At 70.7% G+C, this 56,312-nt stretch carries 54 protein-coding genes (2 of these 54 running past the window's edge); 27 read left to right on the top strand and 27 right to left on the bottom strand.

Annotated elements, in window-relative coordinates; all coding sequences use genetic code 11:
* Positions 1 to 1,515, bottom strand: partial view of a chromosomal replication initiator protein DnaA gene (gene dnaA / locus AC067U_RS09980; RefSeq protein WP_478829154.1) — the 5' portion only. It extends 156 nt beyond the left edge of the window; 1,515 of the gene's 1,671 nt are visible here — the first part of the coding sequence; it begins with the start codon at positions 1,513 to 1,515; the stop codon falls past the left edge of the window.
* 407 nt (positions 1,516 to 1,922) lie between these two features.
* Here dnaA and rpmH point away from each other — a divergent pair, with 407 nt between their 5' ends.
* The 9 genes from rpmH to AC067U_RS09935 all read left to right on the top strand — a co-directional run bounded on the left by rpmH (position 1,923) and on the right by AC067U_RS09935 (position 8,198).
* Positions 1,923 to 2,060 (top strand): 50S ribosomal protein L34, encoded by a 138-nt coding sequence (gene rpmH / locus AC067U_RS09975; protein WP_018547628.1) that lies wholly within the window; start codon positions 1,923 to 1,925, stop codon positions 2,058 to 2,060.
* A gap of 21 nt (positions 2,061 to 2,081) precedes the next feature.
* On the top strand, positions 2,082 to 2,456 hold the full coding sequence (rnpA, locus tag AC067U_RS09970; RefSeq protein ID WP_478829153.1) for a ribonuclease P protein component: 375 nt from the start codon (positions 2,082 to 2,084) through the stop codon (positions 2,454 to 2,456).
* Complete coding sequence (gene yidD / locus AC067U_RS09965) at positions 2,453 to 2,734, top strand: membrane protein insertion efficiency factor YidD (RefSeq protein WP_150208749.1); 282 nt, start codon at positions 2,453 to 2,455, stop codon at positions 2,732 to 2,734. The genes rnpA and yidD overlap by 4 nt, the downstream gene beginning before the upstream one ends.
* Positions 2,735 to 2,737: 3 nt before the next feature.
* Positions 2,738 to 3,841, top strand: coding sequence for a membrane protein insertase YidC (gene yidC / locus AC067U_RS09960; RefSeq protein ID WP_478829152.1), 1,104 nt, complete (start codon positions 2,738 to 2,740; stop codon positions 3,839 to 3,841).
* Positions 3,842 to 3,855: 14 nt separating this feature from the next.
* Positions 3,856 to 4,368: a Jag family protein gene (locus tag AC067U_RS09955; RefSeq protein ID WP_478829151.1), complete on the top strand. Its 513-nt coding sequence runs from the start codon at positions 3,856 to 3,858 to the stop codon at positions 4,366 to 4,368.
* 99 nt (positions 4,369 to 4,467) lie between these two features.
* Positions 4,468 to 5,190, top strand: coding sequence for a 16S rRNA (guanine(527)-N(7))-methyltransferase RsmG (gene rsmG, locus AC067U_RS09950; protein WP_478829150.1), 723 nt, complete (start codon positions 4,468 to 4,470; stop codon positions 5,188 to 5,190).
* A gap of 181 nt (positions 5,191 to 5,371) precedes the next feature.
* Positions 5,372 to 6,418 carry a ParA family protein gene (locus tag AC067U_RS09945; RefSeq protein WP_478829149.1) on the top strand — a complete coding sequence of 349 codons (1,047 nt, stop codon included), beginning with the start codon at positions 5,372 to 5,374 and terminating at the stop codon, positions 6,416 to 6,418.
* Positions 6,415 to 7,485, top strand: coding sequence for a ParB/RepB/Spo0J family partition protein (locus tag AC067U_RS09940; protein WP_478829148.1), 1,071 nt, complete (start codon positions 6,415 to 6,417; stop codon positions 7,483 to 7,485). Before AC067U_RS09945 ends, AC067U_RS09940 begins: the two co-directional genes overlap by 4 nt.
* A gap of 95 nt (positions 7,486 to 7,580) precedes the next feature.
* Positions 7,581 to 8,198: a GNAT family N-acetyltransferase gene (locus AC067U_RS09935; RefSeq protein ID WP_478829147.1), complete on the top strand. Its 618-nt coding sequence runs from the start codon at positions 7,581 to 7,583 to the stop codon at positions 8,196 to 8,198.
* Between the two features lie 79 nt (positions 8,199 to 8,277).
* Here AC067U_RS09935 and trxA read toward each other — a convergent pair whose 3' ends face one another.
* The 7 genes from trxA to AC067U_RS09900 form a co-directional block, all read right to left on the bottom strand.
* Complete coding sequence (trxA, locus tag AC067U_RS09930; protein WP_478829146.1) at positions 8,278 to 8,619, bottom strand: thioredoxin; 342 nt, start codon at positions 8,617 to 8,619, stop codon at positions 8,278 to 8,280.
* A 49-nt stretch (positions 8,620 to 8,668) separates the two neighbouring features.
* Complete coding sequence (gene trxB, locus AC067U_RS09925) at positions 8,669 to 9,628, bottom strand: thioredoxin-disulfide reductase (RefSeq protein ID WP_478829145.1); 960 nt, start codon at positions 9,626 to 9,628, stop codon at positions 8,669 to 8,671.
* 126 nt (positions 9,629 to 9,754) lie between these two features.
* Entirely contained in the window at positions 9,755 to 10,831 is a 1,077-nt protein-coding gene (locus AC067U_RS09920; protein WP_478829144.1) for an anti-sigma factor, read from the bottom strand.
* Positions 10,828 to 11,517, bottom strand: a complete 690-nt coding sequence (gene sigM / locus AC067U_RS09915) for an RNA polymerase sigma factor SigM (RefSeq protein ID WP_478829143.1) — start codon at positions 11,515 to 11,517, stop codon at positions 10,828 to 10,830. The genes AC067U_RS09920 and sigM overlap by 4 nt, the downstream gene beginning before the upstream one ends.
* Before the next feature lie 26 nt (positions 11,518 to 11,543).
* Positions 11,544 to 13,280 carry a protein kinase family protein gene (locus tag AC067U_RS09910; RefSeq protein WP_478829142.1) on the bottom strand — a complete coding sequence of 579 codons (1,737 nt, stop codon included), beginning with the start codon at positions 13,278 to 13,280 and terminating at the stop codon, positions 11,544 to 11,546.
* A 117-nt stretch (positions 13,281 to 13,397) separates the two neighbouring features.
* Positions 13,398 to 15,572 (bottom strand): murein biosynthesis integral membrane protein MurJ, encoded by a 2,175-nt coding sequence (murJ, locus tag AC067U_RS09905; protein ID WP_478829141.1) that lies wholly within the window; start codon positions 15,570 to 15,572, stop codon positions 13,398 to 13,400.
* A gap of 44 nt (positions 15,573 to 15,616) precedes the next feature.
* Positions 15,617 to 17,812 carry a DUF6049 family protein gene (locus tag AC067U_RS09900; RefSeq protein WP_478829569.1) on the bottom strand — a complete coding sequence of 732 codons (2,196 nt, stop codon included), beginning with the start codon at positions 17,810 to 17,812 and terminating at the stop codon, positions 15,617 to 15,619.
* A 268-nt stretch (positions 17,813 to 18,080) separates the two neighbouring features.
* On the opposite strand from AC067U_RS09900, the gene AC067U_RS09895 reads away from it, so the two are divergent.
* A complete protein-coding gene (locus AC067U_RS09895; protein WP_478829140.1) occupies positions 18,081 to 19,547 on the top strand; it encodes a CCA tRNA nucleotidyltransferase in 1,467 nt (488 codons plus the stop codon).
* A gap of 135 nt (positions 19,548 to 19,682) precedes the next feature.
* Here AC067U_RS09895 and AC067U_RS09890 read toward each other — a convergent pair whose 3' ends face one another.
* The 3 genes from AC067U_RS09890 to AC067U_RS09880 all read right to left on the bottom strand — a co-directional run bounded on the left by AC067U_RS09890 (position 19,683) and on the right by AC067U_RS09880 (position 22,803).
* Complete coding sequence (locus AC067U_RS09890; RefSeq protein WP_478829139.1) at positions 19,683 to 20,969, bottom strand: MFS transporter; 1,287 nt, start codon at positions 20,967 to 20,969, stop codon at positions 19,683 to 19,685.
* Between the two features lie 96 nt (positions 20,970 to 21,065).
* A complete protein-coding gene (locus tag AC067U_RS09885; protein WP_478829138.1) occupies positions 21,066 to 22,148 on the bottom strand; it encodes an inositol-3-phosphate synthase in 1,083 nt (360 codons plus the stop codon).
* A gap of 52 nt (positions 22,149 to 22,200) precedes the next feature.
* Positions 22,201 to 22,803, bottom strand: coding sequence for a PadR family transcriptional regulator (locus AC067U_RS09880; protein ID WP_478829137.1), 603 nt, complete (start codon positions 22,801 to 22,803; stop codon positions 22,201 to 22,203).
* Between the two features lie 213 nt (positions 22,804 to 23,016).
* Here AC067U_RS09880 and AC067U_RS09875 point away from each other — a divergent pair, with 213 nt between their 5' ends.
* Both AC067U_RS09875 and AC067U_RS09870 read left to right on the top strand, forming a co-directional pair.
* Positions 23,017 to 25,635: a transglycosylase domain-containing protein gene (locus AC067U_RS09875; protein WP_478829136.1), complete on the top strand. Its 2,619-nt coding sequence runs from the start codon at positions 23,017 to 23,019 to the stop codon at positions 25,633 to 25,635.
* A 23-nt stretch (positions 25,636 to 25,658) separates the two neighbouring features.
* Positions 25,659 to 27,113 carry a glycosyltransferase family 87 protein gene (locus AC067U_RS09870; RefSeq protein ID WP_478829135.1) on the top strand — a complete coding sequence of 485 codons (1,455 nt, stop codon included), beginning with the start codon at positions 25,659 to 25,661 and terminating at the stop codon, positions 27,111 to 27,113.
* Here the strand turns inward: AC067U_RS09870 and AC067U_RS09865 are convergent.
* The 3 genes from AC067U_RS09865 to AC067U_RS09855 form a co-directional block, all read right to left on the bottom strand.
* Positions 27,110 to 28,141 carry an alanine racemase gene (locus AC067U_RS09865; protein ID WP_478829134.1) on the bottom strand — a complete coding sequence of 344 codons (1,032 nt, stop codon included), beginning with the start codon at positions 28,139 to 28,141 and terminating at the stop codon, positions 27,110 to 27,112. The genes AC067U_RS09870 and AC067U_RS09865 overlap by 4 nt on opposite strands.
* Before the next feature lie 38 nt (positions 28,142 to 28,179).
* On the bottom strand, positions 28,180 to 29,298 hold the full coding sequence (locus AC067U_RS09860; protein ID WP_478829133.1) for a lipid II:glycine glycyltransferase FemX: 1,119 nt from the start codon (positions 29,296 to 29,298) through the stop codon (positions 28,180 to 28,182).
* A 107-nt stretch (positions 29,299 to 29,405) separates the two neighbouring features.
* Entirely contained in the window at positions 29,406 to 29,723 is a 318-nt protein-coding gene (locus AC067U_RS09855; protein WP_478829132.1) for a hypothetical protein, read from the bottom strand.
* Positions 29,724 to 29,985: 262 nt separating this feature from the next.
* On the opposite strand from AC067U_RS09855, the gene rpsF reads away from it, so the two are divergent.
* The 4 genes from rpsF to rplI all read left to right on the top strand — a co-directional run bounded on the left by rpsF (position 29,986) and on the right by rplI (position 31,684).
* A complete protein-coding gene (gene rpsF, locus AC067U_RS09850) occupies positions 29,986 to 30,276 on the top strand; it encodes a 30S ribosomal protein S6 (protein ID WP_004950685.1) in 291 nt (96 codons plus the stop codon).
* A gap of 75 nt (positions 30,277 to 30,351) precedes the next feature.
* Positions 30,352 to 30,939, top strand: a complete 588-nt coding sequence (locus AC067U_RS09845; RefSeq protein WP_478829131.1) for a single-stranded DNA-binding protein — start codon at positions 30,352 to 30,354, stop codon at positions 30,937 to 30,939.
* A 43-nt stretch (positions 30,940 to 30,982) separates the two neighbouring features.
* Complete coding sequence (rpsR, locus tag AC067U_RS09840; protein ID WP_005315025.1) at positions 30,983 to 31,219, top strand: 30S ribosomal protein S18; 237 nt, start codon at positions 30,983 to 30,985, stop codon at positions 31,217 to 31,219.
* Positions 31,220 to 31,237: 18 nt separating this feature from the next.
* Positions 31,238 to 31,684, top strand: coding sequence for a 50S ribosomal protein L9 (gene rplI, locus AC067U_RS09835; protein ID WP_478829130.1), 447 nt, complete (start codon positions 31,238 to 31,240; stop codon positions 31,682 to 31,684).
* Between the two features lie 97 nt (positions 31,685 to 31,781).
* On the opposite strand, the gene AC067U_RS09830 is transcribed toward rplI, so the two are convergent.
* Positions 31,782 to 33,131 (bottom strand): MATE family efflux transporter, encoded by a 1,350-nt coding sequence (locus AC067U_RS09830; protein WP_478829129.1) that lies wholly within the window; start codon positions 33,129 to 33,131, stop codon positions 31,782 to 31,784.
* 435 nt (positions 33,132 to 33,566) lie between these two features.
* Here AC067U_RS09830 and dnaB point away from each other — a divergent pair, with 435 nt between their 5' ends.
* Positions 33,567 to 35,045 carry a replicative DNA helicase gene (gene dnaB, locus AC067U_RS09825; protein ID WP_478829128.1) on the top strand — a complete coding sequence of 493 codons (1,479 nt, stop codon included), beginning with the start codon at positions 33,567 to 33,569 and terminating at the stop codon, positions 35,043 to 35,045.
* Between the two features lie 10 nt (positions 35,046 to 35,055).
* On the top strand, positions 35,056 to 36,441 hold the full coding sequence (locus tag AC067U_RS09820) for a serine hydrolase domain-containing protein (RefSeq protein WP_478829127.1): 1,386 nt from the start codon (positions 35,056 to 35,058) through the stop codon (positions 36,439 to 36,441).
* Positions 36,442 to 36,468: 27 nt separating this feature from the next.
* Here AC067U_RS09820 and AC067U_RS09815 read toward each other — a convergent pair whose 3' ends face one another.
* From AC067U_RS09815 to AC067U_RS09805, 3 genes are all read right to left on the bottom strand, one after another.
* The gene (locus AC067U_RS09815; RefSeq protein WP_478829126.1) at positions 36,469 to 37,644 is read right to left on the bottom strand and encodes a winged helix DNA-binding domain-containing protein; all 1,176 of its coding nucleotides are present in this window, start codon (positions 37,642 to 37,644) and stop codon (positions 36,469 to 36,471) included.
* A gap of 64 nt (positions 37,645 to 37,708) precedes the next feature.
* The gene (locus tag AC067U_RS09810) at positions 37,709 to 38,170 is read right to left on the bottom strand and encodes an N-acetyltransferase family protein (protein ID WP_478829125.1); all 462 of its coding nucleotides are present in this window, start codon (positions 38,168 to 38,170) and stop codon (positions 37,709 to 37,711) included.
* Positions 38,171 to 38,197: 27 nt separating this feature from the next.
* Positions 38,198 to 39,103 (bottom strand): GNAT family N-acetyltransferase, encoded by a 906-nt coding sequence (locus tag AC067U_RS09805; RefSeq protein WP_478829124.1) that lies wholly within the window; start codon positions 39,101 to 39,103, stop codon positions 38,198 to 38,200.
* Positions 39,104 to 39,283: 180 nt separating this feature from the next.
* On the opposite strand from AC067U_RS09805, the gene AC067U_RS09800 reads away from it, so the two are divergent.
* Both AC067U_RS09800 and AC067U_RS09795 read left to right on the top strand, forming a co-directional pair.
* Complete coding sequence (locus tag AC067U_RS09800) at positions 39,284 to 39,934, top strand: HAD family hydrolase (protein ID WP_478829123.1); 651 nt, start codon at positions 39,284 to 39,286, stop codon at positions 39,932 to 39,934.
* A gap of 78 nt (positions 39,935 to 40,012) precedes the next feature.
* Positions 40,013 to 41,134 carry a globin domain-containing protein gene (locus AC067U_RS09795; protein WP_478829122.1) on the top strand — a complete coding sequence of 374 codons (1,122 nt, stop codon included), beginning with the start codon at positions 40,013 to 40,015 and terminating at the stop codon, positions 41,132 to 41,134.
* A 36-nt stretch (positions 41,135 to 41,170) separates the two neighbouring features.
* On the opposite strand, the gene AC067U_RS09790 is transcribed toward AC067U_RS09795, so the two are convergent.
* The 4 genes from AC067U_RS09790 to AC067U_RS09775 are packed head-to-tail and all read right to left on the bottom strand — an operon-like array spanning position 41,171 to position 43,769.
* Positions 41,171 to 41,650, bottom strand: a complete 480-nt coding sequence (locus AC067U_RS09790; protein WP_478829121.1) for an NUDIX domain-containing protein — start codon at positions 41,648 to 41,650, stop codon at positions 41,171 to 41,173.
* Positions 41,651 to 41,667: 17 nt separating this feature from the next.
* The gene (locus tag AC067U_RS09785) at positions 41,668 to 42,825 is read right to left on the bottom strand and encodes a cystathionine gamma-lyase (RefSeq protein WP_478829120.1); all 1,158 of its coding nucleotides are present in this window, start codon (positions 42,823 to 42,825) and stop codon (positions 41,668 to 41,670) included.
* On the bottom strand, positions 42,822 to 43,385 hold the full coding sequence (locus AC067U_RS09780) for a low molecular weight protein-tyrosine-phosphatase (RefSeq protein ID WP_478829119.1): 564 nt from the start codon (positions 43,383 to 43,385) through the stop codon (positions 42,822 to 42,824). Before AC067U_RS09780 ends, AC067U_RS09785 begins: the two co-directional genes overlap by 4 nt.
* A 6-nt stretch (positions 43,386 to 43,391) precedes the next feature.
* Positions 43,392 to 43,769, bottom strand: coding sequence for a phage holin family protein (locus AC067U_RS09775; protein ID WP_478829118.1), 378 nt, complete (start codon positions 43,767 to 43,769; stop codon positions 43,392 to 43,394).
* A gap of 48 nt (positions 43,770 to 43,817) precedes the next feature.
* Between AC067U_RS09775 and AC067U_RS09770 the strand changes: the two genes are divergently transcribed.
* From AC067U_RS09770 to AC067U_RS09755, 4 genes are all read left to right on the top strand, one after another.
* On the top strand, positions 43,818 to 44,135 hold the full coding sequence (locus AC067U_RS09770) for a cupin domain-containing protein (protein WP_478829117.1): 318 nt from the start codon (positions 43,818 to 43,820) through the stop codon (positions 44,133 to 44,135).
* Between the two features lie 132 nt (positions 44,136 to 44,267).
* Entirely contained in the window at positions 44,268 to 44,480 is a 213-nt protein-coding gene (locus AC067U_RS09765; protein ID WP_478829568.1) for a DUF5326 family protein, read from the top strand.
* A 228-nt stretch (positions 44,481 to 44,708) separates the two neighbouring features.
* Entirely contained in the window at positions 44,709 to 45,479 is a 771-nt protein-coding gene (locus AC067U_RS09760; protein ID WP_478829116.1) for an IclR family transcriptional regulator, read from the top strand.
* A 98-nt stretch (positions 45,480 to 45,577) separates the two neighbouring features.
* Entirely contained in the window at positions 45,578 to 46,027 is a 450-nt protein-coding gene (locus AC067U_RS09755; protein ID WP_478829115.1) for an SsgA family sporulation/cell division regulator, read from the top strand.
* Positions 46,028 to 46,076: 49 nt separating this feature from the next.
* On the opposite strand, the gene AC067U_RS09750 is transcribed toward AC067U_RS09755, so the two are convergent.
* On the bottom strand, positions 46,077 to 47,540 hold the full coding sequence (locus tag AC067U_RS09750) for a YibE/F family protein (protein ID WP_478829114.1): 1,464 nt from the start codon (positions 47,538 to 47,540) through the stop codon (positions 46,077 to 46,079).
* Positions 47,541 to 47,718: 178 nt separating this feature from the next.
* On the opposite strand from AC067U_RS09750, the gene thiC reads away from it, so the two are divergent.
* Together thiC and AC067U_RS09740 are read left to right on the top strand one after the other, a co-directional pair.
* Positions 47,719 to 49,503: a phosphomethylpyrimidine synthase ThiC gene (gene thiC / locus AC067U_RS09745; protein ID WP_478829113.1), complete on the top strand. Its 1,785-nt coding sequence runs from the start codon at positions 47,719 to 47,721 to the stop codon at positions 49,501 to 49,503.
* 164 nt (positions 49,504 to 49,667) lie between these two features.
* A complete protein-coding gene (locus tag AC067U_RS09740; protein WP_478829567.1) occupies positions 49,668 to 50,711 on the top strand; it encodes an aldo/keto reductase in 1,044 nt (347 codons plus the stop codon).
* A 55-nt stretch (positions 50,712 to 50,766) separates the two neighbouring features.
* Here the strand turns inward: AC067U_RS09740 and AC067U_RS09735 are convergent, their stop codons facing one another.
* Positions 50,767 to 51,858, bottom strand: a complete 1,092-nt coding sequence (locus AC067U_RS09735; protein WP_478829112.1) for a tetratricopeptide repeat-containing glycosyltransferase — start codon at positions 51,856 to 51,858, stop codon at positions 50,767 to 50,769.
* Between the two features lie 388 nt (positions 51,859 to 52,246).
* Here AC067U_RS09735 and AC067U_RS09730 point away from each other — a divergent pair, with 388 nt between their 5' ends.
* Positions 52,247 to 53,209, top strand: coding sequence for a hypothetical protein (locus AC067U_RS09730; RefSeq protein WP_478829111.1), 963 nt, complete (start codon positions 52,247 to 52,249; stop codon positions 53,207 to 53,209).
* A gap of 12 nt (positions 53,210 to 53,221) precedes the next feature.
* Here the strand turns inward: AC067U_RS09730 and AC067U_RS09725 are convergent, their stop codons facing one another.
* From AC067U_RS09725 to AC067U_RS09715, 3 genes are all read right to left on the bottom strand, one after another.
* Entirely contained in the window at positions 53,222 to 54,055 is an 834-nt protein-coding gene (locus AC067U_RS09725) for a hypothetical protein (protein WP_478829110.1), read from the bottom strand.
* Between the two features lie 163 nt (positions 54,056 to 54,218).
* Positions 54,219 to 55,439 (bottom strand): metallophosphoesterase, encoded by a 1,221-nt coding sequence (locus AC067U_RS09720; protein ID WP_478829566.1) that lies wholly within the window; start codon positions 55,437 to 55,439, stop codon positions 54,219 to 54,221.
* A 182-nt stretch (positions 55,440 to 55,621) separates the two neighbouring features.
* Positions 55,622 to 56,312 carry the 3' portion of a LacI family DNA-binding transcriptional regulator gene (locus AC067U_RS09715; RefSeq protein WP_478829109.1) on the bottom strand. The gene runs 425 nt beyond the window's last position, so the window shows 691 of its 1,116 coding nt (coding positions 426-1,116); its start codon lies off the right edge, out of view; it ends in the stop codon at positions 55,622 to 55,624.

Genomic DNA, 56,312 nt, shown 5'->3' with positions numbered 1-56,312 from the left:
GAGCTCACGGCACAGGTACATGGCGATCTGCCGGGCCGTCACCAGCACCCGGCTGCGCGAGGAACCGCACAGGTCCTCCACGTTGAGGCCGAAGTAGTCGGCGGTGGCCGCCATGATGTCGGTGGCGGTGATCTCCGGGGCGGTGTCCTCACCGCCGCCCGGGATCAGGTTCTTCAGCACGTCCTCGGTCAGCCCCACGTCCACGGGCTGCCGGTTCAGGCTCGCGAAGGCGGTGACCCGGATCAGCGCGCCCTCCAGCTCGCGGATGTTCCGCGAGATCCGCGAGGCGATGAACTCCAGCACCTCCGGCGGGGCGTTGAGCTGCTCCTGGACGGCCTTCTTGCGGAGGATCGCGATACGGGTCTCCAGCTCGGGCGGCTGGACGTCGGTGATCAGACCCCACTCGAAACGGTTCCGCAGCCGGTCCTCCAGGGTCACCAGCTGCTTGGGCGGCCGGTCGGAGGACAGCACGATCTGCTTGTTGGCGTTGTGGAGCGTGTTGAAGGTGTGGAAGAACTCCTCCTGCGTCGACTCCTTGCTCGCCAGGAACTGGATGTCGTCGACCAACAGGATGTCCATCTCGCGGTAGCGCTTGCGGAACGCGTCGCCCTTGCCGTCGCGGATGGAGTTGATGAACTCGTTGGTGAACTCCTCGGAGCTCACGTAGCGCACCCGGGTGCCCGGGTAGAGGCTCCGCGCGTAGTGCCCGATGGCGTGCAGCAGGTGGGTCTTGCCCAGGCCCGACTCGCCGTAGATGAACAGCGGGTTGTACGCCTTGGCCGGGGCCTCGGCCACGGCCACCGCGGCGGCGTGCGCGAAGCGGTTCGAGGCACCGATGACGAAGGTGTCGAAGAGGTACTTCGGGTTCAGCCGGGCGGTCGGCTCCACCGGTCCGGAGGAGGACCCGCCGGACGGGGCCGGGTGCGCGGCGGGGCCGGTCCGGCCGGGTGCCGGCAGCTGTGCCTGCTGGTCGTAGGCGCTCTGGTCGTAGCCGCCCTTGTCGTACGAGGAGGGCTCGTAGGAAGGGGACTCGTACGAGGGCTCGTACCCGTTGTCCGGCTGCTGGAGGTAGCCGGGCTGCGGAGAGGCGTACGGGTCGCGCTCGGGGTACCCGCCGAGGCGCGGCTGCTGCCAGCCCGGCCAGGCGCCGGGCTCCGGGCGCGGCTGCTGGTAGTCGGGGTAGGCGGGCCGGGCGGTGGGATGCTGGTCGCCGTAGGACTCGCGCTGGTCTCCGTACGGCTCGCGCTGCGAGGACACCGGCGGGGCCGGCGGCGCGGAGCCGCCGGCGGAGTCGTCGACCGTGATCGCGATCCGGATCGGGCGGCCGCACTCCCGGCTCAGGGTGTCACTGATGAGGGGGGCCAGGCGGCCTTCCAGCACGCGCTTGCCCCATTCGTTGGGGACGGCGAGGAGAGCGGTGTCCGCGACCAGGGCCAGCGGCTGGCAGCGCTCGATCCACTGCTTGTCCTTGGGCTCGATGCCCTGCTGGCCTTCCCCGAGGAGCGTCTCCAGCACTCGCGGCCACACTGCGGCAAGATCGGCAGGTACGTCAGCCACAGAGCACGCTCTCTCACAGGTCCCACGAATGTGTGGTTCTTCGGGACGGTCGGGACAAAAAAATCCGGGATCAGGCAACGGTAGTCAGCGTGACGGGTAGGGTTCAAGTCGTTGTCCACAGCCTGTGCACAGCTGGGCCCCGTGGACGGCCGGTGCAGGCTCGGTTTGACCGGATGGCGCAGCCCCGCGTACCGTAACGAGGTCGAGTTGTCGATGGCTGCTGCCGCCTGCCTACCGATGGGCGAAGATCACTGATCGTGATCATTTAGCGGTGTCCACTCGGGCGAACACGCGAGTTCCTCGTGGGCGCACGGTGACAGCCAGGCGATGTACCGCCACAACGATTCATTCTCTGGAGCCCCCGAGTGAGCAAGCGCACCTTCCAGCCGAACAACCGTCGTCGTGCCAAGACCCACGGCTTCCGCCTGCGGATGCGTACCCGTGCCGGCCGCGCCATCCTGGCGAACCGTCGCAGCAAGGGCCGCGCCGCCCTCTCCGCGTAACAACGCGCAGGTTGTGACGTCGTGCTGTCTCCCGAGAATCGGCTGAGGCGGCGCGAGGACTTCGCGAGCGCGGTACGCCGAGGACGCCGGGCAGGACGCCCGCTCCTCGTCGTTCACCTACGTACCAGCGGTTCAACGGACCCGCACGAGCCGGGGGAGAATGCTTCCCCGACGCGTGCGGGTTTCGTCGTCAGCAAGGCCGTGGGCGGCGCCGTGGTGCGCAACAAGGTCAAGCGCAGACTGCGCCACCTGATGCGCGACCGGCTGTCGGTGCTGCCCGCCGGTAGCCTGGTGGTGGTACGGGCGCTGCCCGGATCGGGTGACGCCGGCGCCGACGAACTGGCGCAGGACCTGGATGCCGCCATGAAGCGGCTGCTGGGAGGCGTGGCTCGATGAAGTACCCGCTGCTCGCATTGATCAAGCTGTACCAGTGGACGATCAGTCCGCTGCTCGGGCCGGTGTGCCGCTACTACCCCTCGTGTTCGCACTACGGGTACACGGCCATCGACCGGCATGGTGCGGTGAAGGGGACTGCCCTCACCGCCTGGCGGATCCTGCGGTGCAATCCGTGGTCCCCCGGCGGCGTGGACCATGTCCCACCTCGTAAACGCCCGCGTTGGCACGAGCAGCTGCGCAGTGCGTTGCGTCGACCTCGCAATGCTCAAGGAGCCTGATTAGTGGACACGATTGCCAGTCTGTTCAGCTTTATCACCTGGCCTGTCTCATGGGTCATCGTCCAGTTCCACAAGCTGTACGGTGCGCTCTTCGGAGAGGACAGTGGGTGGGCCTGGGGCCTGTCCATCGTGTCCCTGGTGATCCTGATCCGTATCTGCCTGATCCCGCTCTTCGTGAAGCAGATCAAGGCGACGCGTGGCATGCAGGCGCTCCAGCCGAAGATGAAGGCGATCCAGGAGCGCTACAAGAACGACAAGCAGCGTCAGTCCGAAGAGATGATGAAGCTGTACAAGGAGACGGGCACCAACCCGCTCTCCTCGTGCCTCCCCATCCTGGCGCAGTCGCCGTTCTTCTTCGCCCTGTACCACGTGCTGGCGAACATCGCCAACGGCAAGACCATCGGTGTGCTGAACCAGCAGCTGGTCGACAGCGCTCGTGAGGCCGAGATCTTCGGTGCGCCCATCGCCGCCAAGTTCACCGACAGCGCCGAGAAGGTCGCCAGCCTGGGCGCTTCGATCACCGATGTCCGGATCGTGACCGCGATCATGATCATCCTGATGTCGCTGTCGCAGTTCTACACCCAGCGTCAGCTGATGCAGAAGAACGTGGACCTCACGGTCAAGACGCCGTTCATGCAGCAGCAGAAGATGCTGATGTACATCTTCCCGGTGATCTTCGCGGTCATGGGTATCAACTTCCCCGTCGGTGTCCTCGTCTACTGGCTGACCACCAACGTCTGGACCATGGGTCAGCAGATGTACGTGATCAACCAGAACCCGACGCCGGGCAGCAAGGCGCAGGACCAGTACCTGACGCGGCTGCTCAAGAACGTCACCTCGCACGGTGAGCTCAAGAGCCGGGGCAAGAAGAAGGTCGTCGCGGCGATCGTGGCCAAGGGTCCGGACCGCAACGACAACGAGCGCAAGTTCATCGCGGCGCTCACCAAGCAGGGTCTGGCCGCGCAGGCGGACGGTTCTGTGATCAAGAGCGTCGAGGCGACGGTGGACGTGGATGCGGCGAGCGGCGGGCCCAAGCGGCAGCAGCCCAAGCGGCAGTCGAAGTCCCAGCGCCAGACGCCGCCCGGCAAGCCCTCGACCAAGAAGTAAGAAGGAGTCATCCCGTGACGGAAGGCACCACCTCCGCCGCTGCCGAGGCTGGCGACACCCTGACCCGCCTCGAGCAGGAGGGTGAGATCGCGGCCGACTACCTCGAGGGGCTGCTGGACATCGCCGACCTGGACGGCGACATCGACATGGACGTCGAGGCGGACCGCGCCTCGGTGTCGATCATCAGCGACTCGTCCAGCCGTGAGCTGCAGAAGCTCGTCGGCCGTGACGGTGAGGTCCTGGAGGCGCTGCAGGAGCTGACCCGGCTCGCCGTGCACCGGGAGACCGGGGACCGCAGCCGGCTGATGCTGGACATCGCCGGGTTCCGCGCGAAGAAGCGCGAGCAGCTCGCTGCCCTGGGCGCGAAGACCGCCGACGAGGTCAAGGCCTCCGGTGAGCCGGTCAAGCTCGACCCCATGACGCCGTTCGAGCGCAAGGTCGTCCACGACGCCGTGGCGGCCGCGGGTCTGCGCAGCGAATCCGAGGGCGAGGAGCCGCAGCGCTACGTCGTTGTGCTCCCGGCCTGATCGGTTGCGTGTTTGTTTTCTCGGCCCCGTCTGTGTCGCAGACGGGGCCGAAGTTTGTCAGCCTGATAACTCAGAGTGCGGTACGGAAGGACGGTTCCCGTGACGGAAGCAGCATCGGAGCTCCTCCCCCCGGCGCCCGAACAGGCGCGCGCGGTGTTCGGTGAGCGTTTCCCGGAGGCTGTCCGGTACGCGGAGCTGCTGGCGGACGCGGGCGTCAAGCGGGGCCTGATCGGCCCCCGTGAGGTGCCGCGTCTGTGGGAGCGGCACCTGCTGAACTGTGCGGTGCTGGCAGAGGCGGTCCCTCAGGGAGTGACCGTATGCGACGTCGGCTCGGGGGCCGGACTGCCGGGTATCCCGTTGGCCCTGGTCCGCCCGGACCTGAAGATCACGCTGCTGGAGCCGCTGCTGCGGCGGACCACCTTCCTACAGGAAGCGGTCGAGCTGCTGGGCCTGGACCACGTGACCGTGGTGCGCGGCCGGGCCGAGGAGATGCTGGGCAAGCTGCAGCCGGTGCACGTGGTCACCGCGCGGGCCGTGGCTCCGCTGGACCGGCTCGCCGGCTGGGGCGTTCCGCTGCTCCGTCCGTACGGGGAGATGCTGGCGCTGAAGGGGGACACCGCGGAGGAGGAGCTGGTGGCGGCCAAGACGGCGCTGACCAAGCTCGGTGTGGTGAAGACCTCGGTGCTCCACGTCGGCGAGGGAGTGGTCGATCCGCTGTCCACGCTGGTGCGGGTGGAAGTCGGCGAGAGCCCCGGCGGTGTGCGGTTCGCGGCCAAGCGGGCCAAGGCGGCCCGTGCGGGACGGGTCCGACGCCGGCGCTGAATGCCCGGCTGCTCCGTGTTGGTCTGCCTTTCGGAGTGTCGTGGCAGGCAGGCGACCCCGTCCGTGCATCGTGTTTCACGTGAAACGTCGCTCGCTGTTGCACGGGATCTTCAGCCGGATGTCCACAACGGTGGATTCATCCACAGGAGTACCGGCCCCGCTGGTTCGCGACCCCGAAGGCATGGCAGGCTCTGTTCAGCGCGAGCCTGATGCTGATGTCGAGGAGAGTGAATCCGTGCGGTCAGACGCCAACCTCGCGGGGCCGATGGCCGATCCGGTCCCCGGCCCCCGCAGCGAGTCGGCGGGTGGCGATGTTTCACGTGAAACATCGCCACCCCCGGTGGACAACGACACCCCGATCGGCCGGGCCGCCCAGCTGGCGGTGGAGGCCCTGGGGCGGGCCGGAGAAGGACTGCCCCGTCCCGAGCGGACCCGGGTCATCGTGGTCGCCAACCAGAAGGGCGGCGTCGGCAAGACCACGACGACCGTGAACCTGGCGGCTTCCCTGGCCCTGCACGGCGCCCGCGTCCTGGTCATCGACCTCGACCCCCAGGGCAACGCGTCCACCGCGCTGGGCATCGACCACCACGCCGAGGTGCCGTCCATCTACGAGGTGCTGGTGGAGAGCCGGCCGCTGCTGGAGGTCGTCCAGCCGGTTCCGGACGTGGAGGGGCTCTTCTGCGCGCCCGCCACGATCGACCTGGCCGGTGCGGAGATCGAGCTGGTGTCGCTGGTGGCCCGCGAGAGCCGGCTGCAGCGGGCCATCCAGGCGTACGAGCAGCCGCTCGACTACATCCTCATCGACTGCCCGCCCTCCTTGGGCCTCCTCACGGTCAACGCCCTGGTGGCCGGTGCCGAGGTGCTCATCCCGATCCAGTGCGAGTACTACGCGCTCGAGGGACTGGGCCAGCTGCTGCGGAACGTGGACCTGGTGCGCTCGCACCTGAACCCGGCCCTGCACGTGTCCACGATCCTGCTGACCATGTACGACGGCCGCACCCGGCTGGCCTCCCAGGTCGCCGAGGAGGTGCGCAGCCACTTCGGCAAGGAGGTGCTGCGCACGAGCATCCCGCGCTCGGTGCGCATCTCGGAAGCACCGAGCTACGGTCAGACGGTTTTGACGTACGATCCGGGGTCCAGTGGTTCCCTCTCCTATCTGGAGGCGGCGCGGGAGATCGCGTACCGGGGCACGAACCATATGCACGATGCAGCGGAGGGGATCCAGTGAGCGATCGACGTAGAGGGCTGGGGCGCGGTCTTGCCGCGCTGATCCCCGCGGCCTCGCCGGAGCAGGACGGCCCGGTGATGGGGGCGGGCTCGGTCTCCCCGACCGCGGTCCCGGTGCTGCCGGCGGAGCGGGGTGTGGCGGCGGCGAAGCTCGCCTCGCTCGCAGAGGCCGATGCCGCCCGTGCGGCGGAGGCGGCGCAGGCTTCGTCGGAGCCGGAGAACACGGTGGCCGGGGCCTCGTTCGCGGAGCTGCCGCTGGACGCCATCACCCCGAACCCGCGGCAGCCGCGTGAGGTGTTCGACGAGGACGCCCTCGCCGAGCTGGTGACCTCGATCCAGGAGGTCGGTCTGCTGCAGCCCGTGGTGGTGCGGCAGGCCGGGGCGGACCGCTACGAGCTCATCATGGGCGAGCGCCGCTGGCGGGCGTGCCGGGAGGCGGGCCTGGAGCGGATCCCGGCGATCATCCGGGCGACCGAGGACGAGAAGCTGCTGCTGGACGCGCTGCTGGAGAACCTCCACCGGGCTCAGCTGAACCCGCTGGAGGAGGCGGCGGCGTACGACCAGCTGCTGCGCGACTTCGGCTGCACCCACGACCAGCTGGCGGACCGTATCGGGCGGTCACGCCCGCAGGTGACGAACACGCTGCGGCTGCTGAACCTGGCGCCCAGGGTGCAGAACCGGGTTGCGGCGGGCGTCCTCCTGGCAGGTCACGCGCGGGCGCTGCTGGCCGTGAAGGACCTTGAGGAACAGGACCGGCTGGCCGCGCGGATCGTGGCCGAGGGCCTGTCGGTGCGGTCGGTCGAGGAGATCGTCGCCCTGATGGCTCCGGCCACCGAGTCGAAGGCGAAGCCGAAGGGGCCGCGGGCCGGTGCCCGGGTGTCCCCCGCGCTGAGCGAGCTGGCCTCGCGGCTGTCCGACCGCTTCGAGACCCGGGTGAAGGTGGACCTGGGCCAGAAGAAGGGGAAGATCACCGTCGAGTTCGCGTCGATGGAGGACCTGGAGCGGATCCTGGGGACGCTGGCGCCGGGCGAGGGCCGGGTGCTGGAGCAGGGAACCGCGGGGGAGTAGCTCCCCGCCGTGCCGCCCCACGGGACGTGAGGAAGGGCGGGCCACGCCGGTCGTCGACCGGTGCGGCCCGCCCTTCGCCCTTATACGATGCGTCCATGGGTCGTCGGCTGGTACCGCTCACGCTGGACAACCTGCAGGACCTGCCCAGGGGGTGCCGGTCCTGTGTGTTCTGGGAGCTGGATCCGGTCAGTGGCGAGGCCGCGGTGAAGGCGGGTACTCCGGAGCTGGAGAAGGAGGCCTGGATCTCCGCGGTGCTCCTGGAGTGGGGGTCCTGCGGCCGCGTGGTCTATGTGGACGAGGTCCCGGTGGGGTTCGTCCTCTACGCGCCCCCCGCCTATGTGCCGAGGTCCACGGCCTTCCCGACCAGTCCGGTGTCCCCCGACGCGGTGCAGCTGATCACGGGCGCGATCGTCCCGGAGTACCAGGGGCAGGGGCTGGGGCGGGTGATGGTGCAGACGGTCGCCAAGGACCTGCTCCGGCGCGGCTTCCGGGCCATCGAGGCCTTCGGCGACGCGCGCTGGGAGGGGCCGGGGTGTCTGCTGCCGGCGGACCATCTGCTGGCGGTGGGCTTCAAGACGGTGCGGCCGCACCCGGCCCATCCGCGGCTGCGGCTGGAGCTGCGTTCCACGCTGTCGTGGAAGGAAGACGTGGAGATGGCGCTGGACCGGCTGCTGGGCGGCGCCCGGAAGGAACCCGTACTGCGCCCGTTGTGAGTGCTGCCGACGGGGCCGGCCGGAAACGCGGGACGGGGCCGCACCTCGCCGGTGCGGCCCCGTCCCGTGCGTGAGGGCGTCAGCCCGCCTTGACCTGGATGAAGCCGTCCAGGTCGCGCAGGATGGCGGCCTTCGGCTTGGCGCCGACGATGGTCTTGGCGACCTCGCCACCCTGGTAGACGTTCAGGGTCGGGATCGACATCACGCCGTACTTGGCGGCCGTGCCCGGGTTCTCGTCGATGTTCAGCTTGACGATCTCGATCTGGTCGCCGTACTCGGCCGCGATCGCCTCCAGCGACGGGGCGATCTGGCGGCACGGGCCGCACCAGGCCGCCCAGAAGTCCACCAGCACGGGCTTGTCGCTGGCGAGGACCTTCTCGTCGAAGTCGTCGTCGGTCACGTTCTTCAGGGTGCCGGCCACAGCGGCCTCCTTCTTCTTACTGCGGGGTGTGGGGTGGGGTGGTTCGGGTTCAGACGGTGGCCGCGGCCTTCTCGGCGTCCGTGAGGGCGGCGAGGAAGCGCTCGGCGTCGAGGGCGGCGGAGCAGCCGGTACCGGCGGCCGTGATGGCCTGGCGGTAGGTGTGGTCCACCACGTCGCCGGCGCCGAAGACACCGGTCAGGTTGGTGCGGGTGGAGGGCGCCTCGACCTTCAGGTAGCCGTCCTCGTCGAGCTCCAGCTGGCCCTTGAAGAGCTCCGTGCGCGGGTCGTGGCCGACGGCGATGAACAGGCCGGTGACGGCCAGCTCGGAGGTCTCGCCGGTCTTGGTGTTGCGCAGGGTGAGGCCGGAGAGCTTGGACTCGCCGTGGATCTCGGCGACCTCACTGTCCCAGGCGAACTTGATCTTCGGGTCGGCGAAGGCGCGGTCCTGCATCGCCTTGGATGCGCGCAGGCTGTCACGGCGGTGCACGATGGTCACGGACTTGGCGAAGCGCGAGAGGAAGGTGGCCTCCTCCATCGCGGTGTCGCCGCCGCCGACCACGGCGATGTCCTGGTCCTTGAAGAAGAACCCGTCGCAGGTGGCGCACCAGGAGACACCGCGGCCGGAGAGCGCGTCCTCGCGCGGCAGGCCGAGCTTGCGGTGCTGGGAGCCGGTGGTCACGATGACGGCCTTGGCGCGGTGGACCGTGCCGGCGGTGTCGGTGACGGTCTTGATCTCGCCCGTGAGGTCGACGGTGACGATGTCGTCGGGGACCAGTTCGGCACCGAAGCGCTCGGCCTGCGCCCGCATGTTGTCCATGAGGTCCGGGCCCATGATGCCGTCGCGGAAGCCGGGGAAGTTCTCCACCTCGGTGGTGTTCATCAGGGCGCCACCGGCGGTGACGGCACCTTCGAAGACCAGGGGCTTGAGCGAAGCGCGTGCGGTGTACAGGGCTGCCGTGTAGCCGGCCGGCCCGGAGCCGATGATGATCACGTTACGGACGTCGCTCACGGGTGCTTTCCTCGTTTCTGCGGACTTCGCTGATGCCTACCGGGGGCCGGTGCGGACTCTCACCCCACCCAACGGATCCTACGGCGCGTGCATTCCCGGGTTGTCCCCGTGACCGGAGTGCGGGCGTCAGGTGCGCGTGTAGGTGGCCTTCAGCAGTGTGGTGCCCGCAGCCGCGCCGGGGGTCTTCTCGCAGGTGGAGTCGACGATGAAGGCATCGACACGGGCGGGGTCGCCGGGGTGCGGGAGGACCACCAGGTAGACCTCGGCCCCCTTGAAGGTCCCCCGTTCGGCCGCCAGCGGCGGCTCGCCGGCGCGGCCGGTGCCCGCCCGGACGCACTGCGGCACCTCGGAGACCAAGGGCACCTTGCTTCCTGCCGAGCGGTCCTCCGGAGCCGTGAGCCCCGGAGCGGTGCTCTCCAGGAAGGTGGTCTTCTCCCCCGGTTCGGCCTGGGGTGCCGGGCCGCCCAGCAGCTGCCGCACGCTCACCGGAAGTCCTTCTTCGGTGAAGGTGCCGGCCGGGGACGCGGCCTGAGCGGTGCCCGCGGAGCGCGCGGTCTCCGTGGTGGTGGCGTCATGGACGGCCGTGGTCGAGGGGAAGCCGCCGGACAGGTAGATGCCGAGGACACAGGCGGCCGCGGCGGCCAGGGCGCCGAGAGCGGCCATCCGGCGGCGGGCACGCACCCGGCCCCGCCCGGGGCCGGTGCTGCCACCGGCGTGCCCGGCGGGTGCGGTGCGGGGGGCGCGCACTCCTGCGGCGGGCGATGTTTCACGTGAAACATCGCGTGTCGCTGCCGGGCCGGAGCCCGCGGCGCCGGGGGCGTCCGCCGTCCGGGTGGCGTCCTCCGCGTCCTCCGTGTCCTTCGCGGCCTTCGCGGCCTCCGCGGCCGGCGTGGCTGTCGCGGTGGTTGCGGGACGCGGCTCCGGGGTCTCGGGTGCCGTCCGGTCGAGGAGGGCCTCCGCGGCGAGCGCGGCGTCGATGCGTCCGGCGATGTCTGCGGGCATGCGGGCGGGCCCCGGCAGGGTGCCGAGCAGGCCGCGGATCTCCTGCAGGGAGGCGCGGACGTCCTCGCAGAGGGCGCAGTCGGTCAGATGCCGGCGGATCTCCGCAGTGCGGGAGGGAGGGAGCAGACCTTCGGTGAGGTCGGAGATCTCCGAGACGTCAGGGTGCCGGATCGTGCCGGGCGCGTCCGTTGTGGGGCTCACGTTCGTCCACCTCCGTCCTTCACAGCATTCGGGTCCCTGGGTTCTGCTGCCGGTGGGACGGGCGTCCCCTGCGACCGGTTCCTTCCCCGCTCGGAGGTGGTGTTATCCACGGGATCGGTGCGCAGATGAGTGAGCATCGGGACGAGTTTTGCCCGGCCACGGGCGCAGCGGCTCTTCACGGTCCCGGTGGGCACGTCGAGGATCCGGGACACCTCGGCCACCGAGTAGCCCTGCATGTCGACGAGGACCAGAGCGGCCCGCTGCTCCGCGGGCAGGGTGGCCAGGGCGGCCAGCAGCTGCCGGTGCAGGTCCTGCCGCTCGGCGGGGGCCTCGGCGGATTCGTGGGGCTCCAGCAGCCGCTCCAGCCGGTCGGTGTCGTCCAGCGGCGAGGTCCGCCGGGTGGCCGCCTTGCGGGCCCGGTCGAGGCAGGCGTTCACGGTGATCCGGTGCAGCCAGGTGGTGACGGCGGAGTCGCCGCGGAAGGTGTGGGCGGCCCGGTAGGCGGAGACCAGGGCGTCCTGGACGGCGTCGGCGGCCTCCTCGCGGTCGCCGAGGGTCCGCAAGGCGACGGCCCACAGCCGGTCGCGGTGTCGGCGCACGAGCTCGCCGAACGCGTCGGCGTCCCCGGCGACGTGCCGCGCCAGGAGTTCCCGGTCGCCGGCGCCGCCGGGTGTGACCTCGTCCAACGGTGAGCCCCCTCCCCTGCTCCGTGTCAGCCGGTGAACTTCACGTCCGTGATGCCCTGCTTGTAGCCGGCGCCGCTGAACTCGCTCTGGCCGGACATCGGCATGGCCGTGATCCACAGCACCACGTAGCGGGTCTTGACCGGGTCCTTGGCCGTCAGGTTGAGCGCGTTGTCGGAGGTGGTGCCGTTGGCGATCTTCTGCATCGAGGAGACCGGCGTCGACGAGGACATGTTCTTGGCCGCGTACAGGCTGATCGTGGTGTGGTTCCCACCGTGCTTCAGCGCTATCGAGGCGGCCTTGACCTCCTGCTCGGAGCCGAGGTCGTAGACGATGCCGACGCCGTCCTTGTAGGCGCCCAGGTCGGGCCCGTCGCTGAAGCTCTTGGTGCGCCAGTAGCTGGACGCGTCCTTGTCGTGGCTCTTCCGGACGCCGTCCCGGTCCTGGGCCTTGCCGTCCGGGTAGTACTCCTCGGCGTCCTGGATGGTGAGCGCCACCGGCTCCTTCTGCTCCGGGGCCTCGTTGCCGTTGTTCGCCGGAGGCTGGTTCTGGCTGGTGTTGCTGCCCTGGTCGCTGCCCCTCAGCAGGGTGTCCGCGAGCTGCCAGCTGCCCAGGCCGAGGGCGGCGATGAGGAGGGCGGCGACGCCCCACTTCAGGACCCGGCCGGTACGGCTCTGCAGCGGCGGCGGAGGCACCGCGATCGCGGTGGTGGCCGTGCCGGGGCGGGGCGCGCCGTAGCTGCCCTGCTGGTAGGTCGTGTGCTGGTACTCGGGCGGGGCCGTGAACGCGGGCTCCGGGGGCCGGATGCGGGGCATCGCGGCGACCGCCTTGGCCAGCTCCTCCGGGGTGGTGCAGGCGGGCTCCTGCCGCGAGGCGGTGGCCCCGTCGTTGGCGAGGGCGCGCATGGCGAGTTCGCCCAGGCCGCGGTGGACGCCCGCGCGGACCTGGTCCGGCGGGATCAGGCCGACGCCCTTGGGCAGGCCGGAGAGGCCGTACGCGTCGGTCTCGTACGGCCAGCGCTGGGTGAGGGCGGCGTACAGCAGGGCGCCGATGGCCTCGGTGTCGGTGCGCTGCGGGCTGTCGCTGGTGATGCCGCGCAGGGCGGCGTTCACGGCGAGGCCGCGGATCCGGTACTGGCCGGTGGAGGTGCGCAGTATCGCGCCGGGGGTCAGGCGCAGGTGGGAGAGGCCCTCGCGGTGTGCGGCGGCCATGGCCTGGGAGACCTGGCTGACGAGCTGGTAGGCCTCGTGGGGCTCCAGCGGGGCGACGGCGAGCAGGGCGGTCAGCTCGGTGGCGTCCGGGAGCCACTCGTGGACCACGTAGACGAGGTCGTTCTCCTCGACGGCGTCGAGGACCTGGACGAACCGGGGGTCGCCGAGCAGTGCGGAGGAGCGGGCCGCGGCCAGCACCGAGCGGGCCCGCGGGTGGTCCGCGGGCAGCAGGTGAACGCCCACGGCACGGCGCAGTTTCTCGTCCATCGCACGCCAGCTGCTGAATCCGTCCAGACGGGTGACGCACTCTTCGAGGCGGTACCGTCTGGCCAGCTTGTGGCCGCTGTGGAGTTCGGGGGCAGGTGTGGCCGCGGAGGCCGCGGCGGTCCTGCCCTGCTGGGGTGAGCCCTCCGAACCCGGAGCGGGCTCGTCCGCGGCGTGTCGGGTGTCCTGGGTTTCCGCCCCGTCGGCCGTGGCCTTGGCCGCCTGAGCGGCCGGCGGTTGGTCGCCGCCGTTGTCGGCCACGTCGACGGCAGCCGTGCTACGTTCCGCCACCGTCGTTCCTGCCTCCCCATCCGTTGCACGCTGTCGGCCAGTCTGCGAAGCCATGCCAATTGTGCCCACAGTCCGCCGCTATGCACGACACGCGATGGGGGCCGATGGTTGCGCTCATCAGCGACCCAGGCGTCCGCGCACCATCCCGACCATGGCGTTGAGCTCCTGGATCCGCATGCGCTTGGCGGCGGTGAGGAATACGGCCGCAAGGAGGATTCCGCCGACGACGAGCGCGGTGAGGGAACCGAGTACTCCGCTGCCCAGGAAGTGGGTGACGCCCCAGGCCGCCGCCCCGGCCACCAGGGCGGCCGGCATGCAGGCCCCGGCGAGGCGGGTGTAGGTACGGATGACCTGGGCGCCGTCGAGGTCGCCGCCGAGGCGGTTCTTGAGGCGGCGCCAGGCGACGCCCACGCCGACGGTGTAGCCGAGTCCGTAGGCGGCCGCCATGCCGACGACGGCCCACCGGGCGGGCAGGACGAAGAAGGCGGCGGTGGACACGGCGGCGTTGACGCCGGCGACGATCACCGTGTTGTAGAAGGGCGTCCGGGTGTCCTCGTAGGCGTAGAACCCGCGGAGCACGACGTACTGCACGGAGTACGGGATCAGGCCGAGGCCGAAGGCCATCAGCACGTAGCCGATGTTCTGGGCGCCGGCGCCGGATCCGGCGTAGAGCAGGGTGGCCATCGGCACGCCGAGGGCGAGGAAGGCGAAGGCGCAGGGGACGATCGCCACGGCCGAGGTGCGCAGGCCGTAGGAGATGTCGTCGCGGACCGCGGCGGCGTCGCCGTCGTGGGCGGAGCGGGAGATACGGGGGAGCACCGCGGTCATCACGGAGACCGTGATGATGGCCTGCGGCATCTGCCAGAGCAGCAGCGCGTAGTTGTAGGCGGTGATACCGGTGCCGGGGTGGCCCTGCTTCTCGGCCACGGAGCCCGCCCAGGTGGCGAGCTGGGTGACGACGACCAGGCCGACCTGATTGGCGAGGACGAAGAAGAAGGTCCACTTGGCCAGGCGGGCGGCCTTGCCGAGGCCGTGGCCCCGCCAGTCGAACCGCAGCTTCGGGGAGAACCCGGCGTCCCGCAGGTAGGGGAGCATCGCGAGCGCCTGGACGGTGAGGCCCAGCAGGGTGCCCAGGCCCAGCAGGCGGACCCCGTCGGCGGTGACCGTGGAGGCGGTGACGCCGGAGCTGGTGAACCCGCCGAAGGCCCAGATGAACGCGCCGAAGGTGGCGATGACCACGATGTTGTTGAGGACCGGGGTCCACATCATCGCGCCGAACCGGCCGCGTGCGTTGAGGATCTGACCGAGGACCACGTGCACGCCCATGAAGAACATGGTCGGCAGGCAGTAGCGGGCGAAGGCGACCGCGACTTCCATCTGCTTCGGGTCGGAGGCGATCTTCGGCGACATCATGGTGATGAACAGCGGAGCCGCCAGCACGCAGACCGTGGTCACGCCGGCGAGCAGGACCACCACGAGGGTCAGCAGCCGGTTGGCGTACGCCTCTCCGCCGTCGTCGTCGTTCTTCATGGCCCGCACCAGCTGCGGGATGAAGACCGCGTTGAGCGCGCCGCCGCCGACCAGCACGTAGATCATCGTCGGCAGGGTGTTGGCGACCTGGTAGGTGTCGTTGAAGGTGCCGACGCCGATCGCGGCGGCGATCACCAGGGTGCGCAGGAAGCCGGTGATGCGGGAGACGATCGTGCCGGCCGCCATCAGGGCGCTCGACTTCAGCAGGCTCGCGGCCTTGCCGGCCGGCTTGGCCGGGGCCGGAGCCGCCATCGGGGCCTCCTCGGCCGGCGGGCGGGGCGCCGCCTGCTGGTCCCGGTACAGGTGCGCGAAGGCGTCCGGCTCCCGCTCCTCGGTCTCGGCGGCCCCGGTGACCAGGGAGTCCACCCCGACGAACTCGGTGGTGGCGGCCTGGTCCCCGTACGGCATGCGCCGGGACAGGGCGTCCGGCTCGGGCGGCGGGGTCTGCGCCCACACCCGCGGGTCGGGGGAGTACGGGGAAGCCGCCGGAGCGGCGTACAGCGGGCCGGGGTCCTGATAGGTGCCGGGTGGTGGCGGTGGGTGCGAGGCCCGGTCGTAGAGCGCCTCGCCGACCGGGTCCTGCGCGGACAGGTCCTGCGCCCGGTACGGGTCGTAGGCGTACGCGTCCGTGACGTACGGGTCTCGGTCCGGTGCGGGGGCAGGCGGCGGCACCTGCCCCGGCGGGGTGCCCGGGGCAGTGCCCTGGGCGGGTGCGGGCCCGCCTGCGCCCTGCGCGCGGTCACCCTCGTACGGCGCGTTCATGAACCCCACCTCATCGTCCCCAGGCCGACCGGCCACGGCATCGCTCAACGGTCCACTTTCTCACCCGGGCCGGACCCGCTGCTGCTTTGCGGTCCGGTGTCCGTGCTCTCGTCACTCGGCTGCGTGTTCTCCCCGGCGGCGGTCCGGGCGGCCACGCGCTTGCGGGCGGCGTACATCTTGATGCCCGCCAGCACGAGGAGGAGCACGCCGCCGGCGATGACGAGCATCACCGTCGAGGTGATCTCCGTGGCCTCGACCGTGAACTTGCGTTCCTTGCCGTACGGCACCCCGTCCTTGGTGAACAGCTGGGCCGTGACCTCGACCGGACCGCTCGCGGTGGCGTTGGCCGTGAACTTCACCGACTGGCTGTGTCCGCCCTGGACGGACACCTCCTCGCTGGCCTGACCGCCCTCCCCCTCGAACATGAGGCGGGTGGGGTTGGCCGACTTCAGCCGCAGGACCAGCCCCTGCACGTCCTGGACCAGCCCGTTGGACACGGTGACCGGGATGGTCGCGCTGTGCCCGGAGAGGGTCGCGTCGGACTTCCGGACCAGCCGGACCTTGTCGGTGAGGCTGATCAGGTACTGCTGGACCGCGTCGCGGTACAGCCGGGCCTCCTGGGGGTGGCCCCGCCACGACGTGGACATCTCGCGGTTCGTGGTGTTCCCGAACGGGATGGTGACCCGGTCCGGAGCGCTCAGGATCACCTTGAAGTTGTCGAGCGTGTTCTGCGTGGTGCGGATCTTCTCGAACGCCGCCTGCGGGAGCTCGGTCTTGCGCAGCGCCTCCGGGTACTGGCCGGCACCGGGCACCTGGGTGGTGGCACCCGGGTCGGGCTTGGCCTTGGCCGCGGACTCCAGGTCCAGGGGCTGGGTCCAGCGTCCCGATTGCAGCACCTGCAGCGCGTCGGCCATGGTCCGGGCCTGGCTGGCCGTGGGCATCCGCTGCGGGGCGACGACGAAGCTGCGCTGGGCGTCCGTGCGCTGCAGGTTCAGGGCGAGGCTCTGGGCCAGGAACTCCTGGGTCGCCAGGGTGGCGTTCCCTGCCATCAGCATGTCGCCCTGGAAAGCGGTGGACATCCGGGCGTCGGCGACGACCGCGGTGGCCCCGGCTCCGATGGGGCGGGCCGCCGAGGGCGTGTAGCCGAGGCTGCCGGTCTCCCGGAGGCTGTCGCTGCGGGTCAGCACGTTGTGCGCGCCGGCCGAGGTGGCCACGTTCACGATCGACGGGTCGACGGCGCCGTCGACGGGCCAGGAGAAGTCGGTGGACGGGGTGATGTGCAGCACCGTCTCGACGGCCTGGGCCGCCTTGTCGGTGGCCGGGCGCAGCTGGCCGAGGCTGCCGGAGACGTCCTTGCCGCGGTGCGCGAGCGCGGCGATGTCGGGGTCGGCGAAGGGCAGCGCGACCACCTTCTTGCCCTGGACGGCCTGCTCCAGGGAGTTCAGCCACTGCTCGGCGACCGCCTTGCGCTTGCCCGGAACGGTCTTCCCGTCCGGAGTGCGCACCCGGTAGCCCTTGGTCATCGCGTCGACCGTGTACAGCAGGTCGGGGTCGATGACCCAGGTGACCGGGAGGTCCTTCCCGAGCCCGACCATCCCGCCGAGCCGACCGGTGGGCAGCAGCTCCTCGGCCAGGGTGTCGTCGAGGAACACCGGGGTCTGGGTCTCGTCGGGGAGGGTCTCCGCGGTGAGGTGCGTGGTGGAGATCAGCGGCCACACGAAGGTGAGCTGGGACTTCTTGGCGGAGGCCTCCGGCTGCCAGGGCAGGAAGGTCCGCTCGATGCCCAGGACCTGCTCGTAGGAGCGGCCGCCGGTCTCCCCGGACAGGGTCACGGCCAGCGGGTAGACGCCGTCCTTGTCCAGGTCCAGCTTGTTCACGGGGACCTGGAGGGTGAACTCCTGGCCGACCTTCGCGGGCAGCGAGGCGATCTTCACGGAGTACGCCGGGTCGATCTCGGCGGGGTCCACGCCCGACCGGAACCGGGTCCGCTCGTTGACGTCGTCCATGGCGTCCCGGTCGGCCAGGGCCCGGCCCACGCGCAGGGCCACGCGCGCGTCCCGGACGGTCTCCGTCCCCGTGTTCGTGACCCTGCCGCTGATCTTGAGGGTGTCGTTCTTCACCGGGGCGCTGGGCGCCAGCAAGTCCAGTTGGACGTCGACGGGGCCGTTCCCGTCGGCGGCCCGTGCCTCCGGCGCCGGGGCGTAGACCAGGGCGGCCAGGACCGGGGTCCCGGCGAGCATGACCATGGCGCGCCGCAGCCAGCGGCGCCGGGCAGGAGCGGGGACCGGCCCGTTGAAGTCTCCCGTGTCTGCCGCTTCGGCCACGCGCTCGCCCGTTCCTCGAAGTGTCAGTGGTCGTCGGTTGTGCGTCCACGCATGGTAACGAGGCCCGCCGGGCCCGAGTGCCGCGCACTGCTCCACATGATCGGGCCCGCCCGGTGGGGCCGCGGCCCCGGGGTCTCCATTAAACGGAAGCTGCCGACGGGCGGGGCACGTACCCTTTTCTGTTGTGCCGAACGCCAATGAAGACTCCCCCAGCACCCTGAGTCAGGTGCAGCACCGCGCGGTGAACGAACTGCTGCGGGTCGCCCCTGTCGCCGACGAGCTCGGCCGCCGTTTCCAGGAGGCGGGCTTCCACCTCGCCCTGGTCGGCGGCTCCGTCCGCGACGCGCTGCTCGGACGCCTCGGCAACGACCTCGACTTCACCACCGACGCCCGCCCCGAGGACGTCCTGAAGATCCTCAAGCCCTGGGCCGACACGGTCTGGGACGTCGGCATCGCCTTCGGCACCATCGGCTGCCAGAAGGCCGCCCGCGTCGGAGACGCTCAGCGGAACTTCCAGATCGAGGTGACCACGTACCGGTCGGAGGCGTACGACCGGACCTCGCGCAAGCCCGAGGTGTCCTACGGCGACTCCATCGAGGAGGACCTGGTCCGGCGCGACTTCACGGTCAACGCCATGGCCCTCGCCCTGCCCGAGCAGCGGTTCATCGACCCGCACGGCGGTCTGGAGGACCTGGCGGCCCGGGTGCTGCGCACCCCGGGGACTCCCGAGGAGTCCTTCTCCGACGACCCGCTGCGCATGCTGCGGGCCGCCCGGTTCGCCGCCCAGCTGGACTTCGAGGTGGCCGATGAGGTCGTCGCCGCCCTGGAGGCCATGGCGGACCGGATCGACATCGTTTCGGCCGAGCGCGTCCAGGCGGAACTCAACAAGCTGGTGCTCTCCGCGCACCCGCGGAAGGGCCTCGCCCTGCTCGTGGACAGCGGGCTGGCCGACCGGGTGCTGCCCGAGCTGCCGGCCCTCCGGCTGGAGCGGGACGAGCACCACCGGCACAAGGACGTCTACCACCACACGCTGATCGTGCTGGAGCAGGCGATCGACCTGGAGGAGGACGGCCCGGACCTGGTGCTGCGGCTGGCCGCCCTGCTGCACGACATCGGCAAGCCCCGGACCCGCCGCTTCGAGACCGACGGCCGGGTCTCCTTCCACCACCACGAGGTGGTGGGCGCGAAGATGACCAAGAAGCGCATGACCGCGCTGAAGTACTCGAACGACATGGTCCGGGACGTGTCGCGGCTGGTGGAGCTGCACCTGCGGTTCCACGGCTACGGCGACGGCGAGTGGACGGACTCGGCGGTGCGCCGCTACGTGCGGGACGCGGGCCCGCTGCTGGACCGGCTGCACAAGCTGACCCGATCGGACTGCACCACGCGGAACAAGCGCAAGGCCAACAACCTCTCCCGGGCCTACGACGGCCTGGAGGAGCGCATCGCCCAGCTCCAGGAGCAGGAGGAGCTGGACGCGATCCGGCCCGACCTGGACGGCAACCAGATCATGGAGATCCTCGGGATCCGTCCCGGTCCCGCGGTCGGGAAGGCGTACGCCCACCTGCTGGAGCTCCGGCTGGAGCACGGGCCGATGGAGCGCGAGGCCGCCGTGGCGGCACTCAAGGAGTGGTGGGCCGCCCAGGGCTGACACAGCCCGTGCGGCCGTCCCGCCCGGCTGTCCCTACGCATCTCACGGCGCCATGTTTCACGTGAAACATGGCGCCGTCGCGTTCGGTGCCCTCGGCCCCCGGTGCGCTCGGCCCTCTCGATGTTCCTCCCCGGGCTACGGCTGGGAGGTGTCCCCGGTGAAACCTCGGCCTCCCCGTGCGAGCGCCATCGCGATCGCGGCGTACAGCAGCGACACGGCCAGGACCAGGACCACCGACTTCCCGTCGGGCGGCAGCACCAGCGCGGAGACGGCCGCCGCCCCGACGAAGGCCACGTTGAAGAGCACGTCGTAGACGGAGAAGACCCGTCCGCGGAAGTCGTCGTCCACCCCGGACTGGACCTCGGTATCGGTGGCGATCTTGGCTCCCTGGGTGGCCAGCCCCAGGATGAACGCGGCGGCGAGCATCGGCTCGGGGGTGAAGAACAGTCCCAGGGCGGGCACCAGCACTGCGGCACCCGCCGCGCAGACCGTGATCCAGCCCCGGGTCCCGATCCGGGCCGCCATCGGAGGGGTGGCCACCGCGGCGGCGAAGAAGCCCGCTCCGGAGACGCCGACCGCCAGCCCCAGCAGGGCCAGGCCCTCGGACTCCCGGTCCGACCAGGCGTACCGGCAGAGCATCAGCAGCATCACGAAGAGCGCCCCGTAGCAGAAGCGCATCAGGGTCATCGCGGCCAGCGCCTGGGCGGCCTCCCTGCGCCGGGCCAGGTGCCGGAGCCCCTCCGCCATGCCCCGCACGGTCAGGGCGACGCCCTCGGGGACGGACGGGTACCGGTGCTCGGGATCGTGGTCGGGGCCGAGCAGCCCGACGGCCAGCCGGAGCGAGGCCAGCGCCGCGGCCAGGTACAGGGCGGCGCCGAGCAGCACCACCACGGCGTCGGCCCCGGGGGCGAGCACGCGCACCAGGAAGGCGAGGCCGCCGCCGGCCGTGGCGGCCAGGGTCCCGGCGGTGGGCGACAGGGCGTTCGCCGTGACCAGCTGCCCGGGGCCCACCACCCGGGGCAGGGAGGCGGACAGCCCCGCCAGCACGAAGCGGTTCACGGCGGTGACCGAGAGCGCGGAGGCGTAGAAGAGCCAGTCCGGGACCTGCGCCACGATCAGGATCCCGGTGACGCAGGCCAGGAAGGCGCGGAGCAGGTTGCCGAAGAGGAAGACCTGCCGGCGCCGCCAGCGGTCGAGCAGCACGCCGGCGAACGGGCCGATCACGGAGTAGGGCAGCAGCAGGACCGCCATGGCGGAGGCGATGGCGGCCGGTGAGGTCTGCTTCTCGGGGGAGAACACCACGTAGGTGGCGAGGGCCACCTGGTAGACGCCGTCCGCGGCCTGGGAGAGGAGTCGTACGGTGAGCAGGTTCCGGAAGTCCCTCAGGCGCAGCAGCACGCGCAGATCCCGTACGACAGGCATGAGGGAAGGGTCACACACGCGGAGGGTCCCCGGACACATTGTCCGGGGACCCTCCGCGGAAGAGAAGGCGAAGACTGTGCGTCTCGGCGACGCTTCTTAGCGCTCGACCTCGCCCTTGATGAACTTCTCGACGTTCTCGCGGGCCTCGTCGTCGAAGTACTGGACCGGCGGGGACTTCATGAAGTACGAGGACGCCGAGAGGATCGGGCCGCCGATGCCGCGGTCCTTGGCGATCTTCGCGGCGCGCAGGGCGTCGATGATGACACCCGCGGAGTTCGGGGAGTCCCACACCTCGAGCTTGTACTCGAGGTTCAGCGGAACGTCACCGAAGGCGCGGCCCTCGAGGCGGACGTACGCCCACTTGCGGTCGTCGAGCCACGCGACGTAGTCGGACGGGCCGATGTGGACGTTCTTCTCGCCCAGCTCGCGGTCGCGGATCTGCGAGGTCACGGCCTGGGTCTTGGAGATCTTCTTGGACTCAAGGCGCTCGCGCTCGAGCATGTTCTTGAAGTCCATGTTGCCGCCGACGTTCAGCTGCATGGTGCGCTCGAGGACGACACCGCGGTCCTCGAAGAGCTTCGCCATCACGCGGTGCGTGATGGTGGCGCCGACCTGCGACTTGATGTCGTCGCCGACGATCGGGACGCCTGCCTCGGTGAACTTGTCCGCCCACTCCTTGGTGCCGGCGATGAAGACCGGGAGGGCGTTGACGAAGCCGACCTTGGCGTCGATGGCGCACTGGGCGTAGAACTTCGCCGCGTCCTCGGAACCGACCGGGAGGTAGCAGACGAGGACGTCGACCTGCTTGTCCTTGAGGACCTGGACCACGTCGACCGGGGCCTCGGCGGACTCCTCGATGGTGGACCGGTAGTACTTGCCGAGACCGTCGAGGGTGTGGCCGCGCTGCACGGTCACGCCGGACTGCGGAACGTCGCAGATCTTGATGGTGTTGTTCTCGCTGGCGCCGATGGCGTCCGAGAGGTCGAGGCCGACCTTCTTCGCGTCCACGTCGAAGGCGGCGACGAACTCGACGTCGCGCACGTGGTAGTCGCCGAACTGCACATGCATCAGGCCGGGGACCTTCGACGCCGGGTCGGCGTCCTTGTAGTACTCGACGCCCTGCACCAGCGAGGCGGCGCAGTTGCCCACGCCGACGATGGCTACGCGAACCGAACCCATTCCGGTTGCTCCCTGTTCGTTCTCGGACGAGGACCTGCTGGGAAGCAGGGCCTCAGTGTGTGGTTTCGTCGGACGGCCCGGGACGTCTCTGGTCCCGACCCGCCCGCTCACTCTCGATGAGCTCGTTCAGCCAGCGCACTTCGCGCTCAACGGACTCCATACCGTGACGCTGGAGCTCCAGCGTGTAGTCGTCGAGGCGTTCGCGGCCGCGTGCGAGTGAGGCGCGCATCTTCTCCAGACGCTCCTCCAGGCGGCTGCGGCGGCCCTCCAGGACCCTCATCCGCACCTCGCGTTCGGTCTGGCCGAAAAAGGCGAACCGAGCGGCGAAGGACTCGTCCTCCCAGGCCTCGGGCCCGGTGTGGGAGAGGAGTTCCTCGAAGTGCTGCTTCCCGGCGGGCGTCAACCGGTAGACGATCTTGGCCCGTCGCCCTGCGAGTGAAGCGGCGAGGGCGTCCTCCGGAGCGTTGCCGGGTTCCTCGATCAACCAGCCGTTGGCGACCAGCGTCTTGAGGCAGGGGTAGAGCGTGCCGTAGCTGAACGCCCGGAACACCCCCAGCGAGGTGTTGAGCCGCTTCCGCAGCTCGTAGCCGTGCATGGGGGACTCGCGGAGCAGGCCGAGCACGGCGAACTCGAGGATGCCGGAGCGTCTGCTCATGCGCTCACTTCCTCCCCCACCCCTGAGTTCGCAACTCTTTATGCCGAGCTGATGTATCGACTCGATACATCCGCACGATAGAACGGCCAGGGCCGGACGACAAGCCGACGCCCTGTGACCGGCGTCACATCCTCGATTCACAGCCTGCGGGTTGCCTGTTTTGGGGTGAACTTCGGCACTGGGCAGGTTTTGCGCGTGCGTAGTCTGTGCGCCATGAGCGAGCACCGCCGCAAACCGCCGCAGCCCCAGGGCGGCGGCCGCGCAGCGTCCCGCCGGGCCGCGCAGCAGCGCCCCGGCCGAGGCTCCGTGCCCGGACGCGATGTCCCCACCGCATCGCCCAGCGGTCCGTACAACAGCCCGTACGGCAGTCAGCAGGGCCACGGCAGCAGAGCCGAGGCCCGCCGGGCCGCACAGCGAGTCTCCGGCCGCGGCCGCGGTGGAGGCAACGGAGCGGGGCGACCTGACAAGCGGCTGATCAACTACCCGCGGTCCGACAAGGACGGCTGGCAGCGCTTCCTGCCCTCGTGGAAGCTGGTCGGCGGTACCGCGCTGGGATTCTTCGCGATCGTGACGGCCGGTGCGGGCATCGGTATCGCCATGGTGGGCACGCCCGACCCCAACAAGGCCGCTCAGGCTCAGAACAACGTCTACCTCTGGGCCGACGACACGCAGATGGCGGCCACCGGTGGCGAGACCAACCGGCAGATCGTCCCGATCGACCGGATCCCGCTGTCGATGCGCAACGCGGTGATCTCGGCCGAGAACGCGTCCTTCGAGACCGACAAGGGCGTCGACCCCATGGGTGTGGCGCGCGCCGTGTTCAACATGGCCACCGGCGGCTCCACCCAGGGCGGCTCGACCATCACCCAGCAGTACGTCAAGAACAACTTCCTCAGCTCCGAGCAGACCCTCAAGCGCAAGGTCACCGAGCTGTTCATCTCGATCAAGCTCGGTGTCAGCGAGGAGAAGGACACCGTCCTCGCCGGCTACCTGAACACCGCCTACTACGGCCGGGACGCGTACGGCATCCAGGCCGCCGCCCGTGCCTACTTCGGCAAGGACTGCGACCAGCTCACCCCCTCCGAGAGCGCCTTCCTCGCCCAGGTGCTCAAGGGCCCCAACCTCTACAACCCCGACGGCGGCATCGGCGCCCAGGCCACTCCGGAACTGAACGCCGACCGCGCCCACAAGCGCTGGGCCTGGGTCCTGGACCGCGAGGTCGAGGTGGGCCGGATGACACCGCAGGAGCGCGACCAGGCCAAGGCGTCCGGCTTCCCCAAGCTGATCGACCCCGCGCAGGCCCGCTCGCTCGCCGGCCAGACCGGCTACCTGGTCGAGACGGCCAAGCAGTACGTGATGAGGACCAAGGGCCTCACGCCGGAGCAGATGGCGCGCGGCGGCTACCGGATCCACACCACCTTCCAGAAGCCCAGGGTCGACGCCCTGGCCAAGGCCGTGGACGACACCCGCAAGGACTTCCTCGACCCGGTCAAGCGCCCCCAGTACGACACGAACGTGCAGTTCGGCGCGGCCTCCGTGGACGTGAAGTCCGGTGCGATCGTGGCCTTGTACGGCGGTCCGGGCTGGGACCAGAAGTACTTCAACAACAACGCCAACACCACCGGTGTCCCGGTCGGCTCGACCTGGAAGCCGTACGTGCTGGCCGCGGCCATGGAGTACGGCACCCAGAACTCCGACGGCGAGGGCATCTCGGCCGACAGCAAGTATCAGGCCAACGACCTCACGGTGATCAACAACCGGGAGGGCAAGCCGCTGCGGGACGGCAAGGGCCGGCCCTTCCGGCAGAAGAACGAGAGCACCACCCCGTACGGCTACGTCACGCTCAACGAGTCGATGGAGAAGTCCATCAACGTGCCGTTCGCCCAGCTCGTCTTCGACGTCGGCCACGAGAAGGTGCGCAAGGTGGCCGAGTCCACCGGCATCCTCCGCGACTCGATGAACCCGAACAACGACGCCTCCTTCGCGCTCGGCACCTCCACCCCCAGCGCGATCCGGATGGCCGACTCCTACGCGACCTTCGCCGCTTCCGGCACCCACCACGAGCCGTTCTCGGTGACCAAGGTGGAGAAGGACGGCGTGCCGCTCGACGGCTTCGAGGCCCCCAAGGCGCAGCGGGCGATGGACAACGCCATCGCGGACAACATCACCAAGGTCCTGCAGAACGTCGTCCAGAACGGCACCGGCACCAAGGTCAAGAAGCTCGGCCGGCCGGCTGCCGGCAAGACCGGTACCACCGACGAGAACAAGTCGGCCTGGTTCGTCGGCTACACCCCCGAGCTCTCCACGGCAGTGACCCTCTTCCGGAGCGACCCGAACGCCAAGCAGAAGAAGCTCGAGTCGATGAAGAACGTCGGCGGCATCCCGTCCATCCACGGTGGTGACATCCCGGCCGAGATCTGGACCGAGTACATGAAGGCCGCCCTCAAGGGCCTCCCGGAGAAGGACTTCCCGGAGGCCGAGGACATCGGCGTGACCGCCGACTCCGCCGGCGCCCCCTCGCCGACGCCTTCGCCGAGCCCGACCCCGTCCGCCTCGAAGTCGGACGACCCCGAGCCCAGCCCCAGCCCGTCGAAGCCCACCCCCTCCCGGGGAGGCAAGCCGTCCTGCAAGCCCTGGCAGTGGGACTGCGGCAAGGACGGCGGCACCACCAACGGCACCGACACCGGCGGGATGACGGACGGGGGCACGGACGGCGGCCCCTCCCGCGATCCCAGCCCCACCTTCACCACCAAGCGGCCGGGCCGGAGCGACGGGGGCACCACCAGCGGGAGCACCATCTGGGGAACCACTGACGGCGGCACCGGCGGCTGAAGCCGGTACGGCAGGATGAACGCATGACCAAGGTGCACGAGGACCACCCCGTACCGCCCACCCGGGAGGACGAGCTGGCCGCCGCAGGCAGCGAGCTCATCGGCGGCCCGCTCGGCCGCCACGCCCTGCGGGGAGGCCGCTGGCTCACCCCGGTACGGGTCGTGGTCCTCGTCGCCCTCGGCATGTTCGCCCTGGGCATGGTGCAGAAACTGCCCTGCTACAACTGGGCCTGGTTCAAGGGCGCCAGCTCCCAGTACACCCACGCCTGCTACTCCGACATCCCGCACCTGTTCGTCGTACGCGGCTTCGCCGACAACCTCACGCCGTACTTCGACCGGCTGTCCGGCGACATGGAGTACCTGGAGTACCCGGTCCTCACCGGCCTCTTCATGGAGGTCGCCTCCTGGCTGACCCCGGGCGGCGGCTCCATGCAGCACCGCGAGCAGATCTACTGGATGGTCAACGCCGGCATGCTGATGGCCTGCGCCGCCGTCATCGCCGTCTGCGTGGCCCGGACCCACCGCCGACGCCCCTGGGACGCCCTGCTGTTCGCCCTGGCCCCGGCCTTCGCCCTCACCGCGACCATCAACTGGGACCTGCTGGCCATCGCCCTGACCGCGGCCGCGATGCTCATGTGGTCCCGCGGCCGCGCCCTCGCCTTCGGCATCCTGATCGGGCTGGCCACCGCCGCCAAGCTGTACCCCTTCCTGCTGCTCGGCCCGCTGTTCGTGCTGTGCTGGCGGGCCGGGAAGTGGCGGGCCTTCGGGACCGCGGTCCTGGGCGCCGTCGGCTCCTGGCTGCTGGTCAACCTGCCGGTGATGGTGGGGGCCTGGGAGGGCTGGACGAAGTTCTACACCTTCAGCCAGGAACGCCCCATCGACTTCGGCTCGGTCTGGCTGCTGATCTCCCAGCGCTCCGGAAACCCCCTGGAGGACGCCAACACCTACGGCACGGGGCTCTTCGTGCTGCTGTGCGGGGCCATCGGCCTGCTGGCCCTGACCGCCCCCCGGCGGCCCCGGTTCGCCCAGCTCGCCTTCCTGGTGGTCGCCGTCTTCATCCTGACCAACAAGGTCTACTCGCCGCAGTACGTGCTGTGGCTGATCCCGCTGGCCGCGCTCGCCCGGCCGCGCTGGCGCGACTTCCTGATCTGGCAGGCGGGCGAGGTCGTCTACTTCCTCGGCATCTGGATGTACCTCGCCTACACCACCAGCGGGGACAAGCACCAGGGCCTGCCCGTGGAGGGCTACCAGCTGGCCATCGCGGCCCACCTGCTCTGCACCTTCTACCTCTGCGCGGTCGTCGTACGCGACGTCCTGCGGCCCGAGAAGGACCCGGTGCGGCGGGACGGCTCGGACGACCCCTCCGGCGGAGTGCTGGACGGGGCCGAGGACGTGTTCGTCCTGGGAGACGCCGCGAGGGCGCCGCGGTACGCGGCGCCCTCGGAGGGACAGCGGGTCGAGTGGGGCGCCGACCGCTAGCGGTCGACGGAGCGGTCGAACTGGGTGGTCGTGTGCCGCAGGTGCGCGACCAGCTCGTCGCCGACCTTCGGCTCCGTCGCGTCCGACGGCACGAACACGATGGACACCTGCATGTGCGGGGGCTCCGCGAACCAGCGCTGCTTGCCCGCCCACACGAAAGGCGAAAGGTTCCGGTTGACGGTGGCGAGGCCGGCCCGGGCCACGCCCTTGGCCCGCGGCATCACCCCGTGCAGCGCCTTCGGCGCCTCCAGGCCCACGCCGTGGGACGTGCCGCCCGCGACCACCACCAGCCAGCCGTCCGAAGCGGTCTTCTGCTGCCGGTAGCCGAAACGGTCCCCCTTGGCCACCCGGGTCACGTCCAGCACGGTGCCCTTGTACTGGGTGGCCTCGTGGTCGCCCAGCCACAGCCGGGTGCCGATCCGGGCCCGGAAACGGGTCTGCGGGAACTGCTGCTGGAGCCGTGCCAGCTCCTCCGCGCGCAGGTGGCTGACGAACATCGTGTGCAGCGGCAGCCGGGCCGCCCGCAGCCGGTCCATCCAGCCGATGACCTCCTCGACGGCGTCCGTGCCGTCGGGCCGGTCCAGCGGAAGGTGCAGGGCGAAGCCCTCCAGCCGCACGCCCTCTATGGCGGCCGCCAGCAGCCCCAGGTCCTGCTCGGACACACCGTGCCGCTTCATCGAGCTCAAGCACTCGATGACCACCCGGGCGCCGTGCAGACCGTGCAGACCGTCCACCGAGGACACCGAGCGGATCACCCGGTCCGGCAGCGGCACCGGGTCCTCGCCCCGCCGGAACGGGGTCAGGACCAGCAGGTCCCCGCTGAACATGTCCTTGATCTTCTCGGCCTCGTAGGTGGTGCCGACCGCCAGGATGTCGGCTCCGAGCCGGGTCGCCTCCTCGGCGAGCCGCTCGTGGCCGAAGCCGTAGCCGTTGCCCTTGCAGACCGGGATGATGCCCGGGAACTGGTCGCACACCTGCTTCTGGTGCGCACGCCAGCGCGCGGTGTCGACGTAGAGCGTGAGCGCCATACCCGCCTTGAACCCTTCTCTCGGCTTCTTATCGCTTCTCAGCGACGCGACATGTAGATGTCGAGCGCCTTGTGCAGCATCTTGTTCAGCGGGAAGTCCCACTCACCGACGTACTCGACGGCCTCGCCGCCGGTACCCACCTTGAACTGGATGAGACCGAACAGGTGGTCGTTCTCGTCCAGGGTGTCACTGATGCCGCGCAGGTCGTAGACCCCGGCGCCCAGCGCGTAGGCGTCCCGCAGCATCCGCCACTGCATCGCGTTGGAGGGACGGACCTCGCGCTTGTGGTTCGCCGATGCGCCGTACGAGTACCAGACGTGCTGGCCGACGGTGATCATCGTGGCGGCGGCCAGCGGCTCCCCCTCGTGCGTGGCGATGTACAGCCGCATCCGGTTGGGGTCCTCGGAGTTGAGGGCCGTCCACTGGCGCTGGAAGTAGCTGAGCGGGCGCGGGCGGAACTTGTCCCGCTCGGCCGTGATCTCGTACAGGTGCTGCCAGGTCGGCAGGTCGTCGTAACCGCCCTGGACCACCTCGACGCCGGCCTTCTCGGCCTTCTTGATGTTGCGGCGCCACAGCTGGTTGAAGCCCTTGAGGACGTCGTCCAGGGAACGGTTCGCCAGCGGCACCTGGAAGACGTAGCGCGGCTGCACGTCGCCGAAGCCGGCCCCGCCGTCCTCACCCTGCTGCCAGCCCATCCGGCGCAGCTTGTCCGAGACCTCGAACGCGCGCGGCTCGATGTGCGAAGCCTCCACGTCCCGCAGGCGCTTGACCTCGGGGTCCTGGATACCGGACTTGATGGCGGCCGCGTTCCAGCGGCGGATGACCACCGGCGGGCCCATCTTCACGGTGAAGGCGCCCTGTTTCTTGAGGTGGGCCAGCATCGGCTGGAGCCACTCGTCGAGGTTCGGGGCGTACCAGTTGATGACCGGACCCTCCGGCAGGTACGCGAGGTAGCGCTTCACCTTGGGCAGCTGGCGGTACAGGACCAGGGCCACGCCGACGAGCTCGCCGGAGGCGTCGAACCAGCCGAGGTTCTCGTTGCGCCATTCGTTCTTCACGTCGGCCCACGCCGGGACCTGGCAGTGGCTCGCCGAGGGCAGGCTCTGGAGATAAGCCAGATGCTGCTCTCGGCTGATGGTCCTCAGGGACAGGCTCATGCGGGGCGTCTCCTCCGGCGGCTTCGCTGGGTATGTCGCGAAGCCTACTGTGACGAGGGCGCCACCCATCCGGGGGACAAGCGGCGCCCGTCGCGGAGGTGCCCCGGCTAGCCCAGCAGTCCGCCGAACAGTCCGCCGTTCGCCATGCCGAGGTAGAAGCCGATGCCCGCGGCACCCAGGCCGACGATCATTCCGAAGCGTTCGCGGGTCGTTTCGGAGATGAACTGTCCGTAGGCCCCCGTCAGGATCCCGATCAGGCCGGTCCACGACGTGAGCAGGTGCAGGTTGGGGAAGAAGGCCGTGACGAACGCCACGGCGCCCAGGATCAGGGTGACCGCCAGGAGGGTGTCCTGCAGCGGATGGGACTTGTGGTCGGTGGACAGGAGGGAGATGGGGGTCTTCTGGCCTTGCGTTGCCTGTGCCATGGGTGGCACCTCCTGGCTGAAGCGGGCATAGCACCGAGCACGCCCGATGCCTACAGATTGTGTTCCTCCTCGGCGGGATTTCAACCGGAAGGACGCGAGCAGGTACTCTGTACGGTCTGCACTGGTGTCTGCTGGCATCGACATGCCGTCGACGCCGTCGACGTCATCGACATGCCGTCGACTGACACCGTGCGGCAACGCATCACGACCCTCCTGCCACGGAACGACCGTGGCCGCTGAGTCCAAAGGAGGTGGGTTCCACATGCGTCACTACGAGGTGATGGTCATCCTCGACCCCGATCTCGAGGAGCGCGCTGTCTCCCCGCTGATCGAGAACTTCCTCTCCGTCGTCCGTGAGGGCAACGGAAAGGTGGAGAAGGTCGACACCTGGGGCCGTCGTCGTCTCGCTTACGAGATCAAGAAGAAGCCCGAGGGCATCTACTCGGTCATCGACCTGCAGGCCGAGCCTGCGGTCGTCAAGGAGCTCGACCGCCAGATGAACCTGAACGAGTCGGTCCTCCGGACCAAGGTCCTCCGTCCCGAGACCCACTGAACCCCTTCGGTTCAGAGGTAATCGGGTTCGAGTAGCACAAGCAGCCAGCAGCAATCCCCGCCGAGAGGTTCATCCATGGCAGGCGAGACCGTCATCACGGTCGTCGGCAATCTCGTCGACGACCCCGAGCTGCGCTTCACCCCCTCGGGTGCGGCGGTCGCGAAGTTCCGCGTCGCGTCCACTCCGCGCACCTTCGACCGCCAGACCAATGAGTGGAAGGACGGCGAGAGCCTGTTCCTGACCTGCTCGGTGTGGCGCCAGGCGGCTGAGAACGTCGCCGAGTCGCTTCAGCGCGGTATGCGCGTCGTCGTACAGGGCCGGCTCCGCCAGCGCTCGTACGAGGACCGCGAGGGTGTCAAGCGCACGGTCTTCGAGCTGGACGTCGAGGAAGTCGGCCCCAGCCTGCGCAACGCCACGGCCAAGGTCACCAAGACCTCGGGTCGCGGCGGTCAGGGTGGCTACGGCGGCGGCGGCCAGCAGGGCGGCGGCGGTGGCGGCGGCTGGGGTGGAAACTCCGGCGGTCAGCAGGGCGGCGGAGCTCCCTCCGACGACCCCTGGGCCTCCAGCGCTCCGGCCGGCGGCCAGCAGGGTGGCGGCGGTGGCGGCTGGGGTGGAAACTCCGGCGGCTCCGGCGGCGGCTACTCGGACGAGCCGCCCTTCTAGGGCAGCCCGTACCCACACTTCTTGATCACACAGGAGAAACACCATGGCGAAGCCGCCTGTGCGCAAGCCTAAGAAGAAGGTCTGCGCGTTCTGCAAGGACAAGACCGCGTACGTGGACTACAAGGACACGAACATGCTGCGGAAGTTCATTTCCGACCGCGGCAAGATCCGTGCCCGCCGCGTCACCGGCAACTGCACGCAGCACCAGCGTGACGTCGCCACGGCCGTGAAGAACAGCCGTGAGATGGCGCTGCTGCCCTACACGTCCACCGCGCGCTAAGGAAAGGGTGACCGACTGATGAAGATCATCCTGACCCACGAGGTGTCCGGCCTCGGCGCCGCCGGCGACGTCGTCGACGTCAAGGACGGCTACGCTCGCAACTACCTGGTCCCGCGCGGTTTCGCGATCCGCTGGACCAAGGGTGGCGAGAAGGACGTGGCGCAGATCCGCCGCGCCCGCAAGATCCACGAGATCGCGACCATCGAGCAGGCCAACGAGATCAAGGCCAAGCTCGAGGGCACGAAGGTCCGTCTGGCCACCCGCTCGGGTGACGCCGGCCGTCTCTTCGGCTCCGTGACCCCGGCCGACATCGCCGCTGCGATCGAGGCTTCCGGTGGTCCGAAGGTCGACAAGCGCCGCGTCGAGCTGGCGTCCCCGATCAAGACCCTGGGTTCGTACACGGTCTCCGTGCGTCTGCACGCCGAGGTTGCCGCGAACGTCCCGGTCGAGGTCGTCGCCGCCTGAGTGCCGCAGCAGAAGGGCCCGCACCCCTGGGGGTGCGGGCCCTTCCGCGTGCCGGTGCTGTTTCACGTGAAACGGACTGTTTCACGTGAAACAGTGCTCAGCGGGTGGCGCCGGTGACCAGCCAGCGGCCCGAGCGTGCCCGCAGCTGGAGCGTGGCCATCCGCGTCAGCATCATCAGGGTCATGGCCCACCACAGCGCGGTCAGGCCGCCGCCGAGGGCCGGGACGAGCAGCGCGGCCGGGGCGAACACGGCCAGGGTCACCACCATGGCTCCGGCCAGGTAGGGCCCGTCGCCCGCGCCCATCAGGACCCCGTCCAGGACGAAGACGATGCCGGCCACGGGCTGGGAGAGCGCCAGTACCAGCAGCGCGGGCAGCAGGGCCTCCTGCACGGCCGGGTCCGAGGTGAAGAGCGGGATGAACAGCGGCCGGGCCAGGACCACCAGCAGGCCGAGCACCACGCCCGAGCCGATGCCCCACTGCACGGCGCGCCGGGCCACCGCCCGGGCTCCCTCGGCGTCTCCGGCGCCCAGGTAGCGACCGATGATCGACTGGCCGGCGATGGCGATGGCGTCCAGGGCGAAGGCCAGCAGGCTCCACAGCGCGAGCAGGATCTGGTGGGCCGCGATGTCGGTGTCGCCCAGCCGGGCCGCGACGGCGGTGGCCAGCATCAGCACGGCGCGCAGCGAGAGGGTGCGCACCAGCAGGGGTGCGCCGGCCTGGGCGCAGGCCCGGATGCCCTTCGCGTCGGGCCGGAGCGAGGCCTCGTGCCGACGGGCGGCCCGGACGACCACGGTGAGGTAGACGGCGGCCATGCCCCACTGGGCGAGGTCGGTGCCCCAGGCGGAGCCGGCGATGCCGAGTCCGGCGCCGTAGACCAGGGCGAGGTTCAGCACGCCGTTGGCGGCGAACCCGCCGACGGCGACCACGAGTGGCGTCTTGGTGTCCTGCAGGCCGCGGAGGACCCCGGTGGCCGCGAGGACGACCAGCATGGCGGGGATCCCCAGGGCGGAGATCCGCAGGTACGTGACGGCGTACGGGGCGGCCGTGGCGGATGCGCCGAAGGCGTCGACCAGTGCGGGTGCGGCGGGCAGCAGCAGGGCGATCACGGCGGCGCCGAGCAGCAGGGCCAGCCAGATGCCGTCCATGCCCTGGCGTACGGCGGCGCGGAGGTCTCCGGCGCCGACGCGGCGGGAGACGGCGGCGGTGGTGGCGTAGGCGAGGAAGACGAAGACGCTGACGCCGGTGGTGAGGAGGGCGGCGGCGATGCCGAGGCCGGCCAGTTGGGGGGTGCCGAGGTGACCGACGATCGCACTGTCGGCCATGACGAAGAGGGGCTCGGCGACCAGCGAGCCGAGGGCCGGTACGGCCAGTGCGAGGATCTCGCGGTCGTGCCGTTTCGGGTCGGTTCCCGGGGCGGCCTTCGGTATCGCGGTGGCCTGTGTCATGTGCTCAATCTAATCTTCCACAGGTAATGGACGCAACATAGCTGTGATCCTTACCGATGGGTCAGGCGCAGGCTTCTCGGGAGATCGTTCGGAACGATCTCGGGGCCTGGCTGGATAAATTTCTTCCCCACCGGGCCGGGACGGAGAAATTGCAGGTCAGGTGGGGTAACGGGGTGGGTCGGGTGATTTTGTCCACAGCGCTGTCCCCCGGTCCGTACACAGGTCGGAGGGAGTTACCCACAGGATGGGGCCCGTCATCCACACCTCATCCACACACCCTGTGGATAACAAGATTGGCTGACGTCGTCCGCGGCCCTACCGTTGGTCGTTGCCCGACGCGCCGAGAGCCGATCCGGGTGTCCCAAATGTCAGAGCCGTGTCGTAAGAAAGAGTGGCACGGCGAGGTCCGCGTGGCGGACGGGAGGAGGCGGCCCGGTGAGCATCCCCGAGCCCATGGACGACCCCTGGGCCGACAGTGGTCCGGGCGACCGTCTGCCCGTCCGTCAGCGCCGCGGTGAAGGCCGCAGCGGTCGCGGTGAGGAGCAGCACGACCGCGGCGGCGAGGGCGGCTCCTGGGACGGCGGGGGCGGCTTCGAGCGCGTGCCCCCGCAGGACCTCGACGCCGAGCAGTCCGTGCTGGGCGGCATGCTGCTGTCCAAGGACGCCATCGCCGACGTGGTCGAGGTGCTCAAGGGCGCGGACTTCTACCGCCCGTCGCACGAGACGATCTACCAGGCGATCCTGGACCTCTACGCCAAGGGGGAGCCGGCCGACCCCATCACGGTCGGCGCGGAGCTGACCCGGCGCGGCGAGATCGGCAAGGTCGGCGGGGCCTCGTACCTGCACACCCTGGTGCAGTCCGTGCCGACGGCGGCGAACGCCGAGTACTACGCGGAGATCGTGCACGAGCGGGCGGTACTGCGCCGCCTGGTCTCCGCCGGTACGAAGATCACACAGATGGGCTACGCGGCCGACGGGGACGTCGACGAGATCGTCAACAAGGCCCAGGCCGAGATCTACGCGGTCACCGAGCAGCGGACCTCCGAGGACTACCTGCCGCTCGGCGACATCATGGAGGGCGCGCTCGACGAGATCGAGGCCATCGGCTCGCGCAGCGGCCAGATGTCCGGTGTCCCCACCGGCTTCACCGACCTGGACTCGCTGACCAACGGCCTGCACCCCGGCCAGATGATCGTCATCGCGGCCCGTCCCGCGATGGGCAAGTCGACCCTCGCGCTGGACTTCGCCCGCGCCTGCTCGATCAAGAACAACCTGCCCAGCGTGATCTTCTCCCTCGAAATGGGCCGGAACGAGATCGCGATGCGCCTGCTGTCCGCCGAGGCGCGGGTGGCGCTGCACCACATGCGCTCGGGCACGATGACGGACGACGACTGGACCCGGCTGGCCCGCCGCATGCCCGACGTCTCCGCCGCGCCGCTCTACATCGACGACTCCCCGAACCTGTCGATGATGGAGATCCGCGCCAAGTGCCGTCGGCTCAAGCAGCGCAGCGACCTCCAGCTGGTCGTCATCGACTACCTCCAGCTGATGCAGTCGGGCGGCGCGCGCCGGCCCGAGAGCCGTCAGCAGGAGGTCTCGGACATGTCGCGAAACCTGAAGCTGCTGGCGAAGGAGCTCGAAGTCCCGGTCATCGCGCTGTCCCAGCTGAACCGTGGCCCGGAGCAGCGTACGGACAAGAAGCCGATGGTCTCCGACCTGCGTGAGTCCGGATCCATCGAGCAGGACGCCGACATGGTGATCCTGCTGCACCGCGAGGACGCCTACGAGAAGGAGTCGCCGCGCGCCGGTGAGGCCGACCTGATCGTGGCCAAGCACCGTAACGGCCCCACGGCCACGATCACCGTGGCGTTCCAGGGTCACTATTCGCGGTTCGTGGACATGGCCAACACGTAGCATCCGGGGCATGACTGACATGCCCTCGGATGCCGCGCTGCTGCCCTCCACCCGTCGCTCGCTGCTGCACCGGATCGCGGTGGCCCAGGCCGAAGGCCGCTCGCCCTCGCTGGCGGCGGCCGTCGCGCGGGGCGGGGAGATCGTCTGGGAGGGCTCCCGGACGATGGTGGAGGGACACGGGCCGGACGGCTCGGTGCAGTACCGCATCGGTTCGATCAGCAAGACCTTCACCGCGGTGCTCGTGATGCGACTCCGCGACGAGGGCCTGCTGGACCTCGGTGATCCGCTGGAGAAGCATCTGCCGGGGACCGGCGCGGGCGAGGTGACCATCGGTCAGCTGCTGTCCCACACGGCCGGCCTGGCGGCGGAGACCCCGGGCGAGTGGTGGGAGCGGAGCCCGGCGGCGCTGCGTCCGGAGCTCTCGGACGTCCTGGGCGAGGAGCCGTTCCGGCATGTTCCGGGACGGCGCTTCCACTACTCCAACCCCGGCTACACCCTGCTGGGTTCGCTGGTCGAGGCGCTCCGCGGGCGGCCCTGGGAGGAGGCGCTCCGGGCCGAGGTGCTGGAGCCCCTGGGCCTGGGCCGGACGAGTGCGCAGCCGGTGGCGCCGCACGCCGGCGGCTGGGCGGTGCACCCGTGGGCGGACGTGATGATGCCCGAGCCGCTGGAGGACCTGGGGCTGATGGCCGCGGCCGGCCAGCTGTGGTCGACCACCCGCGACCTGGCCCGGTTCGCGGTGTTCCTGGCCCGTGGCGACGAGCGCGTGCTGAGCGCGGAGTCCGTACGGGAGATGCGTACGGCTGCCTCCCCGCCGGAGCCGGGCACCCCCGATGCCGGGTACGGGCTGGGCCTGCAGCTGATGGAGGCGCACGGGCGGCAGCTGGCCGGGCACAGCGGCTCCCTGCCGGGGTTCGTGGCCGGGCTGTGGTTCGACGAGGCGGACGATGTGGCGGCCGTGGTGCTCGCCAACTGCACCTCGGGCCTGCCGGCGGCCACGGTGGCGGCGGACCTGGTGCGGATCGTGGCCGAGGCGGAGCCGCGGATCCCCGAGCCCTGGCGGCCGCTGGGGGAGGCGGATCCGGTGGCGCTGGACGTGGTGGGCCCCTGGTACTGGGGGACCTCGCCGTTCGCCCTGCGGCTGTCCGCCGACGGGCTGCTGGAGCTGAGCCCACTGGGGGCGATGGGCCGGGCGGCACGGTTCCGGCCCGCCGGGGACGGCACCTGGACCGGGCTGGCCGGCTACTACGCCGGCGAGACGCTGCGCGCCGTGCGCCGGCCGGACGGCACGGTGAGCCATCTCGACCTGGGGTCCTTCGTGTTCACCCGGCTCCCGTACGACCCCGAGGCCCCGGTGCCCGGCGGTGTGGACCCGCAGGGCTGGCGGGGCATCGGCTAGCCGGCCCGGTGGGCCGCACCGGCGCCCTCAGGCGGACAGCTCGCGTTCCAGCGGGGTGCGGAAGCGGGGGGTGACCCGGGTCTCGCCCATCCACTCGGTCAGGCGCGCGGCCTCGGCGGCGACGGCCCGTCCGGCCTCGGCGCCGGGGTCCCCGAGCAGCCGCCACACGATCTCGCCGTCCGGGCGCTGGGCCCAGCCGCCGACGATCCCGCCGTTCCACCACACGGTGGGGCCGATGTTGCCCGCCCGGTCGAAAAGGGCCGGGCGGTGGGCGGGGTCCAGGTGGAAGGAGCGGTCGGCCCAGCCCATCGCACTGGGGTCGAGGCCGGGCAGCAGGGCCGCCCAGGGCTCCGGGGCCGGCACGGGCGCGGTGTCCCCCGGGGCCACCAGGGCCGCGCTGCCGTCGTCGAGCAGGACCTCCTCGGGCGCGACGGAGGCCAGTGCCTTCCGGGTCTCGGTGAGCGTCCAGCCGGTCCACCACTTGAGGTCGGCCTCGGTGGCCGGGCCGTACGCGTGCAGCCAGCGGCGCGCGAGTTCGGCGCGGGCCCGCTCCTTGGGGACCTCGGGCCAGGGCGCGCAGTGGGTCCAGCGGAACTGGCTGGAGGTCCAGGAGCCGCGCGGCCGGTCCCGGCGGATCCGGCCGTCGGCGGCGAGCAGCCGGATCACCCGGGTGGCCACGCCCTGGACGGTCTCCCACTTGGATCCCGGAAAGACGGTGATCTTCCGGTTCAGGGCCGGGACGGCCGCGGAGAGCTGGGACCCGGTGGACGGTCCCCGGGCGTCGAGGGCGGCCAGGACGGCCTCCTCGGCCTCGGCCAGCCAGGCCGCGTCCAGGCCCTGGCCGTCCTCCTGGAGGTGCTTGACCAGGGTGCGGCGTTCCTTGGTGGCGATGGCGAGCGCGGTGGACGAGGCCACGTAGGGCGCCAGTCCGGCGGAGACGGCGAACAGGGTGTTCCGCATGCTCAGCATCCGCACCACGGTGTGCTCGTCGTAGAAGCTCTTATCGATGGCCTCCACGCCGGGGTCGGTCAGCCGGGCCCGGGCGGACAGGTAGACGGTGGCGGCGTCCGTCGCGTGCAGGGCGACCACGGCGTCCGCTGCCTCGGCCACGCTGCTGCCGCGGACCGAGGGGGCGAGCATGTGGCGGACGCCGAGCCGGTCCCGGCGCTCGGCGGTGCTGATCGTCCTGCGGCTGCTGCCCATCCTCGGATCCTACGGCCGCGCTGCCGCGTCCGCCCGGGCCTCGGGACGTCCGGTGGCCTCGGGATCAGAACTGCAGCTTGAAGCCGACGTGGGAGGCGGTGAACCCGAGCCGCTCGTAGAAGCGGTGGGCATCGGTGCGGGTGGCGTCGGAGGTGAGCTGCACCAGCCGGCAGTTCTGCCGGCGGGACTCCTCGACGGCCCAGGTGACGAGCCGGCTGCCGAGGCCGCTGCCGCGTTCGTCGGCGTGGATCCGCACGCCCTCGATGATCGAGCGGGTGGATCCCTTGCGGGACAGCCCGGGGACCAGGGTCAGCTGCAGGGTCCCGACGACGCGGTCCCCGCGTGCGGCGACGACGAGGTGCTGGTTCGGGTCCTCGGCGAGCCGCTTGAAGGCCGCGCGGTACGGGCCGAGGTCATCGGGGGATTCGCGGGTGGCGCCGAGGGGGTCGTCGGCCAGCATGGCGACGATGGCGGGGAGGTCGGCCTCGGTGGCGGGCCGGATGGCCGGCTCGACGTGCTCGGTCATGGTGCTCGGTGCTCCTCGTGTTCTCTCTCAGCCTGCGGCCACGGTCAGCGGGGCCCACCGGCGGGTCCAGTCACCGGGCAGGCGGGGGATGTCCCTGGTCATGACGGCGTTGAAGGCGACGGATTCCAGGCCGTGTTCCTTGAGCCAGCCGATCAGCTCCTCGTGGCGCACGTCGATGTCGGTGCGCAGCGGCCGGTCGGTGGCCGCGCCGAGAGCCGTGATCAGGGAGCGGGCGGTCGCGGTGTCCCGGGCCACCAGGGGGCCGACGACGTGCGTGTCCATATTGGGCCAGGCCGCCGTGTACCCGGCGAGGGACCGGTCGGCGGCCGGCGCCTCGGCCGGGTCCTCGGCGACCAGCAGGTGGTCCGCGAAGGCGGGCAGCCTGGTGATCATGTGGGTGCGGTCGGCGCCGAAGACCTCGGCGTCCAGCCGCAGGATCCGCGGGAGGTCACCGGCCACGGCGGGCCGGACCCGCGCGGTGCCGGCCGGCGCCGGGGTGTCCGCGTCCCGGAAGGTCCCCAGGAGCATGTCGGTGCGGCCGGTGGCCTTGAAGCCGAGCTCCTCGTACAGCGGGCGCCCGTGCGGGGTCGCGTGCAAGGTGAGCGGGATGCCCCGGAGGACCTCGTCGCAGACGTACGTCATCAGGCTGCGCCCCAGGCCCTGGCGCTGGTACCGGTCGGCGACCAGCACCATGCCGATGGCGGCGAGGTCCGTCCGCTCGGCCGAGCCTCCGTACCGTGTGATCACGCAGCAGGCGGCCAGGCCGCGGCCGTCGGGGGCGTCGATGCCGTAACCGGATCCGGCGGTGAGCAGCAGGCCCCACTTGTGTTCCTCGCGGGGCCAGCCGCGGTCCTCGGAGAGGTCGGCGCAGCGGGTGAGATCGCCTGCGGTCAGCGGGCGGATCGGCAGGTCAGTGAGGTGTGATGGTGTCACCGGGCCAGATTGGATCATCGGCTGGGAGGCGTCCAGAGGATTTGGTGTTTCCGGCCCGGCCGGCGGCGTGCGGTGCTCCCGGTCCGCTCCCGGTGAAACGCCGTGTTTCACGTGAAACATCGCGTTCCACGGCAGCGGCGGTGGCACCCGGTCACGGCACAGGCAGTAGCCTCGACCGTCATGACCCGCCTCCACCTCTTCGACCTCGACGGCACGCTGATGCACGGCTCCGCGGCGCCGGTCGAGCTCTCCCGGCAACTGGGGCTGACCGCCGAGATCGCCGAGCTGGAACGGGCGTTCAGCGCCCGGGAGATCGGGCCCCCGGAGTTCGCGGTGGGCGTCCACGCGCTGTGGGCGGACCTGACGCCGGCGCATGTGCGGGCGGCCTTCGAAGGGGCGCCCTGGCTGACCGGTATCCGCGAGGTGTGGCGGGAGATCCGGGAACGCGGCGAGTTCTGCGCGGTGGTCTCGTTGTCCCCGTCCTTCTTCGTGGAGCTCCTGCTGGAGTGGGGCGCGCACGCCGCCCACGGCTCGGTCTTCCCGGAGGTGCCCTTCACCCGTCCCGTGGACGTCACCGGGATCCTGACCCCGGAGCTCAAGGTCGAGGTCGCGGACCGGCTCTGCGCCCGGTTCGGGCTGGGCCGGTCCGACTGCGTGGCGTACGGCGACTCGATGACCGACGCCGTGCTGTTCGAGGCGGTACCGGTGTCGGTGGCGGTCAACGCCCGGCCGCACCTCGCGGCCCGCGCCACGCACGTGTACCGGGGGCGGGACCTGCGGGAGGCATACCAGCTGGTGGCCGCGGCACGCCCGGGAGCCGAGGCATCTTAAGAGGAAAGTGGGTTCGAAGCGCGGAACTTTCGCAAAATGCCCACGGGGTGTTCCGCCCTGCTGGCATGCTGCGCAGCCATGGAGCCCTCCCCCGATGCTGTGCTCATCCGCCGCACTCTCGCGGAGATAGCACCCGTCGCCGACAAGGTGACCTCCTACTTCTACGCGCTGGTCTTCGCCGGGCACCCAGAGGTCCGGTCGATGTTCCCCGCGGCCATGGACGGACAGCGCGACCGGCTGCTGAAGGCCCTGCTGACCGCCGCCGAGCACATCGACGACCCCTCGGTGCTCGTCCCGTACCTGCGCCGGCTGGGCACCGGCCACCGCAAGTACGGAACCCACGCCGCCCACTACCCGGTCGTCGGTGAGGCGCTGCTCGGGGCGCTCGGCCGGTACGCGGAACTGACCTGGGGGCCGGAGGCCGAGGCCGCATGGGTGCGGGCGTACACGACGATCTCCCAGACGATGATCGACGCGGCGGCGGAGGACGAGCGGCGCTCGCCGGCCTCGTGGCACGCCGAGGTGGTCTCCCACGACCTGCGGACCGCCGACATCGCGGTGATCACGGTCCGCCCCGACCAGCCCTACCCCTTCCTGGCCGGCCAGTACACGAGCGTGGAGACGCCGTGGTGGCCGAGGGTCTGGCGGCACTACTCCTTCGCCTCCGCGCCCCGCGCGGACGGACTGCTGTCCTTCCACGTCAAAGCGGTCCCCGCGGGCTGGGTCTCCAACGCGCTGGTCCGGCACGCCCGGCCCGGGGACGTCCTGCGGCTGGGCCCGCCGGCCGGCTCCATGGTGGTCGACCACACCACGGACAACGGGATGCTGTGCCTGGGCGGCGGTACCGGCATCGCCCCCATCAAGGCGCTCATCGAGGACGTCGCCGAACACGGCGAACGCCGCCCGGTGGAGGTGTTCTTCGGCGCGCGCTGCGACAGCGACCTCTACGACAAGGACACGCTGCTGGGCCTCCAGCGCTCCCACCCGTGGCTGTCGGTGCGGCCCGTGGTGGGCGACGGGCTGGCCGGACAGCTGCCGCAGGCGGTCGGCGAGCACGGGCCGTGGAACTCGTACGACGCCTTCATATCCGGTCCGCCCGGGCTGATCCGCAGCGGTGTGGACGCACTGAAGCGGATCGGGATCCCAGGAGAAAGGATCCGGTACGACGCCGTCGAGGAACTGGCCGGGGCGGACGCCTGAGGAACCGCGGGGGCCGGCCCGCCGGGCCGGCCCCCGTCAGCCCAGGTCGGGGGCGTGCATCGCGCGCACGCCCTCGATGTTCCCGTCCAGGTAGTGCCGCAGGGACAACGGGACCAGGTGCACGGCGGCGATCCCGACCCGGCTGAACGGCACCCGGACGATCTCGTACTCGCCCTCCGGATGGTCCACCTCCGGCCCGTGCCGGCGGTCCGGGTCCATGGACTCCAGGCGGCAGACGAAGAAGTGCTGGACCTTGCAGCCCGTCACCCCGCCCGCCGCGATGTGCTCGACGGTGTCGACGAAGCACGGCACCACGTCGGTCACCTTGGCGCCGAGCTCCTCGTCGAGCTCCCGGTGCAGCGCGTCGACCACCGTGGCGTCGGACGCCTCCACGCCGCCGCCGGGAGTCAGCCAGTACGGATCCACACCGGGCTTGGTGCGTTTGATCAGGATCAGGTCGGCACCGTCGAGCAGGATGGCGCGTGCGGTGCGCTTGACCACGGGACGTTCGGTCATGGGAGAAGAGTGGCCCGCTATTCCGGTTCCGAAACGCCCCGGGCCGGGTCCGCCGCGTCCAGGGCCCGCAGCACGTCCGCGACCAGGTCCTCGGTGTCCTCGGCGCCCGCGGAGAACCGGATGAAGCCCTCCGGAACGGGGTCCCCGCCCCACCGGGCGCGCCGCTCGGCGGTGGACCGTACGCCGCCGAAGCTGGTGGCGTCCTCCACCAGGGTCGCCGCCCGCAGGAAGCGCTCGGCGTGGGCCCGGTCGGACAGGGTGAAGGACACCACCGACCCGTGACCGCGCATCTGCCGGCCGGCCGTGGTGTGCGCGGGGTCGCCGGGCAGCCCCGGATACCGCAGCCCGGACACGTCGGGGCGGGCGGCGAGGGCTTCGGCTACGGCCAGGGCATTGGCCCACTGGCGGTGGGTGCGCAGCTGCAGCGTGGCCAGGGAGCGGTGGGCGAGCCAGGCCTCCATCGGCCCCGGGATCGCTCCGACGATCTTGCGCCACCGCCGGACCCGGGCGGCGAGTTCCGCGTCCCGGCAGCTGACGTAGCCGAGCAGCAGGTCGCCGTGGCCGGTCAGCCCCTTGGTGCCGCTGGCCACGGCGAAGTCCGCGCCCAGCTCCAGAGGCCGCTGGCCGAGCGGGGTGGCCAGGGTGTTGTCCACGGCCACCAGCGAGCCCGCGGCGTGCGCGGCCTCGGCCAGCCGCCGGATGTCGCACACGTCCAGCCCGGGGTTGGAGGGGGTCTCCAGCCACAGCAGCCGGGCCCCGTCGAGCAGCTCGAGCTGGGCGTCGCCGGCGGTGGGCGCGGTGCGGACGCGGACCCCGTACGCCTCCAGCTGCGCGGCGGCCAGGGGCAGTGCCTGGTAGCCGTCGGCGGGGAGGACGACGGTGTCGCCGGCCTGCACCTGGGAGAGCAGGACGGCGGAGACGGCGGCCATGCCGGAGGCGAAGACCACGGTCTCCACCCCTTCCGCACCGGGGGCCTCCAGCTCGCCGATGGCCCGTTCCAGCAGGGTCCAGGTGGGGTTGGAGTCGCGGGCGTAGGTGTACGGGCCCTCGACCTCACCGGGGAGGTGGAAGTGCGAGGCGAACACCGGACCCGGGTGGGTGGGTTCGTTCTTGACGGGCTCGGGAAGTCCGGCGCGGACGGCCCGGGTTCCGTCGCCGATCGGGGCGTGGGTCACGGCCGCGGCTCCTTCACGGTCGGCTGCGCGGGGGCGCTCGGCTGCGCGGGAACCTCCGGCTGCGGGGGCGCTTCAGGCCGCCCGGTCACGGCCAGGCGGACGGCTTCCAGCAGGCCGGGGCTCGCCGCCTCGACCAGTTCCAGGCACTCCTCGAAGCCGTCGAGCCCGCCGTAGTAGGGGTCGGGCACATCGGTGTCGCCGGCGGCGGCGCCGGGGTCGTAGGAGCGCAGCAGCCGCACCTTGGCGCCGTCCTCGGGCGTGGGCGCGAGCCGGCGCAGGTCGCGCAGGTGCCCGGAGTCGAGGGCGATGACGAGGTCCACGGCGGCGAACCAGGAGGCGCGGAACTGCCGGGCCCTGTGGTCGTGGAGGTAGCCGGCCGATTCGAGGACGGCGACGGTGCGCGGGTCGGCGCCGTCCCCCTCGTGCCAGCCGCCCGTGCCGGCGCTGTCCACGGAGACCAGGCCGTCCAGGCCGGCCTCGGCGACGTGGGCGCGGAAGACGGCCTCGGCCATGGGGGAGCGGCAGATGTTGCCGGTGCAGACGAAGCAGACGCGGTACACGGGCCGTCAGCTCCGGTCGGGCAGTGCGAGGTTCACGGCCCAGGAGACGATGGAGATGATCAGGCCGCCGAGGACGGCGGTCCAGAAGCCGTCGACGTGGAAGGCGATGTTGAGCTTGTCGGCGAGCCAGGAGGTCAGCAGCAGCATCAGGGCGTTCACCACCAGGGTGAACAGGCCCAGGGTGAGGACGAACAACGGCAGGGACAGCAGCTTCACCACCGGCTTGACGATGAGGTTGACCAGTCCGAAGACCAGGGCGACCAGGATCAGGGCCAGGGCCTTGTCGGCGGTGCTGTCACCGGTCAGGGTGATTCCCTTGAGCACCGCGATGGCCACGGCCAGCGCGGCGGCGTTGGCGAGCGTCTTGACCAGGAAGTTCGTCATGGATCGATCGTTGCAGACAACCGCGGGAAAGAAAGGGTCACGAGCAGCATGAAGGCGTTCCGGCTGGACGAACTGGAGGCCGAACGGGCCGCGAACCAGGGTGCGTACCTGCAGTTTCTGCGCGAGCGGAACATGTCGGTCGGGCTGTACGCGCTGGACGCGGGGCAGAGCGATCCGCAGCAGCCGCACGGACAGGACGAGGTGTACTTCGTGGTCAGCGGCCGGGCCGCGATCACCGTCGGGGACGAGACGCAGTCGGTGGCCCGGGGCAGCGTGGTCTACGTGCCGGCCGGGGTGCCGCACCGGTTCCACCACATCAGCGAGGACCTGAAGGTGCTGGTCGTGTTCTCCCCGCCCGAGGGCTGACGGATCCGGCCCCTAGGGGGCGGATCAGGGGACGGGTGGGGCTCGCGGGCCCCATTTCCGGAGCCGCCGCTCCTAGCATCGATGACAGGAAGTCACCCGGAAGAACAGGAAGAGGTCGAGGTCATGGACGGCATCCGGCAGATATTCGCAGGCATGCCCTGGTGGGTGAAGTGGGTCGCCGTTCCGCTGTTGGCCCTGTTCGTCTTCGGCGGTGTGATCACCAGCATCCTGACCGCGCTGATCGGATTCGTGTTCAAGGTGCTGCTGTTCGTCGCCCTGGTCGGTGGTCTGGTGTTCGTGGTCAAGCGTTTCGGCGGCGGAGCGGCGAAGTCCTCGGAATGGTGATTAACCCACGCGGGGGACACAAGGCCAGTAACCCCTCATGGGCGGGCTATCGGCCGATACAGTGGCAATCCGTGCCGTCACCTGGTCACCGAGCCCGGTAGACCCGCCCTGACCGGTGGTCATTTCAAACAGAAGCCGAGCGCGACCCCCAGGAGACGTGGCACACGCGGGGGCGGCCCCCGCAGAGCGGGCCGTCCGGATGCCCGCCGCCACGCCTGGGGGTGAGCCTTGTCTTCGGTCGACAACGCCGCGGTGCCGACGCTGATCGGGTCGGTACAGCGGGCGCTGAGACTGCTCGAAGCGGTCGGTTCCCATAGTGAGGGAGCCCCGGCGAAACAGCTGGCGCGCGAGGCCGGGCTCCCGCTTCCCACCGCGTACCACCTGCTGCGGACGCTCACCCACGAGGGCTATCTGCGCCGGGAGAGCGGGGTCTTCGTGCTCGGTGACGCGGCCGGCAGGCTGGCGGGCGGCGGGGTGCAGCAGAAACGTCGCAGCATGATCCTCGACTCCCTCGCGCACTTCCGTGAGGTGGTCGGCGCACCCGTCTATTTCGCGGTCTACCGCGAGGGCGAGATCGAGGTCGTCGGGGTCTCGGACACCCCGGGTCATCCCGCCTGTCAGGAATGGGCGGACTTCCGGGCGACCGGCCACGCGCACGCAATCGGGCAGTGCCTGCTCGCCCAGCTCGACGAGAAGAGCCGTCGGGACCACTACGACCGGCACCCCGTCGAGGCGATCACCCCCTATACGGTCCGGGACATGTGGGCGCTGGAACAGCGAATCGCCGGCATGGAACGGATGCAGCCCGTGACCGAACGACAGGAATATGCCCTCGGCACGGTATGTGCGGCCATTCCGATCACTGCCGGTGACGCTGCCGCGACCATGGCCATTTCTCTTCCCGCCCATCAGGAACATAGATTGCTCTGTGTAGTGGATCGGCTACGGAGTGAAGTAGGCGCGCTGTTGAGCACGCTCTCCTTCTCTATCAGTATCTGAAAACTCACTCCTTGTGATCTGCTGGCGCGTCCACCACCCTTGTCAAGAGGCCCTGGGGGACCATTCCTGGCCACTTCCAATCACTGCGGGGTATGGAAATGCGCGAGTCGGTACAGGCAGAGGTCATGATGAGCTTTCTCGTTTCCGAGGAGCTCTCCTTCCGGATTCCGGTGGAACTCCGGTACGAATCACGTGACCCCTTTGCCGTACGCCTGACCTTCCACCTTCCCGGAGACGCGCCTGTGACCTGGGCGTTCGGCCGGGAGCTGCTCCTCGACGGCATCAACAAGCCGTCCGGCGACGGCGATGTGCGCATCGCCCCCACCGATCCGGACGAGCTGTCCGACGTCCACATCAGGCTCCAGGTCGGCAGCGACCGGGCCCTGTTCCGGGCCGGCGCGGCACCACTGGTGGCCTTCCTCGACCGGACCGACCGCCTGGTGCCACTCGGTCAGGAGCGCACTCTCGGTGACTTCGAGGAGCACCTGGACGAGGCGCTGGGCAAGATCCTCGCCGAGGCCCAGCAGAACCAGCGGAACGCGGGCTGACGCACCGTTCCTGCCTCTCTCCCGCTCCGTCGCGCCCGCGCCCGCCCGCTCAGCGCTTGCGACGGCGCCCGCGCCCGCCGCGGCCCCGCCCCGAAAGGGCCGGCCCGGCGGGCGCCGCGGATTCCGGCCGGTCCGCGGAGACCACCAGGGCCGCCAGCACCGTGGTCACCGGAACCGAGGCCACCAGCCCGATCGACCCCACCAGGGTCCGTACGATCTCCTCCGCGACCAGCTCGCTGTTGGCCACCGATCCCATGCTGCTGTTCGCGATGGAGAACAGCAGCATCAAGGGGAGGGCGGCACCGGCGTAGGCCAGGACCAGGGTGTTGACCACGGACGCGATGTGGTCCCGGCCGATCCGGATGGCCGCCCGGTAGAGGGCGCGCGGTCCCATGTCGGGGTCCGCCTGGTGCAGTTCCCAGACCGCCGAGGTCTGGGTGACCGTCACGTCGTCGAGCACGCCCAGCGATCCGATGATCACGCCGGCCAGCAGCAGGCCGCTCATGTCGATGTCCGGGTACAGCCCGTGGATCAGCCCGGTGTTGTCATCGGTGTTGCCGCTCAGGAACGCCCAGTCGATGAGCACCGAGCCGAGCAGTCCGATCAGCAGCAGCGAGACCAGTGTGCCGAGCACCGCGACCGAGGTGCGGGCGGTGATCCCGTGGCACATGTACAGCGCGATCAGCATGATCGCGCTGGCCCCGACAACGGCCACGAGCAGCGGGTTCGACCCCTGCAGGATGGCGGGCAGGACGAACAGGGTCAGGACGCCGAAGCTGACCACCAGGGCGACCAGGGCGAGGAGTCCGCGCATCCGCCCGACCGCGACCACCGCGAGGGCGAAGACCGCGGCCAGCATCAGCATCGGGAACTTCCGGTTCACGTCGATGACCGAGTACTGCAGGTCGCGCGGGGCGTCCGGGGCGTAGGCGACCACGACCTCCTGCCCGTCCTCCAACTGCCGCGGGGCACCCGGCTGGACGATCTCCGTGAAGGTGCGGCCCTTGTCGGGGCCGCTGGTGACCTCGACGGTGGCCTTCTTGCAGGGGCCCGTGGGCGCGGCCTGCGCCCCGGGTCCCCCGGGGGCGGCGGTGTCCCCGGCGGGCGGCGCCTGCGCCACATTCACCGATTTGCAGTCAACTACCTGCAAATCCACGACCTTGGCCTGCTGGGTCTGCCGGTCGAAGCCGACCCCGGTGCGTTCGTGGCCGGGTGCTCCGCCCGGCCACAGTGCCACCAGGCCGACGAGCACGGCGGTGGCGAACGGGATCAGGACGGCGGCGATGACCCGGCGCAGGTGCCGCGAGACCGGGGCGGCGGGTCCGTGGCCGTGCCCGTGGCCGTGCCCGTGGCCGTGCCCGTGGCCGTGCCCGTGCCCGCTCCCGTGCCCGCTCCCGTGACCATGGGGTTGACCTGGGCCGTGACCTCCGCCGTGCGCGGAGTGAGCGGGCTCGGTCGGGGGCTGCGCTGAGGTCGTCACGGGCCGATCATCGCAAGAGATGCGGGGGCCCACTGTTCAGCACGCCACAGGTGACGCTAGCGTGGGGGCTACTTTGCACAACGCGGGAGCTCGGAGCACCGGGCTGAGAGGACGCTGATCACCGTACGCGCGCCGAACGGGCGTACGGGAAGAGGCTGCGTCGACCGCCGAACCTGTTACCGGGTAATGCCGGCGTAGGGAGATAGGTCTCATGACCATTCAGGACGACGCACGCACGCCTGCCGCCGACCAGAACGGGCGCAAGCCGGGCTGGCACAAGGGCTACGTCGAGGGCTCCCGCCCCGACCTCCGGGTGCCGGTCCGCCAGGTCCACCTCACCACGGGCCAGGACGTCACGCTGTACGACACCTCGGGTCCGTACACCGACCCGCAGATCGACACCGACGTCCGTCGCGGTCTCGCCCCGCTCCGCGAGAACTGGATCATCAGCCGCGGTGACACCGAGGAGTACGCCGGCCGCCCGGTCCGCCCCGAGGACGACGGCATCAAGCACACCTCGCCGCGCGGTGGCCTCAAGAACCTCGACGCGGTCTTTCCCGGCCGCCCGCGGCTGCCCCGCCGCGGCCGCGACGGTGCCGCCGTCACGCAGCTCGCGTACGCCCGCCGCGGTGAGATCACCCCGGAGATGGAGTTCGTCGCGATCCGCGAGAACGTCGACCCCGAGGTCGTCCGCGAGGAGATCGCGGCCGGCCGCGCGGTGCTGCCGGCGAACGTGAACCACCCGGAGATCGAGCCGATGATCATCGGCAAGAAGTTCCTGGTCAAGGTCAACGCCAACATCGGCAACTCCGCCGTCACCTCCTCCATCGAGGAGGAGGTGGAGAAGATGACCTGGGCGACCCGCTGGGGCGCGGACACGGTCATGGACCTCTCCACCGGCCGGAACATCCACACCACCCGTGAGTGGGTGCTCCGCAACTCCCCCGTGCCCATCGGTACCGTCCCCCTCTACCAGGCGCTGGAGAAGGTCGACGGCAAGGCCGAGGAGCTGACCTGGGAGATCTACAAGGACACCGTCATCGAGCAGGCCGAGCAGGGCGTGGACTACATGACCGTCCACGCCGGCGTGCTGCTGCCGTACGTGCCGCTGACCGCCCGTCGCAAGACCGGCATCGTCTCCCGCGGCGGCTCGATCATGGCGGCCTGGTGCCTGGCGCACCACAAGGAGAACTTCCTCTACACGAACTTCGAGGAGCTCTGCGAGATCCTCGCGACGTACGACGTCACCTACTCGCTCGGTGACGGCCTGCGGCCCGGCTCGATCGCGGACGCCAACGACGCGGCGCAGTTCGCCGAGCTCAAGACGCTGGGCGAGCTCAACACCATCGCCAAGCGCCACAACGTCCAGACCATGATCGAGGGCCCGGGCCACGTCCCGATGCACAAGATCAAGGAGAACATCGACCTCCAGCAGGAGATCTGCGAGGAGGCGCCGTTCTACACGCTCGGCCCGCTGACCACGGACGTGGCCCCCGCCTACGACCACATCACCTCGGGCATCGGCGCCGCGATGATCGCCTGGTGGGGCACCGCGATGCTCTGCTACGTGACGCCGAAGGAGCACCTGGGCCTGCCGAACCGCGACGACGTGAAGACCGGCGTCATCACGTACAAGATCGCGGCCCACGCGGCGGACCTCGCCAAGGGCCACCCGGGCGCCCAGGAATGGGACGACGCCCTCTCCGACGCCCGCTTCGAGTTCCGCTGGGAGGACCAGTTCAACCTGGCCCTCGACCCGGACACGGCCCGCGAGTTCCACGACGAGACCCTCCCGGCCGAGCCGGCCAAGACCGCGCACTTCTGCTCCATGTGCGGTCCCAAGTTCTGCTCGATGAAGATCAGCCGGAGCATCACCGAGCAGTTCGGCGGCGACCAGCCGGCAGCTACGGACGACGAGATCGCCGAGGGCATGCTGAAGAAGTCGGCGGAGTTCGCCGCCTCGGGCAGCCGCGTCTACCTCCCGATGGCCGAGTAGTCCCGCCCGGAGCCGGACGGGCCCGCGACCTCATGGGGGGAGTCGCGGGCCCGTCTCCTTTTCCTTCCTCCCCTTCCCGCGCCTTCCCGTGCTTTCTCCGATCCGGGTGCGGAAAGGGCTTGAGCTGGAGTGCGCTCCAGCTCGTAGGGTCCGGCGGTATGACGATGCGTTACAGGGATCTCGGGCGGACCGGGATGGAAGTCAGTGCGTACTGCCTGGGCACGATGATGTTCGGCGCGGTCGGCAATCCCGATCACGACGAATGCGTACGGATCATCCACGCGGCGCTCGACGAGGGCATCAACTTCGTGGACACCGCGGACATGTACTCGGCCGGGGAGTCCGAGACGATCGTGGGGAAGGCCCTCCGGGGGAGCCGCCGGGACGAGGTGGTGCTCGCCACCAAGGGGCACTTCCGGATGGGGGAGGGGCGCAACCGGAGCGGGAACTCGCGGCGGTGGATCGTACAGGCCGTCGAGGACAGCCTGACCCGGCTGGGGACGGACCGGATCGACCTCTACCAGATCCACCGGCCCGATCCCCGGACCGATGTCGAGGAGACCCTCGGAGTCCTCGGGGACCTGGTGCGGGAGGGGAAGATACGGGCCTTCGGCTGCTCCACCTTCCCCGCCGAGGAGATCGCCGAGTCCCACCACGTCGCCGAGCGGCGCGCGCTCCAGCGTTTCCGGACCGAGCAGCCGCCGTACTCGATCCTCGCGCGCGGTGTCGAGGGGCACGTGCTGCCGGTCTGCCGGCGGTACGGGATGGGGGTGCTGACCTGGAGTCCGCTGGCGTCGGGGTTCCTCAGCGGGAAGTACCGGCCGGGCCGGGAGGTGGACCTGACCAGCGGACGGGCGGCGCTCACACCGGCCCGGTTCGACCCGGCGATCCCGGGGAACGAGGCCAAGCTGGCGGCGGCCGGGCGGCTGATCGAGGTGGCGGAGGGGATCGGGCGTACGCTGCCGGAGCTCGCGGTGGCCTTCCCCCTCGCGCACCCGGCCGTCAGCTCGGTGATCATCGGCCCCCGGACCATGGACCAGCTGCGGGACCTGCTGAAGGGCGCGTCCCTGCAGCTCGACGACGAGACCCTGGACCGGATCGACGAGATCGTGCCGCCGGGGACCGATCTCTACCGGGCGGACGGCGTGTGGCGGCCCCTCGCGCTGACCGATCCCGCGCAGCGGCGACGGGCCGTCGGGGACCGCTGAGCCGGCCGCGCCACACCGGCGGCCGGCCCCACCGGGCCGGCCGCCGCCGTGGCGGTTACGCGACCACCTGGTAGTCGGCGCCCAGCTTGCGCCGGGCGAAGTCGAGGTTCGCCGCGACCCGCTCGCGGTGCTCCTCGGGGAGCTTGTCCCCGTTCAGGAGACGCTCGCAGGCCTCCAGGGACTCCTTGTACTGTCCGGTCCAGTAGGCGGCCACCGCGAGCTCGTCGAGGGCGCGCCACTCGTGCCAGGAGAACTCGACGAACAGGATGTCCTCGGGGTGGGGGATGGCCGCGGCCTGCCGGGCGAAGAGGTACGCCAGTGGCCAGCGCTTCTCCATGCGGCAGATGCGGGCGAGGTCGCCGAGGGCCTCGGCCCGGGAGGGCCGGGTCTCGTGCGCGCGCAGGTAGCGGTCCAGGACCTCGGGCCAGGGCCGGTCGAGGTCCGCCGCGAGCCGGGCGGCCGAGAGCCGGGCGTAGTACGTCTCCTCGACCCAGCCGGGCATGGAGGCCCGGTGGTCGTAGGCGGCGAGGGACTTCTCGGGCTCGCTCGCGTCGCGCCAGCTCTGGGCGAGGTAGAAGGCGTAGCGGGCGTTGTCGGGTTCCTTGCGCAGTCCCTCGGTGAGTACCTCCGCGTCGCGCAGGTACTTGACCCGCTGGCCCTCCCGCATGCGGGCGCCGTTGCCGATGGTGCGGATGTTGGCGCCTTCGAGCACCCCGGTGCCGTACTGCCGGCCGCAGTCGATGTACTCGTGGAGCACGCCGACGTACCGCCAGGGCAGCTTGGTGGAGACCAGGGCCGGCCGGTAGTGGATCATCGGGCCGTGCTTGAGTGCGACGCGGTACGCGTCCTTCGTCAGGTGCGGCATGGTGAAGCCGGGCTCGGTCTCCACGATGTCGTCGCCGTCGATGAAGAAGAGGTAGTCGGCGCTGTCGCGGGCGAGTTCGATCGCCTCGCTGCGGCTGCCGTCGAAGCCCTTCCACTCCCGCTCGTACAGCGTGCCGGGCACGCCGAGTTCCTCGAAGCACTCCCGGATGACGTCCTGGGTGCCGTCGGTCGAGCCCGTGTCCACGATCACCCAGGTGTCGATCAGCGGACGGACCGTCTCCAGGCACGCCCGGATGGTCGGCGCCTCGTTTTTGACGATCATGTTCAGGCAGACTGTCGGTTTCACGGATTTTCCGCGCTTCACGTGTTTCACGGGTCCCATCCGCTGTAGTGGGCCGCCCGTGCGGCGGGCGACCGGGCCGGCGTCGGATCAGTGCTCCGTGACCCTAGTGACCGGTTTGCGGCGTTGCGCACGGCTCGCCGGTGCCGTGGCGTGCCCGTCACCGGGTTGGCACCCGGATGGGGGCGCGTGCGCTGGTCCGATCCGATGACGGGTGGGCGCGGCGGCGCGGCGGCGGGGGCGGGGGTCCTCAGGATGACCCCGGAAGTGAAAAGCGCACTTTCCGAAAATCATCCCGATCCGGTTCCGGCCCGGACGTTGATCCGGTGTGCTGCCGGCCGGCTCTCCGAACTCCTGCAAGGAGCGCTGTATGAGTCCTGAGGTTCCCGAGGCGAGGACGACCCGTACCCCCCTCGGCCCGCTGCCCGCGAGGGCCCGCCTGCGGACCGGCGGAACCGTCGCCTCGCTGGCTCTGGTGCTGTCCGGGGTCGTCTCCCCCGCGCTGGCGTACGCGAACACCACGTCGGCCGACCGGCCGGCCGTGGAGACGGCCGTGGCCGCGGGCCACGACGACGAGTGCAAGCCGCGCAAGCACCGGCCGGGTGAGAAGCCCAACGAGGACCGCACGGCCATGGGCGGCGGCGGGGAGAAGGTGAAGTGCGTGGTCGGCCCGACCGGCCCCACTGGCCCCACTGGCCCTACGGGTGACACGGGTCCGACCGGCCCTACGGGTGACACGGGTCCGACCGGCCCCACCGGTGACACGGGTCCGACCGGTCCCACCGGTGGCACGGGCGGCTCGGGTGCCACCGGTGACACGGGTCCGACGGGCCCCACGGGTGCGACCGGCGCGACGGGTGCGACCGGCGCGACGGGTGACACCGGTGCGACGGGTGCCACCGGCCCGTGCGTGGACATCGACAGCTACTCCCCCTCGAACACCGAGGACTTCCACGCGGCGCTGGTCGGCGGGGTCGCCTACGCGGGCCGGGCGGCCGCGCCCGGTGGCAGCCCGGTCTGGCAGAACATCAGCGACGCCGACGACAACCCGGGCTTCCCGACCGGCTTCGCCTGCGGCATCTCCATCGCGGCCCAGGGCGAGAGCGCGTACATCAAGGTCCTGACCACCGACGGACGGGTGTTCCAGACCCACGGCGACGTCGGGGGACAGGACTTCGACTGGGACGAGCAGTGGATCGAGCTGCTGCCGCCCCCGAACCCGAACATCGGCCTGCGCGGCATGAACGCAGACCGGAGCGCCGCCGAGGGCGTCTCCCAGGGCGTCGAGTGGAAGGGGGACCTCTCCTTCTCCGGGTCCGTCAACGTCCACTGACGCCGGGCGCTCCTACTCCGGCTCGTGCTCCGGGCCGCCGAAGTCCGGACTGGTGAAGTCCGGACGCGTGTAGCCGGGCCGGGACCCTTGCGACGGAGGTCCCGGACTGGTGAAGTCGGGCCGGGTGTATCCCAGATCGGGGATGCGCCCGGCCGCCGGCGTGGGGGGCACGGGATAGCCGGGCGTCCCGGCCGGATCCGCCAGCGCGTCCCGCAGGAACGGCACGATCCCCCGCTCCAGCAGCGCGTGCAGCCAGGCCTCGCGGGCCCGCTGCACCTCGTCCGGCACCGCCTCCGCCACATCGGCGCCCACCTCGTTGGCCTGGTTGCGGACGGCCGTCACCAGCAGGGCCACCGCCGCGAACAGCAGCGCCGCCGCGGTCAGCGCGCCGAACAGCCAGCCGGTGGTCAGGATGGTCTCGGCGAAGGCCGGCTCGGGCTCGATCAGCTTCAGGAGGTAGCCCACCAGCAGGAAGATCACCATGGCGGTGAACGCCAGCACGGGCGCGAGCACCGCGACCACGGCACTGATCCCGGCTCCGGTACGGGCCTCCCCCGACTCGTCCTCCGCCGCGGGTGCCGCCGCCGCGGCGGCCGCGGAGGCGGCTGCTGCCGCCTCGCGCAGCTCGCCGCGCATCTTCACGTAGTGCTCGTACTCCGCCGAGGCGGCGGTCGTCAGCAGCACGCTCGCGTCGAGCGCCATGGTGCGCAGCTGTTCGGCGTTGAGCCGTTCGCCGAGGGTGGAGAGTTCCGGCCGGTCGCGAGCGGTGCGCAGCGCCTCGTCGAGGAGACGGTCGAACTCCGGGCGGTCTTCGGTCAGCAGGTGGCCGGCGTTGGTCATGTGCATCCCCCGATGCTCCGCACGGGCCGGTCGGCCCGTGTTGCGGACACCGGGCGGCCGGCACAAACGGAGGAGAGCCTGCTACTGCTACGGATAGAAGCGATGGTAGAGGGCACGCACCGCCCGCTGACAGGGGAACGTAGGAAAAACCGACCGTCGGCCGCTGCCGTCAGCCCTTCAAGGGCAGTTGCACGACCAGCAGTTTCCCGGCCATGGTGACCCCGCCGTCCATCGCGATGGCCAGGCCGTCCGCGTACACGTGCGGGCCGTTGACCTCCGGGCCGCGCCCCTCGTCGCCGTCCTCGGTGCCGACCTCGCCCAGCAGGTACGGGATGGGGCTGTGGCCGTGCACCACGCGCCCGCCGCCGTAGGTGGTCAGCAGTTCGCGCACCGCGTCGGGGCCGGTCTCCTGGTCGCGGAAGGCGAACCGCTTGGTGAACTTCCGGAAGAGGTCCCAGGTTTCGTCGGCGTCGTTGAGGTTGAGCAGCTCGTGGAGCCTGTCGTTGACGTCCTCGATGGAGTCGCCGTAGTCGAGGTAGGCGGTGGTGTCGGAGTGCAGCAGCAGGTGCCCGTCCACCAGGGCGGCCGCGTCCAGCCGGGACATCCACTGCAGGTGGACGTCCTCCAGGCGCTCCATGTCGGTGCGCTGGCCGCCGTTGAGCAGCCAGGCGGCCTGGAAGGTGGCGGTGCCGGCGCCGGAGTGCACGGGGGTGTCGCCGAACCGCTTGGCGCCGATCAGCAGCAGTTCGTGATTGCCCATCAGGGCCTTGCAGTAGCCGCCGGAGGCGGCCGCCTCGGCGGACAGCCGCATGACCAGGTCGATGACGCCGATGCCGTCGGGGCCGCGGTCGGTGAAGTCGCCGAGGAACCAGAGCCGTGCGTTGCCGGCCGACCAGCGGCCGTCGGTGTCGATCAGGCCCTGGGCGCGCAGTTCGGTGACGAGCTCGTCGAGGTAGCCGTGGACGTCGCCGACCACGTACAGCGGGCCGGGGCCGGAGCCGGGGCTCGACTGGTCCTGCTCCTGCGGGACGTAGGTGACCTGGACGGTGTCCCCCGGACCGCCGGCCGCGCCGCGGCCGATCACCGGGAGGTCGCGCCGGGTCGGGGTGTAGCCGTCGTCGGCGTCCTCGTACGTGCCGTCGTACGGCGGCTCGTACGGCGGCCGGTACGCGGGCTGCGGCGGGACCGGCTGCGGCGGGACGGGAGGCGCCGCGGGCGGCGCGGGCGGCCCCGGCGGGACGGGGGCGCTCTCGTCGTAGTAGGCGGGGTACTCGCCGTAGACCGGGACCTCGCCAGGGGTATCGAGGGCTGGCACCTGGAAGTCCCGCAGCGTGTCCGTACGCATCGCGGGTCCCTGACCGGCCCCCTGAGTCATCGACCCCTCCACCACCGTCGCGCTGCCGTACACCTGCGGACCCCCCTGCCTTGAGCGGAGGGTCCGTGATGTCGTGCGCCCATCATAGGAATGCGGCTCGCGCTCTGTGACGCACCAGGGGTGGTGAATCCTGGGCGGAACCGGGCCTTCCGCCTTTTTTCCCCTGGTATGTCCGGAAATGCCGCAGTCCCGGTGTGTCAGTCCCGGGCCGGAGACCGGGGCGGACTGACCGTGGTGCGGGGCTTCCTGCGCTGTGAGGAGGTCCTGACGATCAGTTCGGTCGGCACCACCTGTTCCACCGGCCGACCGGTGTCGACCCCCTCGATGGCGTCGATGAGGAGCTGCACGACGGCGGTCCCGATCCGGCGCGGCTTGAGGGAGAGGGTGGTGATCGGCGGCTCGGTGTTGGCGTACACGGTGGACTCGCTGCAGCACACCAGCAGCAGGTCGTCCGGGACCCGCAGGCCGTAGCGGCGGGCGGCGGCGAGCAGGTCGGTGCCGTTGGGGTCGAAGAGCCCGTAGACGGCGTCGGGCCGGTCGGGGCGGGCGAGCAGCCGGTCGGCGGCCACGGCTCCGGCGCACGGGTCGTGGGCCGGGTAGGACTCGTAGACGGGGTCCTGGCCGACCCGCTCGCACCAGTTGAGGTAGGCGGTGGTGGAGAGCCGGGTGTAGGTGTCGGTGGTGGTGCCGGTGAGGAGTCCGATGCGGCGGGCCCCGGCCGCGGCGAGGTGGTCGAGCAGATTGAGGACGGCGGCCTCGTGGTCGTTGTCGACCCAGGCGGTGACCGGGAGCGAGCCCGCCGGGCGCCCGTCGGAGACCACCGGCAGGCCCTGCCGGACCAGCTCGGTGACGACGGGGTCGTGGTCGGAGGGATCGATGACCACGGTG

Source organism: Streptomyces sp. NPDC043853, from assembly GCF_056436025.1.
This window is presented reverse-complemented; position numbering and strand designations above follow the sequence as displayed.

Bases quoted from the DNA above. Each gene is read 5' to 3' on its own strand.
- AC067U_RS09725 (WP_478829110.1), bottom strand. From the start codon at position 54,055: ATGCACATGACCAACGCCGGCCACCTGCTGACCGAAGACCGCCCGGAG.
- AC067U_RS09855 (WP_478829132.1), bottom strand. From the start codon at position 29,723: ATGGCACAGGCAACGCAAGGCCAGAAGACCCCCATCTCCCTCCTGTCC.
- AC067U_RS09945 (WP_478829149.1), top strand. From the start codon at position 5,372: ATGGCAGGCTCTGTTCAGCGCGAGCCTGATGCTGATGTCGAGGAGAGT.
- rpsR (WP_005315025.1), top strand. From the start codon at position 30,983: ATGGCGAAGCCGCCTGTGCGCAAGCCTAAGAAGAAGGTCTGCGCGTTC.
- AC067U_RS09875 (WP_478829136.1), top strand. From the start codon at position 23,017: ATGAGCGAGCACCGCCGCAAACCGCCGCAGCCCCAGGGCGGCGGCCGC.
- AC067U_RS09865 (WP_478829134.1), bottom strand. From the start codon at position 28,141: ATGGCGCTCACGCTCTACGTCGACACCGCGCGCTGGCGTGCGCACCAG.
- AC067U_RS09740 (WP_478829567.1), top strand. From the start codon at position 49,668: ATGCGTTACAGGGATCTCGGGCGGACCGGGATGGAAGTCAGTGCGTAC.
- AC067U_RS09900 (WP_478829569.1), bottom strand. From the start codon at position 17,812: ATGCTCGCCGGGACCCCGGTCCTGGCCGCCCTGGTCTACGCCCCGGCG.
- AC067U_RS09775 (WP_478829118.1), bottom strand. From the start codon at position 43,769: ATGACGAACTTCCTGGTCAAGACGCTCGCCAACGCCGCCGCGCTGGCC.
- AC067U_RS09735 (WP_478829112.1), bottom strand. From the start codon at position 51,858: ATGATCGTCAAAAACGAGGCGCCGACCATCCGGGCGTGCCTGGAGACG.
- AC067U_RS09885 (WP_478829138.1), bottom strand. From the start codon at position 22,148: ATGGGTTCGGTTCGCGTAGCCATCGTCGGCGTGGGCAACTGCGCCGCC.
- AC067U_RS09770 (WP_478829117.1), top strand. From the start codon at position 43,818: ATGAAGGCGTTCCGGCTGGACGAACTGGAGGCCGAACGGGCCGCGAAC.
- murJ (WP_478829141.1), bottom strand. From the start codon at position 15,572: ATGAACGCGCCGTACGAGGGTGACCGCGCGCAGGGCGCAGGCGGGCCC.
- AC067U_RS09800 (WP_478829123.1), top strand. From the start codon at position 39,284: ATGACCCGCCTCCACCTCTTCGACCTCGACGGCACGCTGATGCACGGC.
- AC067U_RS09755 (WP_478829115.1), top strand. From the start codon at position 45,578: ATGCGCGAGTCGGTACAGGCAGAGGTCATGATGAGCTTTCTCGTTTCC.
- AC067U_RS09935 (WP_478829147.1), top strand. From the start codon at position 7,581: ATGGGTCGTCGGCTGGTACCGCTCACGCTGGACAACCTGCAGGACCTG.
- AC067U_RS09815 (WP_478829126.1), bottom strand. From the start codon at position 37,644: ATGGGCAGCAGCCGCAGGACGATCAGCACCGCCGAGCGCCGGGACCGG.
- AC067U_RS09790 (WP_478829121.1), bottom strand. From the start codon at position 41,650: ATGACCGAACGTCCCGTGGTCAAGCGCACCGCACGCGCCATCCTGCTC.
- AC067U_RS09795 (WP_478829122.1), top strand. From the start codon at position 40,013: ATGGAGCCCTCCCCCGATGCTGTGCTCATCCGCCGCACTCTCGCGGAG.
- AC067U_RS09830 (WP_478829129.1), bottom strand. From the start codon at position 33,131: ATGACACAGGCCACCGCGATACCGAAGGCCGCCCCGGGAACCGACCCG.
- AC067U_RS09870 (WP_478829135.1), top strand. From the start codon at position 25,659: ATGACCAAGGTGCACGAGGACCACCCCGTACCGCCCACCCGGGAGGAC.
- rplI (WP_478829130.1), top strand. From the start codon at position 31,238: ATGAAGATCATCCTGACCCACGAGGTGTCCGGCCTCGGCGCCGCCGGC.
- AC067U_RS09820 (WP_478829127.1), top strand. From the start codon at position 35,056: ATGACTGACATGCCCTCGGATGCCGCGCTGCTGCCCTCCACCCGTCGC.
- AC067U_RS09810 (WP_478829125.1), bottom strand. From the start codon at position 38,170: ATGACCGAGCACGTCGAGCCGGCCATCCGGCCCGCCACCGAGGCCGAC.
- thiC (WP_478829113.1), top strand. From the start codon at position 47,719: ATGACCATTCAGGACGACGCACGCACGCCTGCCGCCGACCAGAACGGG.
- AC067U_RS09730 (WP_478829111.1), top strand. From the start codon at position 52,247: ATGAGTCCTGAGGTTCCCGAGGCGAGGACGACCCGTACCCCCCTCGGC.
- AC067U_RS09890 (WP_478829139.1), bottom strand. From the start codon at position 20,969: ATGCCTGTCGTACGGGATCTGCGCGTGCTGCTGCGCCTGAGGGACTTC.
- AC067U_RS09880 (WP_478829137.1), bottom strand. From the start codon at position 22,803: ATGAGCAGACGCTCCGGCATCCTCGAGTTCGCCGTGCTCGGCCTGCTC.
- yidD (WP_150208749.1), top strand. From the start codon at position 2,453: ATGAAGTACCCGCTGCTCGCATTGATCAAGCTGTACCAGTGGACGATC.
- AC067U_RS09845 (WP_478829131.1), top strand. From the start codon at position 30,352: ATGGCAGGCGAGACCGTCATCACGGTCGTCGGCAATCTCGTCGACGAC.
- AC067U_RS09860 (WP_478829133.1), bottom strand. From the start codon at position 29,298: ATGAGCCTGTCCCTGAGGACCATCAGCCGAGAGCAGCATCTGGCTTAT.
- rpsF (WP_004950685.1), top strand. From the start codon at position 29,986: ATGCGTCACTACGAGGTGATGGTCATCCTCGACCCCGATCTCGAGGAG.